The sequence below is a fragment of the Mesorhizobium sp. RSR565B genome (assembly GCF_054719465.1).
In genome coordinates, this window is sequence record NZ_JBTTIE010000001.1 from 3,892,325 (window position 1) to 3,947,975 (window position 55,651).

General features: G+C 61.8%; 53 protein-coding genes, 1 tRNA gene and 1 pseudogene (2 of these 55 cut by a window edge). 34 read left to right on the forward strand and 21 right to left on the reverse strand.

All coding sequences use genetic code 11. The annotated features are described in order from the left end of the window. The 4 genes and pseudogenes from ACYG9R_RS18955 to ACYG9R_RS18970 all read right to left on the reverse strand — a co-directional run. Positions 1-846, reverse strand: a pseudogene (locus tag ACYG9R_RS18955) (integrase core domain-containing protein); it reaches 332 nt to the left of the window's first position. 133 nt (positions 847-979) lie between these two features. After that, positions 980-1,630, reverse strand: coding sequence for a dihydrofolate reductase family protein (locus tag ACYG9R_RS18960; protein WP_023825084.1), 651 nt, complete (start codon positions 1,628-1,630; stop codon positions 980-982). 117 nt (positions 1,631-1,747) lie between these two features. Then, a complete protein-coding gene (locus ACYG9R_RS18965) occupies positions 1,748-2,605 on the reverse strand; it encodes a protein-L-isoaspartate O-methyltransferase family protein (RefSeq protein ID WP_023825083.1) in 858 nt (285 codons plus the stop codon). Positions 2,606-2,758: 153 nt separating this feature from the next. Then, positions 2,759-4,117 carry an Nramp family divalent metal transporter gene (locus ACYG9R_RS18970; protein WP_023672432.1) on the reverse strand — a complete coding sequence of 453 codons (1,359 nt, stop codon included), beginning with the start codon at positions 4,115-4,117 and terminating at the stop codon, positions 2,759-2,761. 257 nt (positions 4,118-4,374) lie between these two features. On the opposite strand from ACYG9R_RS18970, the gene mntR reads away from it, so the two are divergent. Together mntR and ACYG9R_RS18980 are read left to right on the forward strand one after the other, a co-directional pair. Beyond that, positions 4,375-4,830 (forward strand): manganese-binding transcriptional regulator MntR, encoded by a 456-nt coding sequence (gene mntR, locus ACYG9R_RS18975; protein WP_023740198.1) that lies wholly within the window; start codon positions 4,375-4,377, stop codon positions 4,828-4,830. 91 nt (positions 4,831-4,921) lie between these two features. After that, positions 4,922-5,110 (forward strand): hypothetical protein, encoded by a 189-nt coding sequence (locus tag ACYG9R_RS18980; protein WP_023672434.1) that lies wholly within the window; start codon positions 4,922-4,924, stop codon positions 5,108-5,110. 28 nt (positions 5,111-5,138) lie between these two features. On the opposite strand, the gene ACYG9R_RS18985 is transcribed toward ACYG9R_RS18980, so the two are convergent. Continuing rightward, positions 5,139-7,205, reverse strand: a complete 2,067-nt coding sequence (locus tag ACYG9R_RS18985) for a hypothetical protein (protein WP_031199921.1) — start codon at positions 7,203-7,205, stop codon at positions 5,139-5,141. 186 nt (positions 7,206-7,391) lie between these two features. Here ACYG9R_RS18985 and ypfJ point away from each other — a divergent pair, with 186 nt between their 5' ends. From ypfJ to ACYG9R_RS19000, 3 genes are all read left to right on the forward strand, one after another. Then, on the forward strand, positions 7,392-8,327 hold the full coding sequence (gene ypfJ / locus ACYG9R_RS18990; RefSeq protein ID WP_023672436.1) for a KPN_02809 family neutral zinc metallopeptidase: 936 nt from the start codon (positions 7,392-7,394) through the stop codon (positions 8,325-8,327). Positions 8,328-8,503: 176 nt separating this feature from the next. Then, positions 8,504-9,769, forward strand: coding sequence for a TCR/Tet family MFS transporter (locus tag ACYG9R_RS18995; protein ID WP_023825081.1), 1,266 nt, complete (start codon positions 8,504-8,506; stop codon positions 9,767-9,769). Further along, positions 9,766-10,686, forward strand: coding sequence for an aldo/keto reductase (locus ACYG9R_RS19000; protein ID WP_023825080.1), 921 nt, complete (start codon positions 9,766-9,768; stop codon positions 10,684-10,686). The genes ACYG9R_RS18995 and ACYG9R_RS19000 overlap by 4 nt, the downstream gene beginning before the upstream one ends. 9 nt (positions 10,687-10,695) lie before the next feature. Here ACYG9R_RS19000 and ACYG9R_RS19005 read toward each other — a convergent pair whose 3' ends face one another. The 3 genes from ACYG9R_RS19005 to carA all read right to left on the reverse strand — a co-directional run bounded on the left by ACYG9R_RS19005 (position 10,696) and on the right by carA (position 12,623). Then, complete coding sequence (locus tag ACYG9R_RS19005) at positions 10,696-10,893, reverse strand: helix-turn-helix domain-containing protein (RefSeq protein WP_348524580.1); 198 nt, start codon at positions 10,891-10,893, stop codon at positions 10,696-10,698. After that, a complete protein-coding gene (locus ACYG9R_RS19010; RefSeq protein ID WP_245260143.1) occupies positions 10,820-11,080 on the reverse strand; it encodes a hypothetical protein in 261 nt (86 codons plus the stop codon). Before ACYG9R_RS19010 ends, ACYG9R_RS19005 begins: the two co-directional genes overlap by 74 nt. 325 nt (positions 11,081-11,405) lie before the next feature. Continuing rightward, entirely contained in the window at positions 11,406-12,623 is a 1,218-nt protein-coding gene (gene carA / locus ACYG9R_RS19015) for a glutamine-hydrolyzing carbamoyl-phosphate synthase small subunit (RefSeq protein WP_081726027.1), read from the reverse strand. 258 nt (positions 12,624-12,881) lie between these two features. On the opposite strand from carA, the gene ACYG9R_RS19020 reads away from it, so the two are divergent. Together ACYG9R_RS19020 and ACYG9R_RS19025 are read left to right on the forward strand one after the other, a co-directional pair. After that, on the forward strand, positions 12,882-13,331 hold the full coding sequence (locus ACYG9R_RS19020; protein WP_032887220.1) for a GatB/YqeY domain-containing protein: 450 nt from the start codon (positions 12,882-12,884) through the stop codon (positions 13,329-13,331). A gap of 109 nt (positions 13,332-13,440) precedes the next feature. Beyond that, positions 13,441-13,998, forward strand: a complete 558-nt coding sequence (locus tag ACYG9R_RS19025; protein WP_023672441.1) for a GNAT family N-acetyltransferase — start codon at positions 13,441-13,443, stop codon at positions 13,996-13,998. Between the two features lie 7 nt (positions 13,999-14,005). On the opposite strand, the gene ACYG9R_RS19030 is transcribed toward ACYG9R_RS19025, so the two are convergent. Further along, on the reverse strand, positions 14,006-15,187 hold the full coding sequence (locus tag ACYG9R_RS19030) for an MFS transporter (protein ID WP_023807278.1): 1,182 nt from the start codon (positions 15,185-15,187) through the stop codon (positions 14,006-14,008). A 95-nt stretch (positions 15,188-15,282) separates the two neighbouring features. Beyond that, complete coding sequence (locus ACYG9R_RS19035; RefSeq protein WP_023672443.1) at positions 15,283-16,947, reverse strand: Na/Pi cotransporter family protein; 1,665 nt, start codon at positions 16,945-16,947, stop codon at positions 15,283-15,285. 388 nt (positions 16,948-17,335) lie between these two features. Between ACYG9R_RS19035 and ACYG9R_RS19040 the strand changes: the two genes are divergently transcribed. From ACYG9R_RS19040 to ACYG9R_RS19060, 5 genes are all read left to right on the forward strand, one after another. Further along, on the forward strand, positions 17,336-17,704 hold the full coding sequence (locus ACYG9R_RS19040) for an RcnB family protein (protein ID WP_023672444.1): 369 nt from the start codon (positions 17,336-17,338) through the stop codon (positions 17,702-17,704). A 171-nt stretch (positions 17,705-17,875) separates the two neighbouring features. Next, positions 17,876-19,816 carry a DNA primase gene (gene dnaG / locus ACYG9R_RS19045; RefSeq protein WP_023825079.1) on the forward strand — a complete coding sequence of 647 codons (1,941 nt, stop codon included), beginning with the start codon at positions 17,876-17,878 and terminating at the stop codon, positions 19,814-19,816. A gap of 412 nt (positions 19,817-20,228) precedes the next feature. After that, the gene (rpoD, locus tag ACYG9R_RS19050; protein ID WP_023672446.1) at positions 20,229-22,253 is read left to right on the forward strand and encodes an RNA polymerase sigma factor RpoD; all 2,025 of its coding nucleotides are present in this window, start codon (positions 20,229-20,231) and stop codon (positions 22,251-22,253) included. A gap of 190 nt (positions 22,254-22,443) precedes the next feature. Beyond that, positions 22,444-22,737: a GYD domain-containing protein gene (locus ACYG9R_RS19055; protein WP_023733294.1), complete on the forward strand. Its 294-nt coding sequence runs from the start codon at positions 22,444-22,446 to the stop codon at positions 22,735-22,737. A gap of 69 nt (positions 22,738-22,806) precedes the next feature. Then, complete coding sequence (locus ACYG9R_RS19060) at positions 22,807-23,187, forward strand: thiol-disulfide oxidoreductase DCC family protein (RefSeq protein WP_023733293.1); 381 nt, start codon at positions 22,807-22,809, stop codon at positions 23,185-23,187. A gap of 44 nt (positions 23,188-23,231) precedes the next feature. On the opposite strand, the gene ACYG9R_RS19065 is transcribed toward ACYG9R_RS19060, so the two are convergent. Next, entirely contained in the window at positions 23,232-23,489 is a 258-nt protein-coding gene (locus tag ACYG9R_RS19065) for a DUF2798 domain-containing protein (protein WP_023683797.1), read from the reverse strand. Between the two features lie 271 nt (positions 23,490-23,760). Between ACYG9R_RS19065 and ACYG9R_RS19070 the strand changes: the two genes are divergently transcribed. Then, complete coding sequence (locus tag ACYG9R_RS19070) at positions 23,761-24,438, forward strand: PadR family transcriptional regulator (protein WP_023734953.1); 678 nt, start codon at positions 23,761-23,763, stop codon at positions 24,436-24,438. Positions 24,439-24,539: 101 nt separating this feature from the next. Beyond that, entirely contained in the window at positions 24,540-24,833 is a 294-nt protein-coding gene (locus ACYG9R_RS19075; RefSeq protein ID WP_023672451.1) for an HlyU family transcriptional regulator, read from the forward strand. 1 nt (position 24,834) lies between these two features. On the opposite strand, the gene ACYG9R_RS19080 is transcribed toward ACYG9R_RS19075, so the two are convergent. The 3 genes from ACYG9R_RS19080 to ACYG9R_RS19090 all read right to left on the reverse strand — a co-directional run bounded on the left by ACYG9R_RS19080 (position 24,835) and on the right by ACYG9R_RS19090 (position 29,587). After that, on the reverse strand, positions 24,835-27,411 hold the full coding sequence (locus ACYG9R_RS19080; RefSeq protein WP_023825078.1) for a polynucleotide kinase-phosphatase: 2,577 nt from the start codon (positions 27,409-27,411) through the stop codon (positions 24,835-24,837). After that, a complete protein-coding gene (locus ACYG9R_RS19085; RefSeq protein ID WP_245260141.1) occupies positions 27,408-28,841 on the reverse strand; it encodes a 3' terminal RNA ribose 2'-O-methyltransferase Hen1 in 1,434 nt (477 codons plus the stop codon). Before ACYG9R_RS19085 ends, ACYG9R_RS19080 begins: the two co-directional genes overlap by 4 nt. Before the next feature lie 110 nt (positions 28,842-28,951). Next, positions 28,952-29,587, reverse strand: coding sequence for an FMN-dependent NADH-azoreductase (locus ACYG9R_RS19090; protein ID WP_023672454.1), 636 nt, complete (start codon positions 29,585-29,587; stop codon positions 28,952-28,954). A 109-nt stretch (positions 29,588-29,696) separates the two neighbouring features. Between ACYG9R_RS19090 and ACYG9R_RS19095 the strand changes: the two genes are divergently transcribed. After that, on the forward strand, positions 29,697-30,653 hold the full coding sequence (locus tag ACYG9R_RS19095; RefSeq protein WP_023825076.1) for a LysR family transcriptional regulator: 957 nt from the start codon (positions 29,697-29,699) through the stop codon (positions 30,651-30,653). On the opposite strand, the gene ACYG9R_RS19100 is transcribed toward ACYG9R_RS19095, so the two are convergent. Then, complete coding sequence (locus tag ACYG9R_RS19100; RefSeq protein ID WP_023691512.1) at positions 30,586-31,212, reverse strand: TetR/AcrR family transcriptional regulator; 627 nt, start codon at positions 31,210-31,212, stop codon at positions 30,586-30,588. The genes ACYG9R_RS19095 and ACYG9R_RS19100 overlap by 68 nt on opposite strands. Before the next feature lie 66 nt (positions 31,213-31,278). On the opposite strand from ACYG9R_RS19100, the gene ACYG9R_RS19105 reads away from it, so the two are divergent. Together ACYG9R_RS19105 and ACYG9R_RS19110 are read left to right on the forward strand one after the other, a co-directional pair. After that, positions 31,279-31,704 carry a VOC family protein gene (locus ACYG9R_RS19105; RefSeq protein WP_023825075.1) on the forward strand — a complete coding sequence of 142 codons (426 nt, stop codon included), beginning with the start codon at positions 31,279-31,281 and terminating at the stop codon, positions 31,702-31,704. Between the two features lie 159 nt (positions 31,705-31,863). After that, a complete protein-coding gene (locus ACYG9R_RS19110; RefSeq protein ID WP_245260140.1) occupies positions 31,864-32,709 on the forward strand; it encodes an arginase family protein in 846 nt (281 codons plus the stop codon). 4 nt (positions 32,710-32,713) lie between these two features. On the opposite strand, the gene ACYG9R_RS19115 is transcribed toward ACYG9R_RS19110, so the two are convergent. Next, a complete protein-coding gene (locus ACYG9R_RS19115; RefSeq protein WP_023825073.1) occupies positions 32,714-33,664 on the reverse strand; it encodes a S1C family serine protease in 951 nt (316 codons plus the stop codon). 169 nt (positions 33,665-33,833) lie between these two features. On the opposite strand from ACYG9R_RS19115, the gene ACYG9R_RS19120 reads away from it, so the two are divergent. The 3 genes from ACYG9R_RS19120 to ACYG9R_RS19130 all read left to right on the forward strand — a co-directional run bounded on the left by ACYG9R_RS19120 (position 33,834) and on the right by ACYG9R_RS19130 (position 36,423). Further along, complete coding sequence (locus tag ACYG9R_RS19120) at positions 33,834-34,706, forward strand: S1C family serine protease (protein ID WP_023825072.1); 873 nt, start codon at positions 33,834-33,836, stop codon at positions 34,704-34,706. 8 nt (positions 34,707-34,714) lie between these two features. Then, positions 34,715-35,437, forward strand: coding sequence for a helix-turn-helix transcriptional regulator (locus ACYG9R_RS19125; RefSeq protein WP_155923341.1), 723 nt, complete (start codon positions 34,715-34,717; stop codon positions 35,435-35,437). A 119-nt stretch (positions 35,438-35,556) separates the two neighbouring features. Then, complete coding sequence (locus ACYG9R_RS19130) at positions 35,557-36,423, forward strand: SDR family oxidoreductase (protein ID WP_023733288.1); 867 nt, start codon at positions 35,557-35,559, stop codon at positions 36,421-36,423. A 131-nt stretch (positions 36,424-36,554) separates the two neighbouring features. Here ACYG9R_RS19130 and ACYG9R_RS19135 read toward each other — a convergent pair whose 3' ends face one another. Further along, entirely contained in the window at positions 36,555-37,070 is a 516-nt protein-coding gene (locus ACYG9R_RS19135) for a TIGR00645 family protein (protein WP_023733287.1), read from the reverse strand. Between the two features lie 324 nt (positions 37,071-37,394). Continuing rightward, a complete protein-coding gene (locus ACYG9R_RS19140) occupies positions 37,395-39,590 on the reverse strand; it encodes an OmpA family protein (RefSeq protein ID WP_023805954.1) in 2,196 nt (731 codons plus the stop codon). A 202-nt stretch (positions 39,591-39,792) separates the two neighbouring features. On the opposite strand from ACYG9R_RS19140, the gene ACYG9R_RS19145 reads away from it, so the two are divergent. Both ACYG9R_RS19145 and ACYG9R_RS19150 read left to right on the forward strand, forming a co-directional pair. Next, positions 39,793-40,239: a YcgN family cysteine cluster protein gene (locus tag ACYG9R_RS19145; protein ID WP_023672465.1), complete on the forward strand. Its 447-nt coding sequence runs from the start codon at positions 39,793-39,795 to the stop codon at positions 40,237-40,239. A gap of 220 nt (positions 40,240-40,459) precedes the next feature. Next, positions 40,460-40,804, forward strand: a complete 345-nt coding sequence (locus ACYG9R_RS19150; protein ID WP_023672466.1) for a hypothetical protein — start codon at positions 40,460-40,462, stop codon at positions 40,802-40,804. Positions 40,805-41,063: 259 nt separating this feature from the next. Here ACYG9R_RS19150 and ACYG9R_RS19155 read toward each other — a convergent pair whose 3' ends face one another. Next, complete coding sequence (locus tag ACYG9R_RS19155; RefSeq protein ID WP_023672467.1) at positions 41,064-41,774, reverse strand: SIMPL domain-containing protein; 711 nt, start codon at positions 41,772-41,774, stop codon at positions 41,064-41,066. Positions 41,775-41,908: 134 nt separating this feature from the next. Between ACYG9R_RS19155 and ACYG9R_RS19160 the strand changes: the two genes are divergently transcribed. From ACYG9R_RS19160 to ACYG9R_RS19170, 3 genes are all read left to right on the forward strand, one after another. Next, positions 41,909-41,984 (forward strand) — tRNA-Ile (locus ACYG9R_RS19160). A gap of 161 nt (positions 41,985-42,145) precedes the next feature. Continuing rightward, complete coding sequence (locus tag ACYG9R_RS19165; protein WP_023734947.1) at positions 42,146-43,351, forward strand: tyrosine-type recombinase/integrase; 1,206 nt, start codon at positions 42,146-42,148, stop codon at positions 43,349-43,351. Positions 43,352-43,411: 60 nt separating this feature from the next. Next, positions 43,412-44,395, forward strand: coding sequence for a hypothetical protein (locus ACYG9R_RS19170; protein ID WP_023734946.1), 984 nt, complete (start codon positions 43,412-43,414; stop codon positions 44,393-44,395). A 579-nt stretch (positions 44,396-44,974) separates the two neighbouring features. Here ACYG9R_RS19170 and ACYG9R_RS19175 read toward each other — a convergent pair. After that, positions 44,975-45,880: an ImmA/IrrE family metallo-endopeptidase gene (locus ACYG9R_RS19175; RefSeq protein ID WP_023734945.1), complete on the reverse strand. Its 906-nt coding sequence runs from the start codon at positions 45,878-45,880 to the stop codon at positions 44,975-44,977. Continuing rightward, entirely contained in the window at positions 45,877-46,200 is a 324-nt protein-coding gene (locus ACYG9R_RS19180; protein ID WP_023734944.1) for a helix-turn-helix domain-containing protein, read from the reverse strand. The genes ACYG9R_RS19175 and ACYG9R_RS19180 overlap by 4 nt, the downstream gene beginning before the upstream one ends. 129 nt (positions 46,201-46,329) lie before the next feature. Between ACYG9R_RS19180 and ACYG9R_RS19185 the strand changes: the two genes are divergently transcribed. The 9 genes from ACYG9R_RS19185 to ACYG9R_RS19225 all read left to right on the forward strand — a co-directional run. Continuing rightward, complete coding sequence (locus ACYG9R_RS19185) at positions 46,330-46,569, forward strand: DUF2188 domain-containing protein (protein ID WP_023734943.1); 240 nt, start codon at positions 46,330-46,332, stop codon at positions 46,567-46,569. Between the two features lie 62 nt (positions 46,570-46,631). Next, a complete protein-coding gene (locus ACYG9R_RS19190) occupies positions 46,632-47,546 on the forward strand; it encodes an AAA family ATPase (RefSeq protein ID WP_023734942.1) in 915 nt (304 codons plus the stop codon). Then, positions 47,543-48,022, forward strand: a complete 480-nt coding sequence (locus ACYG9R_RS19195; RefSeq protein ID WP_023734941.1) for a hypothetical protein — start codon at positions 47,543-47,545, stop codon at positions 48,020-48,022. The genes ACYG9R_RS19190 and ACYG9R_RS19195 overlap by 4 nt, the downstream gene beginning before the upstream one ends. Beyond that, positions 48,019-48,519 carry a hypothetical protein gene (locus ACYG9R_RS19200; RefSeq protein ID WP_023734940.1) on the forward strand — a complete coding sequence of 167 codons (501 nt, stop codon included), beginning with the start codon at positions 48,019-48,021 and terminating at the stop codon, positions 48,517-48,519. Before ACYG9R_RS19195 ends, ACYG9R_RS19200 begins: the two co-directional genes overlap by 4 nt. After that, a complete protein-coding gene (locus ACYG9R_RS19205) occupies positions 48,519-49,418 on the forward strand; it encodes a CBASS oligonucleotide cyclase (protein WP_023734939.1) in 900 nt (299 codons plus the stop codon). The genes ACYG9R_RS19200 and ACYG9R_RS19205 overlap by 1 nt, the downstream gene beginning before the upstream one ends. A 12-nt stretch (positions 49,419-49,430) precedes the next feature. After that, positions 49,431-50,948, forward strand: a complete 1,518-nt coding sequence (locus ACYG9R_RS19210) for an SAVED domain-containing protein (protein WP_023734938.1) — start codon at positions 49,431-49,433, stop codon at positions 50,946-50,948. Between the two features lie 102 nt (positions 50,949-51,050). Beyond that, the gene (locus tag ACYG9R_RS19215; RefSeq protein ID WP_023734937.1) at positions 51,051-51,251 is read left to right on the forward strand and encodes a type II toxin-antitoxin system Phd/YefM family antitoxin; all 201 of its coding nucleotides are present in this window, start codon (positions 51,051-51,053) and stop codon (positions 51,249-51,251) included. A 26-nt stretch (positions 51,252-51,277) separates the two neighbouring features. Next, positions 51,278-53,641 (forward strand): EcoAI/FtnUII family type I restriction enzme subunit R, encoded by a 2,364-nt coding sequence (gene hsdR, locus ACYG9R_RS19220; protein WP_023734936.1) that lies wholly within the window; start codon positions 51,278-51,280, stop codon positions 53,639-53,641. Next, positions 53,628-55,651: the 5' portion of an N-6 DNA methylase gene (locus ACYG9R_RS19225; RefSeq protein WP_023734935.1), read on the forward strand. 139 nt of this gene lie beyond the right edge of the window; the window shows 2,024 of its 2,163 coding nt (coding positions 1-2,024); its start codon is at positions 53,628-53,630; its stop codon lies beyond the right edge, outside the window. The genes hsdR and ACYG9R_RS19225 overlap by 14 nt, the downstream gene beginning before the upstream one ends.

Below are 55,651 nucleotides of genomic sequence, written 5' to 3' on the forward strand. Positions count from 1 at the left end.
GTTCCTCATTGTAGCTGTGGCGGAAGGTCTCGAAGGCCTGGCCCTGTGCCGTTCGGTCGGCTTCCGGTGCCTCGGCCATCGGCAGCATGGTCAGGTGAAAGCGCTCGTGACGTCCGTTCTGCTGTGGCCTGCCGGGTGCGATCCGCTCCAAGGTGATGCCGAGCTTGATGAAGCGCACGACAAGCGGCGTCAGCCCGGTGACGCCGGCCGATGCGAAGGGCGGGCCATTGTCGCTTCTGAAGCGATCCGGCAGGCCATGCTCTTCAAACAGCCGTTCGAACACCGGCCAGGCTTCGCTATCGGCCGTCGACCCCGTCGCTTCGAGCGCCAGAAGATAGCGGCTCGACGCATCCATCACCGTCAAGGGTTCGCAACGCCAGCCGTCGCGGGTCCGGAACCAGCCCTTGTGATCGCCAGTCCACACCGCGTTCGGTTCTTGCGGCTGTGGCCAGGGTCCATTGCCGCAGGCCCGCAGGCGGGGTCGCTTGCGGGCGCGGACAAGCCCATGCCGCGCAAGGATCGCGCCGACCGTCGAGGCTGAAGGCCACATGAACTCGGGAGCCGTGCGACGATCTTCTTTGGACCCCAAAGCGGATGCAGCTCCTTGGCCGCCACAATCCGCTCAACCAGATCCTGAGCTGTCGCCCGACCATGATTGAGCGGGGCTCGCGGCAGGTCGTGCAAACCCTCAGGCCCAAACGTCCGATAGCGTCCTAGCCATTTGTAGCCGTTCTTGCGTGAGATCCCGTAGGCCGCACAAAGCGCAACCATCGTCTCATCCCCAGAAAGACACTCCACAACAAACCGTAGCCGCTCGTCCATGATGCCAGTCTCTCGCCAAACCATCGCCGGTCCTCCGGCGGACAAGAAAACTGTCACCCATGCTATCGGTCCATTCTGTTACCTATCTATCCGGTTCGGACAGCATTTCCTCTCCCCCGTCGATCGGGGGAGAGGAAAGGTGCCAAGCCTGTCCCTGTTACTTCCAGTTCTTACGCCGCTCGAGCTCGGCCTCTGACGGCTTCTGCGTAGCGAACGACCCGACCTTGACCTCACCCCCGCGTTCGTAGGTCGCCATGATGACGCCTGTGGTAGTGGCCTGCGACTTGACCAGCTTGAAAGCGGCGGGCATCGCACCACCAACGAACAGCCGCTTGCCCTTGCCCAGCAGCAGCGGGAAGATCATCAACCGGATCTCGTCGATCAGCCCGTTGGCGAGCAAAGTCTGGATCAGCTCGCTCGAACCCTGGATGAGCAGGTCAGGCCCATCTTCCTTCTTGAGGCGGCGCAACGCCGCGACGATATCTTCTCCAAGCCATTGCGTATTTTCCCAGGTGAGCGAATCCGGCCGATGCGTCGCCACACATTTAGTCGCAGGGTTGAAGGCATCTCCGATGGCATCTTTCTGATACGGCCAGTAAGCGGCGAAGATGTCGTAGGTTCTGCGGCCGAGCAGCAGGGCGAAGGGTTTGGAGAACAATTCCTCTATGGCCACCCCCGCCACCTCGTCGAAGTAGTGGAACGTCCAGCCGCCGAATTCGAAGCCGCCAACCGGGTCTTCTTCCGGGCCGCCTGGCGCCTGCATGACGCCGTCGAGGCTGACGAAGGTGGAAGCGATGATCTTTCGCATTGGATTTTCCTTTTCCAGGATCCGCGCCGTCAGGGCCGGATTTCGATCTAAGGACGGACAGGCCGGCGGCCGCCCGACAGGCGTTGGCAAAAAAACGCTGCCGGCCGACAAGGGTACCTACCGCCGTCGCCCGCCGCCAAGCGCCTGCGACGAAAACCAGACGTCGCCGATGATGGCGGTGGCGGTCCGGTCCGGCGCCCTGTCTGATGTCAGCCAGATCGAACGGCTGCGCGCCGCCTTCTGGAGGTCGGGGATTTTGGCCGCCGAACCGGCCGCCGAGGCGCCGACGCAGGGGATGAACCACGAGCGCATGAAGGGGTCGCAGGCAAAGCCCTTGTCGTTGCGGGTTACCATCACGGCCAGGCCGACGCCCTGGGACGGACGCCAGGGAAAGATCATGCGGCCACCGGGTTTCAGCGCCCGCAGCCAGGCAGCCGGCGGTGCGACGACACCGGCATTGACATAGATGATGTCGGACGGCGGCAGATCGCCGGTGACGGCATCGCCGTGGACGACGCCTACATTGCCGTAGGTTTCGAGATTCTTTGTTGCTCTGGCAGCAAGATCTGCCTCTATTTCGAAGGCGGTCACCGGGCCGGGCGCAACCAGCCGCGCCAGCAAGGCGGTGTAGTAGCCTGTGCCGGCGCCGATATGGGTGACGGCCTCGTCCAGTCTGGGGGCGATCCTGCCTATCCACATGGCGTGCAGGGAGGGTTCGCCATTGTTGATGCCCTTGTCGGCATCGAGCGCCACCAGCACGTCCTGATAGATGTGAACAGGATCGGCGCTCGGCGTCATGATCTTGCCGTTGCCGGTGGTGAGCGCCCTGCCGGCGACTACCGCCCAGGGTCCGGGACCGAGAAAGGCCTCGCGCGGAACGGTGGCGAACGCCTCTTCGAGGCGCGGATCGGCCGAGCCGGCATTGGCCGCCATCAGCTGCGCGTAAAATTTCCTGGCGTCTTCGACACTTGTCATGATGGCCGGTAAGATAGCGCAAGCCGCCGGTTTGTCGCCGTCTTGAGCAATTCCAGGAAAAGTGTGAGGCGGCTTTCCGCCCGGAATTGCGTCAAAACAAGAGATTGAGCAGTTCGCCGTTTCGGCGAAACGGCGAACTGCTCAAGAAGAAACTCAGCCGACGCCGAAGACGGTGTCGTAGAGCAGCTTGAAGTTGAGCACCAGGATGACCGCCGCGACGACCCAGGCGAGGACCGCCACGCCGCGGGGAATGGCAAGGTTGCCCATCTTCTTCTTGTCGGAGACGAACTGCACCAGCGGGATGACTGCGAAGGGCAGCTGCATCGACAGTACCACCTGGCTGAAGACCAGCAACTGGCCGGTGCCCTTTTCGCCATAGAGCGCGGTGACGACCACCACCGGGACGATGGCGATGCCGCGCGTCAGCAGCCGGCGCGCCCATTGCGGAATGCGCAGGCGCAAAAAGCCTTCCATGACGATCTGGCCGGCAAGCGTTGCCGTAACGGTCGAGTTGAGGCCGGAGGCCAGCAGCGCCACCGCAAACAGGATGGAGGCGATGCCGAGGCCGAGCAGTGGCGACAAGAGCTCGAAGGCTTGGCCGATCTCGGCGACATCCTGATGGCCGGTGCCATGGAAGGCCACCGCCGAGACGATCAGGATCGAGGCGTTGACGAACAGCGCCAGGACGAGCGCGATGGTCGAGTCCGTCGTCGCCCATTTAATGGCGTCGCGCTTGCCTTTTTCGGTCCGTTCATAGGCGCGTGTCTGTACGATCGAGGAGTGCAGGTAGAGATTGTGCGGCATCACCGTGGCGCCGATGATGCCGATGGCGATGTAGAGCATCGCCGGATTGGTGACGATCTCCGTCGACGGCACGAACATCGAATGCAGGATCGAGCCGACCGGAGGGGCAGCGGCAAAGATCTGGATGGCGAAACAGCCGAAGATGATGATCAGAAGCGCGATGACGAAGGCTTCGAGATAGCGGAAACCCTTGTTCATCAAGAGCAGCACGATGAAGGCGTCGAGCGCCGTCAGCAACGCGCCGCCGATCAGCGGAATGCCGAACAGAAGCTGCAGCGCGATCGCCGTGCCGATCACCTCGGCGAGGTCGCAGGCGATGATGGCGAGTTCGCAGGCGATCCACAGCACGAAACTGACGGGACGCGGATAATAGGCGCGGCAGGCCTGGGCGAGGTCGCGGCCGGTGGCGATGCCAAGCCGGGCGGCAAGCGCCTGCAGCAGGATCGCCATCAGGTTGGACAGCATGATGATGAACAATAGCGTGTAGCCGAACTGGGCGCCGCCGGCGAGGTCGGTGGCCCAGTTGCCCGGATCCATATAGCCGACCGAGACCATGTAGCCCGGTCCCATGAAGGCGAACAGGCGACGGAACCAGACGCCGGACTGCGGCACCGCGATCGTGGAGTTCACCTCGCGCAGGCTGGGAGGATTGTCCTCCGGCCTGTCAAATCGCCAGGATGATCCCAAGGTAGCGTCAGCTTCGGACATGGAGGGCTTTCCACTGGGTGGATCGGTTGACGTCATCCTATCTATGCCAGGGCTCAACATTATGCAATAGGCTATATTTCATTGTATGTGCTTCCTGTTGCGCCGACCGGCAGGCCGGCAGGGGATCGCAAACGCCGGTTGCGCCTGCCATGGAATGGAAATAAACGGCTGGAACAGTTAAGCCCGTGCTATGAATGGCAAAGGGCGATTGCTTTGCCCAAAGCCGATTCTTGTCAAAAGATAGGAAGGAGCGCGTGTTGGCGCTGAAGCACAGACCGGTTGGACGCGAGGAGCCGCTGCCTGACGCCGAGATTCATTCGAAAGGGTTCCGGCAGCAGCGCGAAGCGCGCCGCGGCGCGCTGGTCGAGGATTATGTCGAGCTGATCGCCGACCTGATCGAGGACGGCAATGAGGCGCGTCAGGTCGATATTGCTGCGCGGCTGGGTGTCGCCCAGCCGACGGTGGCCAAGATGCTGACCAGGCTGTGCGCCGACGGGCTCGTTTCCAGAAAACCCTATCGCGGTGTGTTCCTGACCGACGCCGGGCGCAAGGTGGCGGAAGAGAGCCGCATCCGCCACCAGACGGTAGAAGCGTTTTTGCGTTCGCTCGGTGTCAGCGCCGAGACGGCGCGCATCGATGCCGAGGGCATCGAGCATCATGTCAGCGCCGAGACGCTGGAAGCCTTTCGCAAGGCGATGATCGCGCCGGGCTGAGGGGTGCCGGGGCCGCACCACTGGAACCTCCGCACGTCAGGCTCGTTGCTCCTGACGTTGCGCGTGATTGTTGCGCGCCAAGGAGGAAAACATGGGCGTCGAACAGGCACCGACCGCGAAGGGCAAGCAGGCGGCCGAGGGTTTGAGGCAGGCAGCGGCAAAGGACGAACGCAAGACCGAGGTCGAAACCGGCCATGCGCTGAAAAAGGGCGCCGCGCGTTTCGAGGAACGCTCCAAAAGCTCGGACGGCAAAAGCGCCGGCACCAAGCAGAAGATCTGAGTTCTGTTCGCAAGCGGCAACCTGCCGCTCATTCCTCGGTGTCCTGCACCCAACTGCGCGGATGGCCGTCGACGCGGAACTGGAAGATGAAATAGGGCGGAATGCAGGAGCCCTTGCCAGGCTTGGCTGCGGCCAGATCGTCGTAGCCGGCGGTGCAGATATAGTCCTCGCGGCAGGGATGCGCCTTGTCGCAGGCGCGCAGGCCGGCGGTCTTGGTGAATTCCCTGGTGCAGAATTTGTGATCCTTGCCCGACGCGATGCAGTCGTTGAAACCGGTCTTGGCCAGGCGGCCGCAAGTCGCCTCGTCGGGAAGCTTGTCGCAGCTTGCCTTGCGCAGCATGCCCCCGGGAAAGCCACCGGTCTTCTGCCCTGGGTAGTCATAGCGTTGGCGCGCCGCGCCATAGCCGGCGAGCTTGATCACCGGTTTCTTGTCGCGCGCCGGATCGATGGCGCAGGCTTTTGCGGTGGCCGGCGACAGGCGGCAATATTTGTCGCTGCCCCAGCTCGACATCTTGATCTCGCCGAACTCGACGGGGTCGCCGACTGCGGTGGCCGCCTCGCTGACGCAGGTGCCGAAGCCCGGATGGATGTCGCTTTCATGGACGCCGGCGCAGCGCAGGCTTTCGCCGCAGCTCCAGTCCTTGAAGCTGGCGTCATCGCCGCTGTAGCAGATCGAGCCCCAGCCATTGTAGAGATCGGTGCCTTTCAGCGCTTCGGCGAGTTTGGCGTCCGGACGGGCGGCGAAGCCGCGTGAGAAATCCGGATGGCCGCCGGCGGCGAAGTCCTCGACGATGGCGCGGCGGCGAGGCAGGTCGGCGAAGAACACCGCCGAGCCGGGGACGAAGACGGCGTTGCGGCGCGGCTCGCTGGCCGGATCGGCGCCGGTGTAATGGAAGCCGGCAATGCCGTGCGTCTGGTGGCAGCCGGTGCAGGTCATTTCGTTGAGACGCAGATTGAAGCCGGCCACCGATTTCACGCTGCGCAGCTCGTTGCCCTTGGCGACATAGTCCTGCAGTGCCTTGTCGATGTCGGCATCGTCGAGCAGCCCATAGGCGATATTGTTTTGCGACCTGGCCATGCCGCCGGGTGCGACCGAGACGGCGCTGGTCGCCAGGAACTTGTCGTCGATGACCAACCGGCCGCGATCGAGGTCGTAGAGGTTGCGGTCGGTGAGCAGCCATTTGGCGAAGGCCGGCCGGTCGGCCAGAACCACTTTCCGGTCGATCTGGTTCTCCATCTTCGATTCCTGGAAGGTGGACGTCGTTGGGTCCCATTTGAAAATCTTGAGGAGATATTCGGCGTGGCCACCGAAGTCGCGGCGGCTCGAGGCCGACAGCCGGAGAACCTGCATGTTCAGCTCAAGCCGCATGATCTGCGACGAATTCAGCATGGCGTTGGAGAGCGGCCCTTCGTCGGAGCGCAGCCAGGCTGCCAGTTGCTCGGGCGCAAGGTTCTTCTGGCCGGCGGCGAGCCAGCGCTTGGCGATTTCGGCACAGGAAACGGCGGTGGCGCTTGGACGGTCTCTCGAAGCGCGGGGGCGAGCCTCGCCGGGCCTGGCGTTGAAGACCAGACCCATGGTCAGCGGCAGCCGCGACGAGATGCGTTGCGCTGTCTTTCCCTTCGTGGGCTTCTCCGCCACCGAATAGTGGAAGCGGTAGATCAGCCTGATCTCGCCGCATTCGGTGTGGCCGAGATAGCCGCGGTCCATGCGGTTGACGACGCCGGTCAGGTCGAGCGTCGAGCCGTCATCGTCGATGTATTTCGGGTTGAATTTCTGGCTGGTGTCCTTCGACTTGGCCATGGCCGCGACGTAAGGATCGGGGCTATTGGCAGGCTCGTCGGCGATCTCCTGCTTGACGGCGTTGCGCACAGGGGTCAGCGCGCGCACCGAAAACAGGCCCCGATTGTCGACCTCGCGCGTGAGACCCAGCGCCGGGCCGAGCAGGCGGCTGATCGAGAGGCCGCCACGCTCAAGCGCCTGCAATGTCTCGGGATCGGTTACGGCGACGCTGGAATCGAGCGTCACGGCGCGCGCCGGCGACGGGCCGAGGCATAGCACCACCGCCAGCAGCAGAAATCGACCGATCGTCCGCAAGTCCCCGACACCCCCGTTCGAACCGGATGCTACAGCGCGCATGCCGCCTCGACCAGAGTGCGAACACGATGCCGCCGCCACGAAAAATACTGTGACTTGGCGCAACCATTGCGATAATTGTCTGTTGGGTCGGACTGGGCCACGACATCGGCCACGCCAGCCGAAATTTGCATACGGGGAGTTGCCATGCTCTGGAAGGGCCGCCGTCAGAGTGACAATGTCGAGGACGAGCGCAGCGACAGCGGCGGCGGTGGTGGTTTCGGCGGCGGCAGCCCTGGCCAGTTCCGCATCCCGATCGGCGGCCGCACCGGCGGCGGCGGCAGCATATTGCTGGTCGTCCTCGTGGTGCTGGCCGGATGGTATTTCGGCTTCGACCCGTCGCAGATCCTGGGCAGCGGCGACGGCGGCGGCGTGCTGCCGGGTGGCGGTGGCCAGATTACCGACAACAGCGGCGGCCAGGACGACGGCGCCGGCACGCCTGCTTCCGACGAGATGAAGCAGTTCGTGGCGACCGTGCTGGCCGAGACCGAAGAGACCTGGACCGGCATCTTCCAGTCGCAGGGCCTGAAATACGAGGACCCGAAGCTTGTGCTGTTCAGCGGCCAGATCCGCTCGGCCTGCGGCTCCGCCTCGACGGCAGCCGGACCGTTCTATTGTCCCGGCGACCACAAGGTCTACCTCGACACCACCTTCTTCCAGCAGCTCGACCAGCAGTTCGGCGCCTCGGGGGATTTCGCCCAGGCATATGTGATCGCCCATGAAGTCGGTCACCATGTGCAGAACCTCACCGGCATCCTGCCCAAGTTCAACCAGATGCGGCAGTCGATGGGTGAGGCGGAAGCCAACCAGATGTCGGTGCGCATCGAGCTGCAGGCCGACTGCTTCGCCGGCGTTTGGGCGCATTTCACCGCGCAGAAGGGCATTCTGGAACAGGGCGACATCGAAGAGGCGCTCAACGCCGCCAAGCAGATCGGCGACGATACGCTGCAGAAGAAGATGCAGGGCTATGTCGTTCCGGAAAGCTTCAACCACGGGACGTCGCAGCAAAGGCAGACCTGGCTGGCGCGCGGCTACAAGAGCGGCAAGCTGTCGGATTGCAACACGCTGACCGGTCCGGTTTGAGGCGCTCGCAAGTTCCAGCCGACCGCGGTTCAAAGCGCATCCGTCGGCGGGCCGATTCACCACCGGCAACAGATGTCAGGAGGAGAACGCCTGAGGCGTTCTCCTATTGTTCCAAAGTGGCGCCTCGCCTATAACGGGCGCCCGCCCAAGGGCGGTCTCAGGGAGCAGACGCCATCATGATCGACCCCAAAACCGCCAGGCGGGGCCTTGCGCTCGTCTTCACCACGCTGCTGCTCGACATTATCGGCTTCGGCATGATCATGCCGGTGTTGCCGGCCTTTCTCAGGGAGCTTTCCGGCGTCGGCATCAGCGAAGCGGCGATCGAAGGCGGCTGGCTGTTCTTCGTCTATGCGGCGATGCAGTTCTTCTTCGCGCCAATCATGGGCGGGTTGAGCGACCGCTTCGGGCGGCGGCCGATCCTGCTTGCCTCGGTGCTTACATTCTCGATCGACAATCTGATCTGCGCCATCGCCTGGTCCTATCCGATGCTGTTCATCGGCCGCGTGCTGGCCGGCGTTTCGGGCGCCAGCTATTCGACGACGTCGGCCTTCATTGCCGACATCTCGAACGACGACAACCGGGCGAAGAATTTCGGTCTGCTCGGCATCGCCTTCGGCGTCGGCTTCGTCATTGGGCCGGTGCTGGGCGGGCTGCTCGGCACGTTCGGGCCGCGAGTGCCGTTTTACTTTGCCGCCGGGCTTGCCTTCGTGAACTTCCTCATCGCCATGTTCTTCCTGCCTGAAACGCTCGATGAAAAGCACCGCCGCCGCTTAGAGTGGAAACGCGCCAACCCGGTCGGCACGCTGCTGCAGATGCGCCAATATCAGGGCATCGGCTGGATCGGGCTCGCCTTCTTCCTGATGACGCTCGGCCACATGATGTATCCTGCGGTGTGGTCGTTCGTGTCCAATTATCGTTATGGCTGGAGCGAGCAGCAGATCGGCTTCTCGCTCGGCGCCTTCGGCCTGTGTGGGGCGATCGTCATGGCGACGGTGCTGCCGCGCGTGATCCCCAAACTTGGCGAATGGAGGACGGCGGTGATCGGCCTGACATTTACTGCGGCCAGCGCCTTCGGCTACGCCTTCGCCTCGCAAGGCTGGATGATCTATGCGGTGATCGTCGTCGGCTGCCTCGAAGCACTGGCCGATCCGCCGCTGAGAAGCCTTGCCGCCGCCAAGGTGCCGCCATCGGCGCAAGGCGAATTGCAGGGTGCGATGACGTCGATCTTCTCGATCACCTCGATCATCACGCCGCTGCTCTACACCGCGATCTTTTCCTGGTTCACCGGACCGAATGCGCCCGTAGTGTTCGGCGGCGCCCCCTATCTGGTTGGCGCGTGCTTCCTGACGCTTGCCGTCATTGTCTTTGTGACGAAAGTTGCGAGGCCGACGGCGGTGAGAAGCGTTGCCACCGGCGCTGCGGAAGATGGAGCCCAGATATGAGCCATGACAGCCGCATAGAGCTAACCAAGGACGGAGTGTCGCTGTCGCGGCTGGTGTTCGGCGCCTGGCGCCTGCTCGACAACGCCGCGCGCCCGGACGCCGACCAGATCGCGCGGCTGATCGGCACTGCGGTCGATCTCGGCCTGACCAGCTTCGACCACGCCGATATTTACGGGCATTACCAGGTGGAAGCTGCCTTTGGCGCCGGCTTGTCGCGCTGGAAGGGCAAGCGCGACAGCATCGAGCTGATCTCGAAATGCGACATCATTCTGGCATCGGCCAACCGGCCTCAGAACCGGCTGAAGCATTACGACACCAGTGCGGCCCACATTGCCGCCTCGGTCGACCGTTCGCTCGCCAATCTCGGCACCGACTATCTCGACCTGTTGCTGCTGCACCGACCGGATCCGCTGATGGATGCCGACGAGACGGCGGCGGCCCTTGCCGGGCTGGTCAAGTCGGGCAAGGTGAGAGCGGTCGGGGTCTCCAATTTCACGCCGTCGCAGTTCGACCTTCTGGCTTCGCGGCTGCCGTTTGCCTTGGCCACCAACCAGATCGAGATGTCGGTGCTGAAAACCAATGCGCTGGTGGATGGCAGCCTCGATCACGCGCAACGCCTCGGCTATGCGCCGATGATCTGGTCGCCGCTCGGCGGCGGCTTGCTGTTCACCGGCAAGGAAGGGCGCGAGGCGCGGGTCAGGGCGGCAATCGCGGCGGTGGCTGCCGAGATCGGCGCCGGCGATCTCGCCGCCGTCGCCATCGCCTGGCTGCTGCGTCATCCGGCGCGGCTGGCGCCGGTGCTCGGCACGATGAAGCCCGAGCGGCTGGCCGTCATGGTCAAGGCGCTGGAGATCGACCTCGACCGCCAGCAATGGTTTGCCATACTGGAGGCCAGCGAAGGCCGGCCGGTGGCGTAAGGTTAGATACTAGGCTTCGATCCATTCGCTGGGCACGTCCAATGCCTTCGACAGCATGGTGCTGGTTTGCGCCGATGGCTTGCGGCGATTGGATTCAAGGTCCGACAGGAAGCCCTGGCTGACACCGATGGCATCAGCGAACTCGCCCTGCGTCAGCTTGCGCCAGTTGCGCAGCGCCTTGAGCCCGGCTGGAACCTCGCAAAATATCCATGGTCACCTCGGCGGGCAGAGGCTTTTCCGTTTTGAACTCGGCCTTCCGCTCATCGTAGATCGCCACATCCGCAGCGTCTTCTCTGGCTTCTTCGGCGGCATGCAGCAATGCCTCGTAGTCAGCCTTCGGGATGACGACCAGTTCTTCCCCGGTTGAAGTCCTTATGATTTGCGGAGCGTTCATGATGTGCTGTCCTATGGCCGGCTGTAGGTCGTCGTTTCGCGCTTGCCGATGTAGATCGCGAGGATTGTCGTGCGATCTTCATCAATATAACGCGGTAGCAACCGATCCGAAGTCTGTAACCGTCTCGGCCGGCAAGACGTTCTACATCCCCACGCCCGCTGATGGCATAAGTGTTCAAACCCTCAGAGACCTGCTCGCGGACATCGGCCGGCAGGTTGTCGAGATCGCGAGCTGCCGACACCGAGAGGATGATCGTCTTCACTCGCGCAATACCGCAGATTTATCGCTCGAGGCTAAGCGATATTATCGCTGCTACACAGAGGGCTCAGGCCCGTTCGGCCAGCAGTTCCTCGCCGCGCTTTTCGCGGATCAGGTTGACGAAGCGGCGGAACAGATAGTGCGAGTCCTGCGGGCCGGGCGAGGCCTCGGGGTGGTGCTGGACCGAGAACACCGGACGTCCGGTCAGCGCGATGCCGCAGTTCGAGCCATCGAACAGCGAGACATGGGTTTCCTCGACGCCCTCGGGCAAGGAGTCGGCATCGACGGCAAAGCCGTGGTTCATCGAGACGATCTCGACCTTGCCGGTGGTATGATCCTTGACGGGGTGGTTGGCGCCGTGATGGCCCTGGTGCATCTTGGCGGTCTTGCCGCCCAGCGCCAGGGCCAGCATCTGGTGGCCGAGGCAGATGCCGAACACCGGAATATCGGTCTTGAGCAGGTCCTGGATGACCGGCACCGCGTATTCGCCGGTGGCTTCCGGGTCGCCGGGGCCGTTGGAGAGGAAGATGCCGTCGGGCTGCATGGCCAGGATTTCTTCCGAACCGGTACCGGCCGGAACCACGGTGACCTTGGCGCCGAGGCCGGAAAGCAGGCGAAGGATGTTACGCTTGACGCCGTAGTCGATGGCGACGACGTGCATCGACGGCTCGGCCTGTTCGCCAAAGCCTTCGTTCCACACCCAGGGCGTTCCACGCCAGACCGAGGACTGGCCGGAGGTGACTTCCTTGGCGAGGTCAAGCCCGATCAGGCCCGACCAGGCGGCGGCCCGCCGCTTCAAATCGTCGAGGTCGAAGATGCCGTCGGGCGCGTGCGCAATGACGGCATTGGGCATGCCCTTTTCGCGGATCAGCGCGGTCAGCGCCCGGGTGTCGATGCCCGACAGCGCGACGATGCCGCGCTTCTTCAGCCACTGGTCCAGCCCGGTGTCGGCGCGGTAGTTGGACGGGTTGGTGACATCGGCCTTGAACACCGCGCCAACGGCGCCGGCACGGGCGACCGGGTTCAAGTCCTCGATGTCTTCGTCATTGGTGCCGATGTTGCCGATATGCGGGAAGGTGAAGGTGACGATCTGGCCGGCATAGGACGGGTCGGTGAGAATTTCCTGGTAGCCGGTGAGCGCGGTGTTGAAGCAGACTTCGGCAACGGCGGAACCGGTGGCGCCGAGGCCGCGACCCTCGATGACGGTGCCGTCGGCCAGCACCAGGACGGCGGTCGGCTTTTCGGTTGCCCAAGGCGGGGTCAGTTCGGGGGTCATCTCGGCCATGGCGACGCTCCTGTCACGCTGCGCGCTTCGATGGCGGGCCATCTGCGCAGCAAACGGCGCGGCCGATCTCTCGAGCCTGCGCGCATCAATTCTTTGTCTTATGCAAGGCCGAGTACATAGGGGAAGGCGCCAGAGCGGTCAATGATGCCGTGCCAAAACGGCGAGCATTTGTTTCAGCGAATGATATCAGAGCTTTGGCGCGTTTGATTTGCGGATGGGCCGCGGTTATTGTCCGCGCCGTTCGAAGGAGAAAGCATCATGCGCGCAAAAATCGCCGAATCCCTGAAAAGCGCGATGAAGGCGCAGGACAAGCACCGCCTGCCGACGCTCAGGCTGATCCAGGCCGCCATTCACGACCGCGACATCGCCAATCGCGGCTCGGCCAAGGACCCCGCCAGCGACGAGGAGATCCTGCAGATCCTGGCCAAGATGGTGAAGCAGCGCGAGGAATCGGCCAAGGCGTTCGAGGACGGCAAGCGCCCGGAACTGGCGGCGCAGGAGCGTGGCGAGATGGAGATCATCCGCGGCTTCCTGCCGACGCAGCTGGACGACGCTGCCGTCACCGCGGCCGCGCGCGAAGCGATCGCAGCGACTGGTGCGGCGAGCCAGAAGGACATGGGCAAGGTGATTGCCGCGCTGAAGGCGAAATATGCCGGCCAGATGGATTTCGGCAAGGCCAGCGGCATCGTCAAGGGCCTGCTGCAGTAGGAGCCGACACCGCTTCAATGGCGAAGGAGAGCAGGGGCATTACCTCTGGGCAAGAAACGGTCCGCACCGGCTTAAGCGAGCAAGCGTTGACCTGCCGGAGAGACCCACCATGATCGAAATCGTCAAACCCACGCTCGAACATCTGCCCTCCTACAAGGCGGCGCTCGAGCGTGGCTGGTCGCCGGACAATGTCCGGCTGATGGAAGCGACGCGCGAGCAACTTGCGGCGATCGACGAGGATCCCGCGGCGTTCCTTGCCAGCCTCGACGATCCCGAGGCCAAAGGAGGCCCGATTACCTTGCCGGACGGCACGACCGTGCCGCGGCTGCCGGGCTTCCGGCGCTGGATCTGGGACGGCGAGGCCGCCGGCTCGATCGGCTTTCGCTGGCAGCCGGGTACGGCCGCACTGCCGTCGCATGTGCTCGGCCATATCGGCTATGCCGTGGTGCCGTGGAAGCGCGGACGAGGCTATGCGACCGAGGCGCTGCGGCTGATGCTGGACGAGGCGAGGGCTGTTGGTTTGCCATATGTCGAGCTCACCACCGACCTCGACAATCCGGCCTCGCAGAAGGTGGTGCTGGCCAATGGCGGCCGTGTGGTCGGTCCGTTCATCAAGGACGCCGCGTATGGCGGCGCCGAGAGTTTGTTGTTCCGGATCGATTTGTAGTCCGATGCTATTCGGCCGCTGCTGGCAGCGGCGGCGCTGCCCGGCTGCGCCCCTCCCAGATGTAGGAGGCAAGTGCCACCACCACCGCCACCAGCATGGCGGCAGCGCCCACAACCGGCAGGCTGCGATAGCCGTAGCCGGCATTGAGCATGGCAGCGCCCAGCGACGCGGCGAGCGCGATGCCGACATTGAAGCCGGAGGGGATGAGCGAGGAGGCGAGGTTGGAGGCGTCCGCCGTCCAGGCCAGGATGCGGGTCTGGATCGGCGTGCCTATGGCGAAGTTGAGGCCACCCCAGATAACGATGGCGATGACCATCGGCACGGGGTAGGGGCTGACGGCATAGATCACGCCCAACATCACCGCTTGCAGCGCAAGCATTGTGATCAGCGACGGCATCAGCTTCCAGTCGGAAAGCTTGCCGCCGAGAAACACACCGACGGTGGCGCCGACGCCGTTGAGCAGCAGCACCCAGGGGATCAGGCCCTCGTCGAGATGGGTCACCTCAAGCAGGGTCGGGGTGATGTAGGTGAACAGGCCGAACTGGCCGATCATCAACATCAGCATCAGGATCAGCGAGGTCCAGACTTGCTGGCGCGCCAGCACGCGAACCTCGCTGCCAAGACTGGCGGATGGCCTTGATGCGCCTGTCGTGCGCGGCAAAAGCGCAGCCATGGCGGCAAAGGCTACCACGCCAAGCGCGCACATCACCCAGAAGGTGGCGCGCCAGCCCCAGAGATTGCCGATTGCGGTGCCGGCCGGGACGCCGATGACATTGGATACGGTGAGGCCGGAGAGGATCACAGCCACGGCCATGCCGCGCTTGTCCTCGGGCACGAGGCCGACAGCCACCACCATGGCGACGCCGAAATAGGCGCCGTGTGCGACGGCGACCGCAATGCGCAAGAGCAGCATCGAGGCAAAATCGGGCGCCAGCGCGCAAGCGGCCTGGCCGATGGTGAAGGCGACGGTCAGGCAAAGCAGCAGCGTCTTGCGGGGAATGCCCTTGGTGGCGAGCGCCAGCAATGGCCCGCCAACCGCGATGCCGCCGGCATAGCCTGAGACGAGATAGCCGGAGGTCGGGATCGAAACGCCAAGGCCGTCGGCCACTTGCGGCAGCACGCCGGCAATGACGAATTCGGTGGTGCCGAAAGCGAAGGCGGCGATGAACAGGGCAATGAGCGGAAGCATGGCGCGGAAGCGATCCTTGAACGAGTTGGCCTCAAATCATGGATGGCGCTTGCCGGCAATGCAGAAATTTTTGCGGCCGGTTTAGGTTTTCTTGATCAGCTCGCCTTCAACCTGGAGCCGCCGAGCAGGCCGCGCTCTTCCAGCACCGGGTAGGCCATCGACGCCAGCAGCGAGTTGATCTGCTTCAGGTCGCGGATGGTGTCGAGGTGGATGGAGCTGGTCTCGACGCTCTTGGCGGTGCCGTCGCGCAGGCGCACGAAATGGCTGGCGCTGGTTTCCTTTTCGCGGTCGCGCAGCCGGTCCTTTTCCAGCACCAGCTGGCGGGCAGTCTCAGGGTCGCGCGACACCAGCACGTTGAAGGCAAGCCTGGCATTGGCCAGCACCGAGGTGTGAAAGGCGAGCAGCTCGCTCCAGCCCTCGGGCGTGAACTCCAGCCCGCGCTCGAACTTCTTCTTCACATGCACCAGCATGTTGCGCACGATGATGTCGCCGACCTGCTCAAGCTTGACGCAGGCGCCTATCAGCTCCTGGCAGCGCAGCGCCTCGTCCTCTGTGAGCGAGTTCCTGGTCAATTTGGCCAGATAGAGCTTGATCGCCGCGTGCTTCCTGTCGACGCGGTCGTCAAGGGCGGCCAGCGCCTTGATCTTGTCGCCGTCGGCGCTTTCATACAGCTCGATGATACGCTTGAGCATGATCTCGACCGTCTCGCAGACGCGCACCACCTCGCGGGTGGCGTTGGCCAGCGCCTGGCTCGGAACGTCGAGCGCGCCGTCGTTGAGGGCGGAGAGTTCGACCACATCGAGCTCTGTAGCCGGCGCCGGCTTGGTGCCCATTGCGACGATCTTCTCGGAAGCACGATAGATCAGGCTGGCAAGCGGCAGGCCGGCGAGCAGGATCAGCACATTGAACAGTATGTGGGCGTTGACGATCTGGTCGGGCACGGTGGCGCCGAGGAAGGCGACCGGTGGCTTCAGCGTCATGAACAGGATCAGCATCACCAGCGAGCCCATGCCGCGCATCAACAGATTGCCGATCGGCACGACGCGCACGCCAGGTTCGGCACTTCGGGTGAGCAGCGGCGCGATGATCGACGAGCCGAGATTGACGCCGAGCACCAGCACGATGCCGAGTTCGGGCGGGATGAAGCCGCGCCCGGCCAGCGTGACCATCAAAAGCACGGCGGCGATTGAGGAGTGGAAGAGCCAGGTAACGAGCGCGGCGAGCAGATAGGCGGTGACGTAGTCGCTGGAGAAATATTCGATGATGAGCGGCATCAGCGTGCTCTGGCGCAGCGGCTCCGAGGCCTGGCCGATCATCTCCAGCGACAGTACCAAAAGGCCGATGCCGACCAGGATGCGGCCGAACTGGCGCCAGTCGCGCCGCTCGGTGGCCATGAACATGACCGTGCCGGCGACGAGGCAGATCGGCACCAGCAGAGTCAGATCGAAGGTCAAGAGCTTGACCACCAGCGCCGAGCCGATCTCGGCGCCGCGCACAGCCAATTGGCCCGACATGCCCGAGACGATGCCGGCGCCGGCGAAGGAGCCGACGAGAAGCGTGACGGCGGTCGAGCTCTGCAGCGCGATGGACAGGCCGCAGCCGGCCAAAACCGCCATGATCGGATTGCGCATGGTGGAGCGCAGCCGGTGACGCAGCACGTCGCCATAGGCGCGCTCGACGCCTGTCTTGACCATGCGGGTGGCAAACAACATCAGCGCCACCGCGCCCGCCAGATGCAGCAGGACGACGGAGCCGCTCATTTCGAAACCCGCACGCAGACAGGGACCGCGACGCGGAGGGCGCGCAGTGCAGGGAGGGAAACGGGGCTGCGAATCATGGTCATGACAGTCTTGAACAATATCCGGAATATTTTAGCCGGGTAATAAAATCTTGTCGATTTCAAGAGCCGTCGCGGCGCGACAGGGCGTGTCGGAAAATGGACGGATGCGCAAATGGTTGCATGGCGGATCCCTGGTGATGGCAGCGGATCGTCCCGGTTTGCCGGACTCCCGGCAATCGCCTTTGCGATGATGTTCAAATATCCAGGATAAGCACAGGATTTCATTACGTAAATGTAATGCTAGTGTTCAGTTTCGGTTCATCCTTCGGGCGCTATTCCCTAGGCATCGACAACCAAGGAGCCCCGCTATGAAACGTGTTGTTCTTTCCGCCCTCGCTTTCTCGATGCTGGCCGCCACTTCGCTTACCGGCCAGGCCGCACCGGTGAACGCACCGGTCGCACCGCAGTCGAATTACACGCGGGTCGACTGGCAGAGGCCCGGCAAGCATGTCGATGTCAGGAAGCGCGTCGTGAAGAAGACGGTGGTCGTCAAGCGCAGCCATTGGCGCAATGGCCAGAAATATTCCAGCTGGAAGCGGCACCAGCCGATCCGCGATTATGGCCGCTATGGCCTGCATCGCCCCGGCCGCGGCCAGGAATGGATCCGCGTCGGCAACGACTATGTGCTGGTCAGCGTCCTGTCCGGCATCATCTTCGGCGCCATTGCCGCGCATTAAGCCCGGCCTCGCCGGCGCAATGCAGAGACTTGAAAGGAGGCGGCCCGAAACGGCCGCCTTTCTTTTGGCTGTAGAAACCGGGCTTTTGGGCTGTGGAAACCGGGTATGGTCCGCAATAAGGGTCGTCGGATTCCGCGAGCATGATTATATGAGGGACAAACGAGTTCCCCAATGCGCTTTCCGCCCGCCTTTCTCGATGAGATACGCGACCGTGTGCCGATTTCATCGGTCATCGGCCAGCGCGTCGCATGGGACAGGAAGAAGACCAACGCCTCGCGCGGCGACTATTGGGCCTGTTGTCCGTTCCACGGCGAAAAGAGCCCCTCCTTCCACTGCGAGGACAAGAAGGGCCGCTATCACTGTTTCGGCTGTTCGGTGTCGGGCGATCATTTCAAGTTCCTGACCGAGCTCGACGGATTAAGCTTTCCCGAAGCGGTCGAGAAGATCGCCGACATGGCCGGCGTGCCGATGCCGGTGCGCGACGAGCGGGAAGAACAGCGTGAGAAGGAACGCGCCAGTCTGACCGACGTCATGGAGATGGCGACTGCCTTCTTCCAGGAGCGGCTGCAAGGACCGGAGGGTGCAAAAGCCCGCGCCTATCTCAGGGATCGCGGGCTGACGCCGGCGACGCAGCAATCGTTCCGGCTGGGCTTTGCGCCCGACAGCCGCAATGCGCTGAAGGAACATCTTGCCGCCAAGGGTGTGCCCAAGGCCGACATCGAGGCCTGCGGGCTGGTGCGTCATGGCGACGACATCCCGGTCTCCTATGACTGGTTCCGCGATCGCATCATGTTCCCGATCCCGGATTCGCGCGGGAAGATCATCGCCTTTGGCGGCCGCGCACTGGCGCCCGATGCGCTGGCCAAATACATGAATTCGCCCGACACGGAGCTCTTCCACAAGGGCAACGTGCTCTACAATTTCGCCCGCGCCCGCAAAGCGCTGGCGAAAGGCGGCACGGTGATTGCCGTCGAAGGCTATATGGACGTGATTGCGCTGGCGCAGGCCGGCTTCGAGAATGCCGTGGCGCCGCTCGGCACCGCGCTCACCGAAAACCAACTCGAACTTCTGTGGCGCATGGCGCCTGAGCCGATGCTGTGCTTCGACGGCGACCAGGCCGGGCTGAAGGCGGCGTGGCGCGCCGCGGATCTCGCGCTGCCGTCGGTGCAGGCCGGGCGGTCGGTGCGCTTTGCGCTGTTGCCGGAGGGCAAGGATCCCGACGATCTGGTCAAGGCAGAAGGGCCGGACGCGTTTCGTGCCGTGCTGGCGGAAGCGCGGCCTCTCGCTGATTTGTTGTGGATGCGTGAGACATCCGGTGGCGTCTTCGACACGCCGGAGCGGCGGGCGGGGCTGACAAAGACGCTGCGCGAACTGACCAGCCGCATCCGCGATGAGAGCCAGCGCTACCACTACCAGCAGTGGATGCGCGAGCGGGAGCTGACCTTCTTCAGCGCCCAGCGCGAAGTGCGGCAAGGTCGCCAGGACTGGAAACCGGGGCAGGGCAAAACGCCCGCACCCGGCGGACAGTTCGCCAAAGGCAGCGGGGCAGGCGCGCGCGCCGCGATCACCGAAAGCCTCGGCCGCTCCGCCATGGTCAAACGCGGTGGCGAGATGATGTCGGTGCGCGAGGCGACGATCATCGTAGCCCTCGTCAACCATCCGGCGCTGATCGACGAGAACTTCGCCCATGTCGAGTTCCTCGATCTCGCCAACACCGATCTGCAGCGGCTGCACGCCGCCATCCTCGATGCGATGGCGCACGACATGGCCAATGACCGTAGCGCGGTGATCGCCACCATCGAACGTGCCGGCTGCAGCGATATCTGGGGGCGCGCCGTGGCGCTCATCCAACGGGCCAGGCAATGGCCCGCGCTGGAAACCGCAGCGCTTGACGATGCCCGCGACGCCTTCAGCCAGGCGCTGCACTTGCAGCGCAGCGCGCGCACCTTACATAAGGAGCTGAAACAGGCGGAAGCAGCGCTCGCCAGCGATCCCACTGACGAAAACTACCGGCACCTCATCGAGATTCAGGCGCAATTCTGTGATGTACAAGCAACGGAAGCGCTGATCGAAGGCTTCGGTGTGTCCTCGGGCAGGGGTGGGCGCGTGTAGGTCGAAACCTGCGCAAGAATGGATGATGTACGTGCTGCGCGTCGAATCGACGCCTCTAAGTCGGGTAATTGATTCGCTTTTTTGATGCGAATCATGCGAGAGGCGCTTGACCTTCTGGCAGAATGACGGAATCAGGACGATTCGAAACCTTAACCCGCGCCGGCGTCGATGGAAATGCAATGACGCGAGGTGCTGATCACTGGACAGGCTGTCAGCCTGCCACAGATATCAGGGTTAATCTGGACTTAATGCATATCGCCCAAAAGTGAAAACCGGTTTTGGGGGCACGATATGAACAAACAAAAGAGTTGATTCGGTTACCGGCCCGGTTAAGCGCCACCAGCGCATGTAGTTTGACCGGTGCGGCAGCTACGCGGCTTCGATGCTCGGCCGCTAGGAGAAGATAAAGACTATGGCGACAAAGGAAAAGGAAGAGGTCGAGACCGAACGTGAAGGCGCCACCGATGGGCCTCTGCTCGACCTTTCCGATGATGCTGTCAAGAAGATGATCAAGGCCGCAAAGAAGCGCGGCTATGTGACTCTCGACGAGCTGAACGCGGTGCTGCCGTCGGAAGAGACCGATCCGGACCGCATCGAAGACATCAATGCGATGCTGTCCGACATGGGCATCAACGTGGTCGAGGACGACGATCAGAGCGAGGAGCCCGAGGCCGCCGACAGCAATGCCGACGCCGAGGAAGACGCCAACGAGCTGGCCGAGCAGACCGGCACCGCCGTCGCCGCCACGACCACCAAGAAAGAGCCGACCGACCGCACCGATGACCCGGTGCGCATGTATCTGCGCGAGATGGGCTCGGTCGAGCTCCTGTCGCGCGAGGGCGAAATCGCGATCGCCAAGCGCATCGAGGCCGGCCGCGAGACGATGATTGCGGGCCTCTGCGAAAGCCCGCTGACCTTCCAGGCCATCATCATCTGGCGTGACGAGCTCAACGAATCCAAGATCCTGCTGCGCGAGATCATCGACCTCGAAGCCACCTATGCCGGCCCCGAAGCCAAGCAGGCGCCGGTGGTCGAGCGCATCGAGGAGGCGCCCAAGGCCGAGGACAAGCCGAGGCGTGGACGCGACGAGGAAGACGACATCACCAATGTCGGCGCCGACACGCGCGGCCTAGTCGATGACGACGAGGAAGACGAGGACGAGGCGAGCCTGTCGCTGGCGGCGATGGAAGCGGAACTGCGCCCGCAGGTGATGGAGACGCTCGACGTCATCGCCGACACCTACAAGAAGCTGCGCAAGCTGCAGGACCAGCAGGTCGAGAACCGTCTTGCCGCGACCGGCACGCTGTCGCCAAGCCAGGACCGCCGCCTGAAGGAGCTGAAGGACCAGCTGATCAAGGCGGTGAAGTCGCTGTCGCTCAACACGGCGCGCATCGAGGCGCTGGTCGAGCAGCTTTACGACATCAACAAGAGGCTGGTGCAGAACGAAGGCAAGCTGCTGCGCCTGGCCGAAAGCTATGGCGTGCGCCGCGAGGAGTTCCTCAAGGAATATCAGGGTTCCGAGCTCGACCCGAACTGGACGCGCTCGATCGGCAACCTGACCTCGCGCGGCTGGAAGGAATTCACCAAGAACGAGAAGGACGCGATCAAGGATCTGCGTTCGGAAATCCAGAACCTCGCCACCGAGACGGCGATCTCGATCCTGGAATTCCGCAAGATCGTCAACCAGGTGCAGAAGGGCGAGCGCGAAGCCGCTATCGCCAAGAAGGAAATGGTCGAGGCCAATCTGCGCCTCGTCATCTCCATCGCCAAGAAATATACCAATCGCGGCCTGCAGTTCCTCGACCTGATCCAGGAAGGCAATATCGGCTTGATGAAGGCGGTCGACAAATTCGAATACCGCCGCGGCTACAAGTTCTCGACCTATGCGACATGGTGGATCCGGCAGGCGATCACGCGTTCGATTGCCGACCAGGCGCGCACCATCCGCATCCCGGTGCACATGATCGAAACGATCAACAAGATCGTGCGCACGTCGCGCCAGATGCTGCATGAAATCGGCCGCGAGCCGACGCCGGAGGAACTGGCAGAAAAGCTCGCAATGCCGCTCGAAAAAGTGCGCAAGGTGTTGAAGATCGCCAAGGAGCCGATCTCGCTCGAAACCCCTGTGGGTGACGAAGAGGATTCGCATCTGGGCGATTTCATCGAGGACAAGATGGCGATCCTGCCGATCGATGCGGCGATCCAGGCCAATCTGCGCGAGACCACCACGCGGGTGCTCGCCTCGCTGACGCCGCGCGAGGAGCGGGTGCTGCGCATGCGCTTCGGCATCGGCATGAACACCGACCACACGCTGGAAGAAGTCGGCCAGCAGTTCTCGGTGACGCGCGAGCGTATCCGCCAGATCGAAGCCAAGGCGCTGCGCAAGCTCAAGCACCCGAGCCGGAGCCGCAAGCTGAGGAGCTTCCTCGACAGCTGATACCGGCAACAGACCAGAATTCGAAAAGGGCGCCGATGGCGCCCTTTTTGTTGCCGGGTGAAGGCTCTTGTCGCCCATCTCCGTCGGGAGGATACTTGCCTGGTCGGATGCATGTTCTGGGCGAAAAACCGGATGTCCGCCCCGGCTGATGTCCTCAGCCGTGCTCCGTGGCGCCGGAGGGAGGTGTGTGATGACAACCTACATCCTGCTGATGAACTGGACGGAACAGGGCGCCAGAAATATCCGAGAGTCGCCGAAGCGGCTCGATGCCGCCAAGAAGCAACTGGCCGACATGGGCGGCTCGTTCAAGGCGTTTTACCTGACTATGGGCGAATATGACATGGTGGCGATTATCGAGGCGCCCGACGATGCTGTGCTTGCTCGTTTCGCCCTGATGCTGGCAACGGGTGGCAGCGTCAAGACGCGAACGCTCAAGGCTTTCCCGGAATTTGCCTATCGCGAGATCGTCGCCTCGCTTGGATAGCGCTGGGCGCGGGTCCGTGCGGCTCGGCGTCATATTGCGGGGCCGTGCCGTCAGGGTGATAGTCGCGCCATGTCCAAGCCTGCGCTGACCGTCTGGTACAACACACGCTGCCCGGTTTGCGATGGCGGCATCACCCGGCAGAAACGGCGGCTGATCGAGGCGATCAAGGCCGGGCGGATCGAATTCCGCGACATCAACCTCGAACCGGCGGCGCTCTCTGGCTACAGCGCCTCGCTGGAGGACATACGCCGCCGGCTGCATGCCACCGATGCCGAAGGCAGGCTGCTGGTCGGCGCCGATGTCGCGGTTGCCGTCTGGCGGGCGACGCCGGGCGACGGCTGGCTGGCGACGCTCTTCGGCAATCCGGTCGCGCTGCCGCTGACGCGCTTGGCCTATGATCGTTTCGCCGATCTTCTCTATGCCTGGAACCGGCGCAAGGGCCGCTGGTAGCGAGGCAAGGCCCGAAGAATCTGCGGGCCTTACCGTCATGGGCGTTACCGGGACGCCGGCTCGCAAAGCCAGCCGACAATGCGGCGCACCGCCGGCAGCACCATGAGCAACGTTGGGAACGCTACCAGCCAGGACAGGCCCCAGGCAGTGAGCCAGACAGCCGGCAAATCAGGTTGCAGTCCAAGGCTTTTCAGCGTCGATATGAACGAGACGATGAAGGTCATCAGCAGCGACAGCACCAGCGGGCTGACGATCGCGGCATAGCGCGCCGGCAGCTTGCCGCGCTTACGGTTCGTGGTCATTTTTGGATTTTCCTGAAACATCCGGTCCGTCGCATTTGGCATCCATTGCGCCGGGTTTCCGGCGGAACTGCCCGGAAAGACCGGGGTGGATGCGTTGCTTGACGTCAGACGCTTACGGAGAGGTTTTGGCCCTCACGCGCTTTCTAGCTGCCGGCGGCGGCGAAATCAACCTTCTGGCGCCGCCTTTAGATACATCGTAAGATATATCTTGACTCGTCGGCGGGGCAAGCCTATTAAGATGTATCGTAAGATATAACTCAAGGAGCAATTCATGCATAGACATCATCCCTTTGGCGAGCGCGCCGAGCGCGCATTCCTGCACATGGCAGGCAAATTTGGTGGAAGAGGGGGCGGCGGCTTTGGTCCGTTCGGCCACGGCGGACGTGGCGGTGGACGCGGCGGCCCGGGCGACATGTTTCGCGCCGGGCGCATGCTGGCCGACGGCGATCTCAAGCTGATCACGCTGTCGCTGCTGGCCGAGGCGCCTCGCCACGGCTACGACATCATCAAGGCGCTGGAAGAGCGCACCAGCGGCATCTACAGCCCGAGCCCGGGCGTCGTCTATCCGACGCTGACCTTCCTGGAAGAGGCCGGCTATGCGGCTTCAGCCGCCGACGGCAACAAGAAGGTGTTTTCGATCACCGAGGCGGGCCAGGCGCATCTCGCCGAGAACCGCGAGATGATCGACGGCGTGCTGGAGCATCTCGAGCGCTTCGGCCGCAAGATGGCGAAAGCGCGGGACTGGTTCGGCTGGAACGACGACGGCGAGGAAGGCGGACGGCGTGGTGGACGGGGTCGCTCGGAAGCCCGCGAGGAGTTCCGCGCCGTGCGTCACCGGCTGCGTGCCGCGCTCGGCGATCTCGTCGACGCGTCGGCTGAAAAGCAGGCCGAGGCGATTGCAGTCCTGGAAGCCGCCGCTGAAGCCCTGGAAGCGCTATCGCGCGGTTGACCCCTGGCGAGAACGCTTGCCCGTTCGACTGAGGAACGGTACTGAAAATCATCCTGCACCGCGAGACGTGGTGCAGGATGATTGCCGTTGGAGGAAGCCCCATGTCTTTTCTGAAGCGTCTTTTCGGTGGTGGCGGTGAGGGGGGCGAGCCCAAGAGTGCAGCACCGGCAAAGCAGGTTGAGCACAAGGGATTTTTGATCAGCGCCACGCCCTACAAGGCGGAGGGGGGCCAATACCAGACCTGCGGCGTGGTTTCGAAGGAAGTCGACGGCGTGATGAAGGAACACAAATTCATCCGCGCCGATCGCTTTGCCGGACTGGACGACGCCGTCGACATCTCGATCAAGAAGGGCATGCAACTGGTCGACGAGCAAGGCGAGAGGATGTTCGGGTAGCCTACAGCCTCGGATCGATTGGCTCGCTCTCCAGCGCCAGCACGCCGAAAACACACTCGTGAACACGTCGCAGCGGTTCCTTGGCGACAAACCGCTTCAGTGCCTCGTGACCGAGCGCGAACTCTCTGAGCGCCAGGCTGCGCTTGCCACCCAAGCCTCGTTCGCGCAGGCGCACGAGATTGTCCCGTGCATCGTATTCGGGGCCATAGATGATGCGCAGATACTCCTGGCCGCGCACTTTCAGCGCCGGTTGCATGAGCCCCTTCTTGTTTCGGCTGACGAAGTCGTGCGGCTTCACTACCATCCCTTCGCCGCCTGAGTCGGTCAGCGTCTCCCACCAGGCGACGGCCTCCGCACAAGAACCGGCATCGGCCAGGTCAACCATCCGCCATTGCGTTCGCGTTACCACGCCGCCCCCGGCAGCCAGACGGTCCGCAAGCGTCATGTGCCAAACGTGGTTCTGGTCGAACCAGACGCATCCCTCACTTGCCAGCAGGTGGAACGGCGCGACTTTCAGGTCGTCGACGCCCGAGACCGGCCACACGTAAGGCGCCCAGGCAGTGGCGTATCTGGCGGCACGCGCGGCGCGGTCCTCAATACGAGCCTTGAGCGCAGCCGTATCCACGCCGCGTGCCATCGCACGGGCCAGCGCTTCGCGGCTGGCCTGGAGCCCAGCGGCCGCAGACGTTGCCACTGGGGCGTACTGGCTTTCAATCAGGCTGCTTGCCTTGGCCGACCATGGCATGATCTCGGTGTCCAGCAGCAACCAGTCGCTGTTCAATTCCTGCCATAGATCCGCAGCGTCGACGCTGGCGCGCAGGCGATTGAGCAGGCGCTCCGTCATGCCGCTGTCGCTGAAAAAGGAGCGTCCGGTCCGGGTCCAGATCGCGCCTGTCTCGTCGCCAGATACCCCGAACCGGTCGCGCGCCGTCTGCGCGTTTCGGCACAGAGCGATGACTGCCCGCGAACCCATGTGCTTCTCTTCGCACAGGATTTGGGTGACGCCACGCTCGCGGAAATGACTGAAGGCTTCCTCGGGGCGTTCCAGCCAGCCGGCTTGGCTGCTGGTCTTGGATGGCGACATTGTCGGCGGCAGATATACCAGCCACTGCGGCGACAGCGCGAAGCGGCTCATCACCTCAAGTGCCGCCGACGCGTTCTCCTCGGCCACGACAACCCTGCCTTTCAGTTCGGTCTCGATCCAGCGTCGCCCAGAGACATCCTGATAGTCGAGCACGCCGTCGGCATCGGCCTGTGCCGATTTGCCAAGGCCCGGTCCACCGAGGGGACGCACGGGTTCGGACCAGGTCTCGATTGCCGGCACGTCGACCAGTTCGCGTTCCGGCCAGCGCAAGGCAGTCAGCTTGCCGCCGAACACGCAGCCGGTGTCTATGCAAAGCGTGTTGTTGACCCACTCCGCCGACAGCACCGGCGTGTGCCCGTATACTACGCTGGTTTTGCCCCGATAGGCGGCTGCCCAGTCGGCACGGACGGGCAGGCCAAATTCGTCGATTTCGCCAGTGGTTTCGCCATAGAGGGCGAACTCGCGCACCGCGCCGGAACCGCGCCCGATCATCTCTTCCTTGAGTCCGGCATGTGCCACGGCGAGGCGTCCGCCGTCCAGCCAGACGTGGCTGCGCAGGCTGTCGAGGAAGGCCGGCAAAGCCTCTCGCAGGCCGCGATCCTGAGCGTCCAACTGGTCGATGGTTTGCTGCAGGCCGTGGGCGATCGTGACCTTGCGGCCTTCCAGCCAGCGGCTGAGTTTGCGTTCGTGATTGCCCTGGACACAGTAGGCGGTTCCCGCCGCGACCATGCTCATGGCGATGCGCAAGACGTCGGGCACGTTGGGACCACGATCGACGAGGTCGCCGACAAAGACGATCTTGCGGCCTTCTGGCGGCGTCACAGTGACGGTCCGATCGCCATGGCCATCGGACCAGGCGATGCTGTAACCGAGCTGACGGAACAAGGTCTGAAGTTCGTCGGCGCAACCATGGACATCACCTATGACGTCGAAAGGACCGCAATCGTCGCGCTTGTCGGTCCATAAAGGCTGACGCGAGACCTTGGCCGCGTCGATACTGGCCTCGCCGGTGAGCTTCCAGACCTGACGGAAACCTTCGCGTTGCAGGCCGCCGAGGCCCTTGCGAATTTCGGTCGTCATGCGCTGGGCAACGCCGGGGCCGAAGGGACGATCGGCTCGTAGGGCGTTGCGGGCGATGCAAACATCAACACCCGGATCGATGAACACGGCGACCGGCAAAGCGTGCCATTTGCGCGCCAGCTCGACCCACGCCTTGCGATCAGCGGGTCGCACATTGGTCGCGTCGATGACGGCCAGCTTTCGATGCTTGAGCCGTTTGCCGGCGATTTCGCGCACCAAATCAAAAGCGTCGGCCGAGACATCCTGATCAGTCTCGTTGTCGCTGACGAACGCGCGGCAGCGATCCGACGAGATGATTTCGGTCGGCAGGAAGTGCCTGGCGGCGAAGGTCGACTTGCCCGATCCCGTCGAGCCGATCAGCACGACGAGGGCGAAGTCAGGGATGGTGAGGTCGGTCTTGTCTGGCTCTCTCATCGGGTGAACACCGCCATCTGCGTCGGCGCGCCGAGCACGGGGTCCACGGCTCCGATGCCACTTAAGGCGGCGCTATAGCCATAGATCTCGCCGATCCTGGCCGCCCAGGCTTCAAACCGAACCCGGCCCCATTCGAAACGGTGATCCGGATGGCGAAAAGCGCCGGCGGCCAGACTGGGGAACAAGGGGTTGTAGTCAGCGTTCGGCGTAGTCACGATCACGAATTTTGGCGCTGTCTCGCCGAAGATAATACGCTCGATCATTGGCAGCCGGTCTTCGTCGAGATGTTCGATGACCTCGACCAGCACCGCGACGTCGGCTTCCGCCCATCGGCTGTCGCGATATGTCAGCGATCCGTGCAGCAGCGTGACCCGGTCTTCAGGCGGTCCCCCGAACTCGTTCAGTTTGAGACGCTTGGCGGCCCATTCCAGTTCACGAATAGCGGGGTCGAGCCCGAACAGCTTGTGGACCCATTTTTCGCGCACGAGCCGATAGAGCAGCTTGCCTTCGCCACACCCCAAATCTGCAACACTGGTCCCTCCGGTCGTCCGAATGGCTTGCACCACGGCGTCCATGCGCAGGTCGTTCAGCCGGATGGGCGCCTCCAGCGCTTGCTCAGGTGCAGCCCGGGCTTCGGGGGGTAGGACCTCATTGGCCGTCTCCGGAGCCAGCCGCTCCAGGGCGATGCGGGCCAACGCACCTCGGTTGCGCAGATAACGGCGCACGATCAGGTCTTTGGCTGGGTGGTTTTCCAGCCAGCCCTCGCCCTTGGACAGCAGCTTGTCAATCTCGGCCTCGCCAACCCAGTAGTGCTTGGTGTCGTCCATCACCGGGATCAGGACATAAAGGTGGTTGAGCAGGCTGCTTAGGCGGCCGGTGCCAGTCAGCCTCAGATGACCGTATCGTGGTCCACCCGCGCCAGATCCGACAGTTTCGACCGGCGCCAGGTTGACGGTCCATCCCAGCGGTTCGAATAGATCTCGAACCAGGGCCTCGCCGCCACGCATCGGCAGCGGGGTCACCACAGCTTCGAGCGGGAGGTCGCTATCGGCCAGTTGCTGGCGCTCCTTCGAGATGCCGGTCATCGCTGTCCGCAGTACCTTGTTCAAAGCCACAGACAGAAAAGACGATGCCGTATAAGGTCGGTCGTTTACATATTGATCCAGCAAGCCCTCTGCCTGGCCTTTGCCCCGAACGAGCCCTATCGGATCGACATCGAGCAGAAGCACAGCCTCACAACGCTCATCGGTCGCCTCCGGATAGAACAGCCAGGCCTTGCCGAAGGATAGGTCAGTCTCGTGCAGACGTTCGGGATGCTTGTGCAGCAAGAAGCCGAGATCTGTGGCTGGATGATGGGTTGTCGCGACGGAAAGGAACATCAGCGACCGATAACGCAGACAGGCCGAATAACCAATGGCGTTGCGCGGCAATCTAGTAACGCGATAGATCCGTTTTCGACACGCAACCTATCGCGCCGCCTGACAAGGAAAAAGGCAGGCACCGAAGCGCCTGCCTTTTCAATGCGAATGACGGGGTGTGCTTACGCGGCGATTTGCGCGCTCGCGGTCTTGGCCACCACGGCATCGACCTTGGCGGTCGCATTGGCGAGCGCGGCGGTCACGGCGTCGGGACCCATGCCGACGCCTTCGATCCGGATGACGTCGACGTCGGTCATGCCGAGAAAGCCGAGCACGCCGCGCAGATAGGGGATGGCGTGATCGAACTGCACGGCCGCACCTTCGGAATAGATGCCGCCCGAGGCGAGTACGATATAGACCTTCTTGCCGGTGACGAGGCCCTTGGGACCACCCTCGCCATAAGAGAAGCTCTTGCCGGAGCGGGAGATGTGATCGACCCAGGACTTCAGGGTCGAGGAGATGTTGAAGTTGATGAAGCCGGTGGCCAGGATCACGGTGTCGGCTGCGAACAGTTCGTCAAGCACGATGTCGGAGACGCCGACGACTTCGGCCTGGCGCGGCGTGCGGGCTTCAACGGGGGTGTAGATGCCGGTCGCATAATCGGTGTCGATATGCGGCAGCGGGTTGGCCACGAGGTCGCGTACGACGAGCGTATTCGACGGGTCGGCGGCGACGAGCTTTTCAGCGAATTCGGTAGCGATACGGGTCGAGTGCGAGGCAGCGCCGCGCGGGCTCGAGGTTACAAGCAGGATAGACATAGCGGTTCTCTCCAGTGGGAATTGATTTCTCCCGCCTGATATGGGCCTACCGACCCATTCAAAAAACTGGTATATTATCTATATGATCCATCTATAAAGTAGGTATGCCGTGCAGCCCAATCCGACGCTCGACCAATTGCAGATCCTGGTTGCGGTCGCCGACACTGGCAGCTTCTCAGCCGCCGGTCGCAAGCTTAACCGCGCGCAGTCCGTCATCAGCTACGGCATCGCCAATCTTGAAGCGCAGCTTGGCCTGAAACTGTTCGAGCGCGAGGGCACGCGCGAGCCGCAGCTGACCGAAATCGGCCGGGCGATGCTGGAGGACGCCCGGCGCATGGTCGGCGTGCTGCAGCGCATGCGTTCGCGTGCCGACGGTCACCATCAGGGGCTGGAGGCTGAAGTTGCGCTGTCGGTTGACGCGGCGCTGCCCTCGCCAGTGCTGGTGCGCGTGCTGAAGGCGTTCGAGGCGCAGTTCCCGACCGTGATGATGCGACTGCATATCGGCACGCTCGGTCTGATCCCCGACCATGTCGTCAGCGGGCAGTCGGATCTTGGCATCGGTGGCTTGCTGGGCGAGGTCGACGTGCATCTCGTGCGCATCGGCTTCATGTCGATCGTGCTGGCTGCCGCCCCCACCCACCCTCTGGCACTGCTGCCGAAACCGGTGGCGCTCGAGGATGCGCGCGAGCACACCCAGCTGGTTGTCACCGACCAGTCGGAACGCACCAAGGGACGCGACTTCGGCGTCTTTGCCTATCGTACATGGCGGCTGACAGACGTGCGTATCAAGCATACGTTGATGCGCGAGGGGCTGGGCTGGGGCGGGTTGCCGCGCTGGCTGATCGCGGACGATTTGGCCAGCGGCAGGCTGGTCGAACTCGACCTTGAACCCTTTAGCGAGGTGCGCTCATCGCTCTATGCCATGCACCGCGCCGACCGCAGCCCGAAACCGGCGGCGGCCTGGCTGATCGACCAGTTCAAACGCCAGCTCGGCTGCTTCAACGAGTTCGAACCGGACGACCTGCCTGAGGGCGAGCCGGAGACAGCCCATCGATCAGAGCCATGAGCACGGCGCGATAGTCTTCGGCCGAGGCGCCGGCCTCGACGGCAAGTGCTGCGCGGTCGAAGGCAGCGGCGAGCAAAGCGGTCAGCGCATCGGCAGGCAGTCTGGTCATCGACTGTTCGCGCATCGCCGCAACCAGGCCTTCGCGCAGCGACCGGTTGCCGTGGCGATTGTCGATCGCATCCATGGCGGCGCGGCCAAGCACGGCCGGTCCGTCAAGCAGCAAAAGCCGCGTGCGGCCGGGCGCGCGCATGGCGGCGAGATAGGCGTCCGAGCCGGCAATCAGCGCATTGCGGGCAAACAAAGAAGGTGGCGAGGCGCGCTCGATCTCTTGCGCCACCGCCGCCGCCTCCTGCTCGACCACAGCGGCAAACAGCGCCTGCTTGTCGGCAAAGTGGTGATAGAGCGCGCCGCGGGTGACGCCGGCGGCCGCAACGATCTCCGGCGTGCCGGTCTCGGCATAGGACTTTTCGATGAACAGTTTGCGCGCCGCGGCGATCAGGTCGGCGCGCGTCGCTTCGGTGCGGTCGCGGTTGGAGCGGCGCGGGGTTTCTCGTTGCATACATGCAGCCTGTATGTTATTTCGAATTGCATGCAAACTGTATGTTGGCTGACGGGAGAAAGAAAGATGAAGACGACGAGCTATTATCCGGTGCTGATGACGGGCGACGTAGCCGGCACGAAAGCCTTCTATATCAATCACTTCCGCTTCAAGCCGCTGTTTGCGAGCGACTGGTATGTGCACCTGCAGTCTGCCGAGGATCGCCGCGTCAATCTCGGCATCGTCCAGGGCGACCACGAGACGATCCCCGAGGAGGGGCGCGGCTGCACATCGGGGCTGCTGATCAATTTCGAGGTGAGGGATCCTGACGCTGTCTATGAACGGATCGTTGCGGCCGGCCTGCCGATCCTGTGCCCGCTGCGCGACGAACCCTTCGGCCAGCGCCACTTCATCACTAGGGATCCCAATGGCGTGCTGATCGACATCATCAAGCCGATCCCGCTCAGCCCGGAATTTCAGGCGCAATTCGCGGCGGGCGCGGCGGGCGCCTGAACGATGGCAGCAAATGTCGGCACGGCTCCGGCCGCTGTGGCCGGACCCGCATCATGCGGTCTATGTTGGTGACGTTGAAGCGGGCCCTGCCGCATGCGTGACATCTGCCTTGTTCGTGCGCCATCCAATCTCGGCCTTCGGCCCTTGGAGCCGGGCCATGTGCCCGGCACCTGGCGTGCGCCGCAGGCGCTGAGCGAAGCTGGTTTGATCCAGTCGCTGGCGCCGTGGCGGGTGGTCGATCTCGACAGACCCGCCTACAGTACCGAACCGCAACCGGGCACTAGGCTGCGTAATGGTCCGGCGATCCGCCGCTTCAACCTCGATCTTGCCGAGATCGTCACCGGTGCGCTTGGGCAAGGCGAGTTCCCGCTGATCATCGGCGGCGACTGCTCGATCCTGCTTGGCGCACTGGTCGCCGCGCGGCGCTCGGGCGCGGTCGCCCTGGTCCATGTCGATGGCCACAGCGATTTCCGCCATCCCGGCAACTACGATGTCAATGCCTCACTCGGCTCGGCTGCCGGCATGGATCTGGCACTTGCCACCGGACGAGGCGAGGCTTTGCTGGCGCAATGGCCAGGTGTTGTCGGTCCGCTCGTCGCCGACGAGGCGGTGGTTCAGATCGGCGAACGCGAGAGCCGCGATGCCGATTTTGCCTGGCCCGACATCAATGCGACCGCCGTGACGCGCATCGACGTCTTTGCCGCGCAGGAACTCGGCGCGGCTGGAGTGTTGCAAAAGACAAGAGCGACGCTGGCGCGCGCCGGCTGTCCCTACTGGCTGCATCTCGATGTCGATGTGCTCGACCAGACGGTGATGCCGGCGGTGGATTCGCCCGGCAGCCCCGGCATCGACCCCGATGAACTCGTTGCCATTCTGTCGGCGCTGGCAGCGGACCAGCGCTGCACCGGCTTGGACATGACGATCTACGATCCCGACCTCGACCCGACCGGTGACCTTGCGCGACTGCTGGTGTCGCTGCTCGGGCGGGTGCTCAAGCCTCGATAAAGGCTCAGCTCGCCCTTGCTACCGGCGTCACCGTCACCTGGCTGACGCCGGTGCGGCGCACCACTGTGCATAGCGTCTCGCGGCCGATGCGTTCGGCGTCGAGCATGCGCACGAGGTCGTCGACGCCGGTGACCGGGCGACCGTCTATCGCCGCGATGATGTCGCCTTCCCTGAGGCCGGCCTTCGCCGCGGGTCCGTCTTTCTCGACGCTGCGCAGCCGCACCGCAGTACTGGTGGTCACCTGCGACAGGAGCGCTGCGCGGCGCGGCAAACTGGTGGTGTCGGCCGAGATGCCGATGAAGGCACGGCGCACGCGGCCGAAGCGGATGATCTCCGAAATGACGAAGTTGGCGGTGTTGGAAGCGACCGCGAAGGCGATGCCTTGCGCGCCGTGGATCATGGCGGTGTTGACGCCGATGACCTCGCCTGCCGACGACACCAGCGGTCCGCCGGAATTGCCGGGATTGAGCGCGGCATCGGTCTGGATGACATCGTCGATCAGCCGCCCGGTCGAGGCGCGCATCGAACGGCCAAGTGCGGAGACCACGCCTGACGTTACGGTCCATTCGAAGCCGAGCGGATTGCCGATGGCAATGGCGATCTGGCCGCGCCGCAGCCGCTTGGAATCGCCGAGCGGCGCGACTTCGGTGAAGCTGCCATCGGCGCGCACCAGCGCGATGTCGGTGTCGGGGTCGCGGCCTAGCACACGGCCTTCGCTGGAGGCGCCGTCGGGCATAGAGACGCGCACCGTTTTGGCATCGCCAACGACATGGAAATTGGTGACGACCAGCCCGTCCGGGGTGATGACGAAGCCGGAGCCATGGCCACCTTGGCCACCGACGCGCTCGATGCGGCAGACGGCTGGGCCGATGCGGTCGACGGCGTCGGCGACTGTCGTCGAATAGGCGTCGAGCAGTGTGTCGTCGGTTTCGAATTTGTGGGCGGCGAGGGCCATTGGCGGGGCTCCGTGTTTTCAGGCGCGATGATGACTATATGTGCGGAGCGGCTCGAACTGCCGCGACCTGACCAGATGGCCAGTCACACCAGTAACTAGCCGTCAGACGAGTACCTCCGGGCGCACTGCCGAGCGATATCTGGGGCATGAGAAAACCCAGGAGATCATCATGAGTGACTTCAACCTTAATGCATTTTCCGAGGCCATCGCCGATCTCGCCGCCAAGGCTGCGCCGGCAACGGCAAGTTTCACCACCCATCACCATCGCACCGCCAGCGCCTTCCACTGGCGTGACGGCTATTTCGTCACCGCCGAGGAAGCTGTCGAGGCCGGTGAGGAGATCGAATTGACATTGGCTTCGGGCGAAGCGGTGAAGGCCGAACTGGTCGGTCGCGATCCGTCGACCGGCGTAGCGCTTCTGAAGCCGGCCGGCGCGGCCGCGGCGCCTGCGCTCGCCAAGGCGGATGGGGTGCGGCCGGGCAACGTCGCCATCGCTGTCGGCAGCAGTCAGGGGTCGGCGCTGGCTGTCTCGGGCTCGGTCGGCGAGGTCGGCCCCACCTGGCGCTCGATGCGCGGCGGCACCATCGATCGGCGCATCAATCTCGCCGTCAATGCCGGCGGCCGTTTCGAGGGCGGGCCGGTGCTTGACGCCAAGGGCGCGCTGATCGGCATGCTGCTGTTTGGGCCACGTGGTCGTGCGCTGGTCATGCCTTATGAGACGATCGAGCGGGCCGTGGCGACGCTGCGTGAAAAGGGCCATGTCGCGCGCGGCTATCTCGGCGCCGGCCTGCACCCGATCCGTGACGGCGCGGCGCGCGGCGCCATGGTCATGAGCCTCGACGACAACGGTCCGGCCAAAGCCGCCGGCCTTGCGCTGGGCGACATCATCGTGGCGTGGAATGGCGAGGCCGTGCACGGCCCGCGCGAACTGATCCGAAAGCTTGGGCCGGATAGCGCGGGCGCTGCGGTGACGCTCGGCGTGGTGCGCGGCGGCGAGCAGCGCGACGTCGCGCTGACCGTCGGTGAAAAACCGCTGAGCTGAGAGGGCCGATGGAAAGCGACACGCTGACAAGGCCGGAGGCGGGTGGGCCGGAGGCGGGTGGGCCGGAGGTGGGTCGGCCGGAGGTGGCGGGCGGCGGACGCCAGCTCGTGGTGCTGATCGCGCTGCACGATGCCGCGCGTGCCGAGCGCCTGTCAGCTTCGCTTGCCATGGCGGACGATCTGCTTCCGGTCGTAGCCGGCAGCGGGATTGCCGACGTCGCTGTCTTCGATGACGCTGTTGCGAACAGTGCGGCCTGGCTCGATCGAGCCGATGGTGGCAACAGCGCAATCCCACGGGTGCTGCTATCCGCGAGCGCTGGCCGGCCGGAAAACCGGGTGCTTGCCGTGCTGCCTTTGGCGTCGGATGCGAATCTGATCGCGGCTGCCGTCAGACTGGCGGCGGCCGGCTACCGGGTGTCCAGGGATGGGCGTTCGACGCCCGCTCGCCACGACGATTTCGATGGCGCCGCCAACGGCGGAAGCCATAGCGGGCTGTTCGGCGAGGAGCCGTTGGACGATGGCGCTACCGCCCGTCCGGCGCTGTCGCCGCGCGAGGCCGAAGTGCTGGCGCTGCTGGCCGAAGGCGCGCCCAACAAGGTGATCGCGCGGCGGCTGAACATCTCCGTGCACACGGCAAAGTTCCACGTCGCCGCGATCCTGATCAAGCTGGGTGCTGCGAACCGCACGGATGCCATCGCGATCGCGATGCGGCAGGGCCTGGTGCTGGTCTAACCCCCTTATCCATTTGAGCCTACGTTGCGTAACCCGTTGCAGGCTGCCGAGGCCTTGCGCAGTGCATTGCCGCCGCGCAATGGTTCGCGTCAGTGATGTAGCAAGGGAGGTGCCAAGACATGTCGCTCAAGGGAAAGACGCTGTTCATCTCCGGCGGGTCGCGCGGCATCGGGCTGGCGATAGCGTTGCGGGCGGCGCGCGACGGCGCCAATGTGACGATCGCGGCCAAGACCGCCGAGCCGCATCCGAAGCTGCCGGGCACGATCTACTCGGCAGCTGAGGAGATCGAGCAGGCCGGCGGCAAGGCGCTGCCTGTTTTGTGCGACATCCGCGAGGAGGCGCAGGTGGCCGAGGCGGTTGCCAAGACCGTCGAAAAGTTCGGCGGCATCGATATCTGCGTCAACAATGCCAGCGCCATCCAGCTCACCGGCACGCTGGAGACCGACATGAAGCGCTACGATCTGATGCACCAGATCAACACGCGCGGCACTTTCCTGGTGTCGAAAATGTGCGTTCCCCACCTGAAGTTGGCTGAGAATCCTCACATCTTGAATCTGGCGCCGCCGCTCGACATGAAGGCCAAATGGTTCAAGAACCACGTCGCCTACACCATGGCCAAGTTCGGCATGTCGATGTGCACGCTGGGGATGAGCGCCGAGTTTGCCAAGGACGGCATCGCGGTCAATTCGCTGTGGCCGATCTCGACCATCGACACGGCTGCGGTGCGCAATCTGCTCGGCGGCGCGACGGTGGCGGCGATGAGCCGCTTACCCGACATCATGGCCGATGCCGCACACGCCATCTTCCTGCGGCCATCGCGCGAGACATCAGGCAATTTCTACATCGATGAAGAGGTGCTGCGGGCCGAGGGCGTGACCGATTTCGCGGTCTATGCGCCGGGCGCGACCGGGCCGCTGGCCGGCGACTTTTTCGTGCCGGACGCGGTATTTGCCAATTCGCCGACGAACGTCAAAAGCGTCTATTGACGGAAATCACGGGCCGCCGGCGCTGCCCCTCATCCACCTGCCGGCGTTGGTCGTTCGAAAAACCAAGCAGTTGCCTTTCGCCCGCTGTGCGGACCAGCCTCACCTCCCCATGAACGGGAGAAAGGGGCTCATCACGCCTCGCCCTTCTTGCCTTTGCTCAGTCCCATCAGCCGGTCGATATAGGCCAGCATCAGCGCCGAGACGACGAAGGCGAGATGGATGATGGTCAGCCACATCAGCTGGTCGATCGTATAGGAAGACGAATTCAGGAACACCTGCAACAGGTGGATCGAGGAAATAGCGACGATGGTCGAGGCGACCTTGACCTTCAGCGAGCCGACATCGATGGTACCCAGCCAGTGTACGCCGCCATCCTGGTCGTCGAAACGGCTGACGAAATTCTCGTAGCCGGAGATGATCACCATCACCACCAGCGAGGCGACAAGTGCGGCGTCGATAAGGCCGAGCATCTTCAGGATGGTGTCGGTGTCGTCGAGTGTGAAGGCGACCATGACGAACTCGTAGAGTTTTTTGCCGAAGGACAGCGCATAGACGGCGAGCGCCAGGGCCAGCCCGATATAGAAAACCACCAGCAGCCAGCGTGAGGCGAGGATGATCGATTCGATGGCGAGTTCGAGACGTTTCATGCAGCGGTTCCGGTCAGCTTTGATGTCGACTGGGGTATTTCGATCAGCTTGCCGCGGTTTGCAAGGCAAATTGCGACGCAAAAAAACCCCGCCGGGAGGGCCGGCGGGGTTCAATGCATCCCGCTGGAGTCGGGACGGGGCAGGGAACGCCCAGCCTTGAATCTGGGGAGGGCGGCCGCTCTATTCAATGAGCCGGTTCTAATACCAGTACAATTCTTGTTGAACCGGGATTGCTGTCCGCAGCTCGACCCATCCCGGTCTGCCGGGATGGGTCCTTGTTGTCGATCTGATTCCAGAAAGCTGCTCAAGCCATTGGAAAGCAGATCAATTGTTACTCGCCACCGGTGCCACCAGCGAGGTGATGCGACGGATGCCGACGCGGCGGTTCTCGCGGTTGGGCGCCGTGGTGTTGACCTTGAGGTATTCCTCGCCATAGCCCTGAGTGGTCAGGTTTTCCGGCGGGATGCCGAAGGCATTGGTCAGCGCTTCGGCGACAGACTCAGCGCGCCGGTCGGACAGAGCAAGGTTTGCCTCCGGCGTGCCAACCGCATCGGTGTGGCCTTCGATCAGGAAGGTTTCGGCCGGGTTCTTCTTCAACAGTTTCTCCATGGCCGTGGCGACGCCTTCCAGTTTCTGCACTTCGGTGTCGGATATCGAGGCCGAGCCGAACTCGAAGTTCAATGTGTCGAGGTCGACGCGACGGGCAATGTCGCGCACGCGCGCCGAACGCTTCACTTCGTCGATGGAATAGAGGCGCTGGACCTTCTCCACCGGCGGTTGTTCGAGGAACTCGTAATAATCGTCCGGGCTTTCGACATCTTCCGAATCGAGGATGTACTCGCGGCGCGGGATGGTGAGCCGCATCGGCGGCAGGTCGTCACCGGGATCGCGCCAGTCATTGTCGTCGTCATAGCTGCGCTCGTCGACATAGCTCAGCACATATTCGTGCCCATCCGGCGTGATGCGCGATCGCCTGATGACGTCGCCATTGCGGTTGCGGATGGTGACGATCTGGATGCCATTGTCGCGCTCGACGATTTCCCGAGAGCGATCGCCCGACAGTTCCTCGTAGTAAACATTCCTGGCGCCGCGGTGCATGCGCGGAGCGTCATTGCTTTCCACGATCGTCTGGTTGTTGAACTGCAGGATGACGCGGTCGCCAAGTTCCTTGACGACGTCGACGCCTTTCGGACGCCGGCGGTCGCGGACGTTCTCATCGGGTGCACGCTCGACGCGTTTGCCTTTTTCCTCCGTCACCGGGGCGATCTTTTCTGGCTGAATTGCCTGCTGAGCTGACTTGTCGTCGGTGGGCGGCGGTCCCTGGTCGACCGGAGCCGGCTTCGGGGCTTGCGCCTCGGTGCCGCCCTGCGCGGGCTGCTCGCCCGTCTGGCCGCCAGCATTCTGGCCGTTCCCATTTTGGCCGTTCCCATTTTGGCTGTTGCCGCCCTGGTCCTTGCGGTGCTTGCGCCTGGCATCCTTCTGGCTGTCCAGGATGGGTGCTTCGTCGGGGTTGGCCGTGGCTTCGCCTTGCGCCGGCGTCTCACCTTGCGCGGGCTGCTCGGCATTGGCCGGTTGCTCCGCAGGCTGTGGTTCACCGGTCGCAGGCTGCTGTTCGCCCGTCACCGGCTGTTCGCCGACAGTTTTTTTGCCGTGCTTTTTCGCCTGATCCTTCGGCTGTTCACCTTCGGCGGGAGCCGCTTGCTGATCGGCCGGGGGCTGAATCGGCTCGGCCTGCGGCGCGGGCTCTCCGGCAGGCGCAACTTTGACGTCTGGCGCTTTGTCGGCAGGCGCGGCCTCGATCTGCTGATCCTGCTTGCGCTTTTTCTTGCCCGACTTGTTGTCGTTTGCCGGCGCCACCTGTTCGGTGGGCGCTGCTTGCTCGGCAGGCTGCTGGGCCGGCTGTTCAGCGGGCGCCGCTTCGATCTGCTGTTGGTCGCGCTTCTTCTTGCGTGGCTTTAGCGGCTGTTCTTCATTTGCCGGAGCTACCTGTTCGGCCGGTTGTTCAGCCGGTGCTGCCTCGATCTGCTGCTGGTCACGCTTCTTCTTGCGTGGCTTGAGCGGCTGCTCATCGGTCGCCGGCGCTGCCTGGGCGCCGCCCTCGTCCGCAGGCGCCGCCTCGATCTGCTGCTGTTGATTGCGCTTCTTTTTGCGCGGCTGCTGTTCCTCGGCGGCAGGTGCGGCCTGTTCGGCCGGGGCCTGCTCGGTCTGCTGCTGATCCCGCTTCTTCCTGCGCGGCTGTTGTTCCTCGGCGGCAGGGGCGGGTTGCTCTGCAGCCGGTGCAGGCTGCTCGGCGGCCGGCGCTGCCTGTTCGGCCTGCTGGCGTTTCTTTTTGCGCGGCAGTTCCTGGTCGGTCTGCTGACCATCTGCAGCAGGGTCGTCCTGGACCAGGATCAGTGGCGCGGCCGTGCGCTGCAAGGGGCCGAAAACGGCGTTGCCCTGCAACGGGGATGCGCCCAACGGCGCGGATGCCATAAGCAGGCCAAGTGCCGTACCTGCCAGTACCCGTGGTTGGCGTTTCATCTTAAATTCTCCTTGTGGGGTCCCATCCCTGCCCAAACTGTCCTTGACCGGATTGGTTCCGGTTTGCGGGCATTACCCGCACCCAAGGACGATTGACCGGCGTTTTGAAGGCAACTTCATGTTTTTCCTATGGTGCGGCCGGAACTTGAAGTCACACAACAGCTTGACCTTGCCGCATGCGGAGGCCACATCTCGACCCATAATGGAAACGCCGTTCTGGAAGACCAAGACGCTGGAAGCGATGACGCCCACCGAGTGGGAATCGCTGTGCGACGGCTGCGGAAAATGCTGCCTGTCTAAACTCGAGGACGAGGATACCGGCGAGATCTACTGGACATCAGTCGGCTGCCGGCTGTTCGATGGGCAAAGCTGCCGCTGTTCGGACTATGCCAACCGGCTGGCGCGCGTGCCGGACTGTGTCGGGCTGACGCCGCAGAATGTGCGCACCATCACCTGGCTGCCGAAAACCTGCGCCTACCGGCTGGTTGCCGAGGGGCACGACCTCTATTGGTGGCACAGGCTGGTGTCGGGAAGTGCCGAGACCGTTCATGATGCCGGCATCTCCATGCGCGGCCGCGTCCGCGCCAGTGAGACCGATCTGGCCGAGCCGGACGACTATTTCGACTATATGCTCGATGACGAGCCCTGAGCATTCTGGAACGGACGCTGCCATAGGGCGTTCTGCGCCATTGGACGTTTTTGACGGTCAGGATCGTTTGCAGCGGTGGAAGGGGCGGTTGCTTTCAACCTGTCGGGCAGATTAACCGAAAATGAACGGCCGGTTCGCGAAGAGTTCAGATTGCAAGGAGCATTCTCCCCCCATCGGTTCGACCAAGACGGGCGCAAGCCCTCAACAAGGAGAGAAGACAATGTTCAACTCATTCAAGACGGCAGCCCTTTCGGGTCTCGTAGCTCTCGGCACCCTTGCCGCAGTGCCCGCCCAGGCGGACTCGATCTATCTCGGCTTCGGCAACAACCATGACCGCCGCGTCGGCGTCTACACCGGCGACGATGAGGACGGCTTTCGCCGTGACCGCAATTGGCGCCGCTGCTCGCCGGACCGCGCCCTCGACAAGGCCGAGCGCATGGGCCTGCACCGCGTCCGCATCGTCGATGTCAATCGCCGCGTGGTGAAGGTCGCCGGCCGCCAGTATGGCGATCGCGTAGTGGTCGTGTTCGCCAATGAGCGCGGCTGCCCGGTTATCTATCGCTAAGAGAACCAGACTGATCTTCTGCGAAGATCAGTCTGGGATACGACCTTCTGCGAAGGTCGATCGGGAGGCATGTTCCTCTGCGAGGATCAGCCTGGAGTAGCGGCATGACCCTTCTAGGGTCAGCCAGGAGCCCCTTTCCCTCCGCGGAAAGGTGCGGCTCGAAAAAACCCCGGAGGCCAGTCCTCCGGGGTTTTTCATGTCGGAAATCTGCGGTTCCGGCCGACGGGTTCAGCAGAACCGCGCCCGGCCCGGCGGCCTGCTACTTAAGCTCGAATGTAACTGTTACCTGCACGGCGTAGGCATTCTCGCCGGCCTGCACGGGAACCGCGGCGCCTGCCGCATCGAAGGCCTTGGCATTGATCGGCATCGGCGCCGGCGCAACGTTCTGGTCGGTGATTTCCAGCACCCGGCCGATGCTGACGCCGGCGGCTTCGGCCAGCGTCTTGGCCTTGGCCATGGCATCGGCGACCGCCTTCTTGCGGGCTTCGGTGACGGCAGCTTTCGGGTCTTCGTTGGAGAACGAAATGCCTCCGCCCTGATTGACGCCGAGCGACACAGCCTTGTCGAGAATCTCACCTGTTTTGTCGATGTCGCGGATGCGCACCGAGAGTGTGTTGGTCACCTGGTAGGCGACAAGCTCGGCTTCCTGGCTGCCGTCCGGTTTGTTGGTGTAGTTGTAACGCGGGTTGATCTGGATGCCGGCGGTCTGCAGGTCGCGGTCCTTGATCCCTGCCGACTTCATTGCCGCGATCACGGCGGCCATGGCGTCGTTGTTGGCGTCGAGTGCCGCGCGTGCGGTCTTGGCCTCGCGCATGACGCTGAGCGTCAGCAGCGCCAGGTCAGGCGCCACGGTCGACTGGCCTTCACCCGACACGATGATGCGGGGCGGGGGCAGCGAATCGGCAGCGCTTGCCATCGCCGGAAAAGCGATCGCGGCGGCAAGTGCGAGCGGCAAAATATGTCTGGTCATGAAAATCTCCTCGGTGTGCGATCCAGTCGCGCCTGTCGACTAGGGCGCGAATATGGGCTGATTTGGGCGATCTCGGCCAGCCCGTCCGGAAAGCCTTGTGCCGCGCAAGGAAAAACACTAATCCAGCGCGCGTGGGGCCTGTAGCTCAATGGTTAGAGCCGGCGGCTCATAACCGCTTGGTTGGGGGTTCGAGTCCCTCCGGGCCCACCATTCTTAGTCCGACATGATGCGGCTAAGTGTGCTACTTCGGCACAATACCTAGAAAGTGCGCAATTCTCGGCCAATAGCGTCTTGCCCGGTGCGAAGACATCTCTCTGGATTGTTGGTACATTTTTTGGTATGCCAACAGCGACGAACGGAAATACCAACACATGCCTCTCTCTGATGCTGCTTGCCGGAACGCGAAGGCCGGCGATAAGCCGCGTAAGCTAAGCGACGGCGGCGGGCTCTTTCTGCTTGTGCAGCCAACAGGAGGAAAACTTTGGCGGCTCGCCTATCGCTTCCAGCTAAAACAAAAGACACTAGCTTTTGGAGCTTTCCCTGCGGTTGGATTGAAGGATGCACGCTTTCTGCGCCAAGGTGCAAAAGAGCTCCTCGCTAAAGGGTTGGATCCTTCTGAGCAAAAGAAGATCGCGAAGCGTGAAGCACAACTTGAGGCTTCAAATACGCTCGGAATGGTGGCTGAGGAGTGGTTTGACGCACGAAAACACGCTTGGACGCCGGGGTACTCAGATCGAATATGGCGCCGCCTTCAGTCTGATGTTCTCAGCGTCATGGGGAACCGACCCATTAATGGCATTGAGCCACCTGAGCTACTGGACGTGATCCGCGCGATCGAAAGACGTGGTGCCGTCGTGCTGGCCAAGCGAATATTGCAGGTCACCGGGCAGGTGTTTCGCTATGCGATCGCGAGTGGAAGAGCATCGCGAGATCCGTCTCAAGATCTGCGAGGTGCGTTGCGGAGTCCTGGATCGACAAAGCATCGCGCCGCCCTTAAAGCCGGCGAGTTGCCGGAATTCCTTCGCAGCCTCGAGCAATATCAAGGCGACCGAACTACGACACTGGCTCTGAAGCTGATTGTGCACACGTTCCTGAGGACGGCCGAGGTGAGGTTCGGCCAGTGGCAAGAACTTGAGGGTCTTGATGGGGATTCACCGTTGTGGCGGATTCCGGCTTCTCGGATGAAAACACGAAATGAGCATCTGATCCCGCTTACACCGCAAGTGACGGCGATTCTAAGAGAATTGAAGCATCTAGCAGGGACAAACCGGCAAATGCTGCCGGCGCCAACCAAGGACGGCGTGATTTCTCAGAACACATTGATCTACGCTCTCTACCGAATGGGCTACCATTCGCGAGCAACCGTCCACGGTTTTCGCGGCACAGCTAGCACTGTTTTGAATGAGCATGGCTTCAATCGGGATTGGATTGAGCGGCAGCTTGCGCACACCGAACGCAGCGATGTTCGCGCCGCCTATAATACAGCGGAATGGTTGGCTGACCGGCAAAAAATGCTGATTTGGTGGTCTAACTACCTTGATGATGCACGAGCGAAACGGCTCGCGAATGCCTCCTAGTTTCTTGAAGACCCAGTAAAGTCTGAGTGCCAGAATGCTAAGGAACGCCGGAGGTTAAGCATGAAATTCACAAAAAAAATTCAAGATCTAGATAGCGTTGTCCGAGATCTCGTCGAAAATAGACATCCTGGTTTCAAAAAAATTTACAATGCGATTGCAGATGAATTAGATTTGGATGAAATCGATGCGGAAGCAGCGGATCTTGCAATCCGCAATGAGGCGTTATCGCCAACGAGTAAAATCACTACGTTATCTGAAGAGCAGCGCAAGCTCCTCGATGAGGCTCTCGACTTAAAAGACGATTTTCGTGAAAAACCTGAAGCTGAACTGCGATTTACGCTATCAGAAAGTCGAGCCAGTTCTTCACCGTCCAGGGATCTAGATGACCAGTGGCTTTTCTTCAACAAGGCGATGTGTGTGGCGGATTTTTTCAAGTGGAGCAAAATGGCGACGTGGTCTGCAGAAGAGGCAGCCTCATTGTGTTTAGGAAAGCCGCCCGAGGACGTCAATGCAACATCCCTCTTACCATTTGTTGGAAGGTCCGCGTTTGTCCAAAGGTATAATGGGCTGCGAACGTTGATCGAGCGTGCTGTACAGGCCGGGCATCTCGGAACCGGCCTTCCCGCGTCGAACCCCATCGATCCAGAGCGCTTCATAGCCTGGGCAAGGCAAATGGAAATAGAGTTGCCACCGGAGATGATTAAAGCAGTCTCTTCTAGCCGCAAAGCGATGGAGGAGCGCGAAGCATCGCTAGCTCAGCTGAAAAGCGAGCGTGATGAACTTGTAAAACGGGTTGAGGAGCTCCAAGCGAAAGATGACGAAAAGGAGTTGGGAAAAGTAGAGCGGAATAAATTGCTTACAATGATAGCGGGTATGTCTCGTAGATATAATTACGAGCCATCGAAAATTAGAAGCAATGTTGCGGCGAGGATAGAGACTGATGTCAAGCTTGCTGGGCTGGAATTATCTCCAGAAACAATTCTGAAAAGGCTGCGACAGGCTGAAGCGTTGCGGGCAAAAATATCGGACGCTAAAAACAGCTAAATCGATTGTATTGCATGATGTGTCTAAACCGGGTCTTAAGCAAAGGCTTATCTGCTTGGCTTCAGCTTAGCTCGTCGGAGCATGGGGTACTGTGTACTTCCGGCTTAGAAAACGTTTGCGCCTCTTACCAGTGGTGGAGCCGACACCGGCGTATTCCAGAAAGATCGATATCGCTACCATAATACAATTGAACTTCTACAGTTGTCGCGACACGGCGAGATCACTCGGCTTTGCGTCATAGAGAGGCACCAATACCCAGACTTCCAAGCTGGCTATGAGGGTTCGATTCCCTTCACCCGCTCCAGTTTCTAAATCGATGGGTTAGAACCACATTTATTCGTTTTGGTGACGATTTTCGAGGGTTTTTAGAAATTAGAACCCTCTGAAACCCGCAGAAATCCGCCATTGTCTGAATCGGTCTTTTTCGGTCTGTGGCTCGTTTGTGGCTCGTTTCCAGCGTCTGATGGCGACGGCTTGTGGCGCTTGTGGCAATCCACCTGAGGCAAAAATGCCGCCACGGATGGGCGGTCGGCCAGGATTTTTGAAGGCGAGATAACTCAACGAAGCAAGCGTTCGAGTTCACCACTCCCGACGCCGCGCGGGCGGTGACATTTTGTCGTAGCTGTCGAGGTCTTCCTCCGGATCAGGATCGAGCGAGGAAAAGGGACGGGCATCTTCCAGCAGCAAAAGCGAGACGACAAAGTCGTACTGCTCGGCGAAGATCGTCATCTCGCGAGCCGACTCCCGCAACCAAACCCCGGCATCGTGGTCCACGCCCGTCCGGCCGTCGACCAGGAGGTTTTGCTTCGCGGCAAGCGACGATGCTGGAATCTCGATGGGGCCGGCACTGGTCTTGAAATACGCTCGAGTTTTGAGGGCGGGTGTACTAGACCGGGCCCACAGAATGTAGCCGTCCCGTGAGACAACGAGTATCGCGCGCTTGCTGGTGTAGTGGAGCCAACGCAGCACCGCTGCGATCAACGATACCCGGTAACGGTCGGCACAGTGGGCAATCATGTCGAGATCGACCTTCGTCCGTTCGGGAATCTGGCGCCTGAAGTCATCCAGTGGCATTAGGAAGTTCGCGGCGAAAACATTTGCCTGGTGCTCAAGCTGGCCATATTCCGAATCCCATGCGACTTGCTGCTGGCTGCAATAGAAGCCGTCAGGGTAGGCAACGCGGTGCAGCAGGTAATGGCCGAATTCGTGCGCCAGCGTGAAATTGATGCGGCCCAGCGATGCCATTGAATTGTTGTAGATGATTCCCCAGCCCTTCTTGCCGGCCGGAGCCTTGAACAGCGCGCCATCAAACTTTGGAAGAATGTCGCCCTCGACGCTGATAATGGGGTCGTCGGCCCACTTCTTGGCCGAGTATTCCTTCGCGATCATTGGAATATCGATCGGGAATCGCTCGCCGCCCAGCGCCGCATTCAGCAGATGGGTTATTTCAAAAGCCCATCGCTCTGCGGTGAACGGGGCGGTCATTCATCATCACCCATCAGGTCGACCATCCGGCGAATCTTGTCTTTGATGCCGGGGTCCATGTTCTGGTACTTGCGGAAGAAGGCTGTGTCCTTCGCGTCCTCAACCTGCACATTCGAGGTGAGATCGAGCAGGTAGTCGGTTGTGACGTCGAGGGCTGCCGCGATCTTCGCAACCTTGTCCGCAGAAGGGCGGGGCGGGTCCTTGTTCTCCAATTCCCAAACGTAGCTTTTGCTAGAGTCGGCCAGCTCGGCAAGCCGGTCCAGCGTAAATCCCTTCGCCTTGCGAAGCGTTCTGATCTTTTCGCCAAGCGGCGTTGTCATTTCACTTCTCCCTGTAAAATCAATGTTCAGAGTAGCAGTACAAGGAGTGCTTGACAACAGGTACCTAGCCCGGTAGGCTGTTCGGAGTAGACATACTTGAAATTCTCTTATTTCAAAAGGAGCCTAGATATGGTGTCGAAACGTGGTCAAGAGACGCATCATGTGGTAACAAACCCTAATGGGGGCTGGGATGTCAAGCGGGGCGGCAGCGCGCGCGCCAGCGGGCATTTCGACACCAAACAGGCGGCAGTCGACTACGGACGGGAGGTCAGCCGCAACCAGCATACCGAATTGCGCATCCACAACCAGGATGGGCGGATCGGCCAGAGCGACAGCCACGGCCGAGACAAGTTTCCGCCTCGCGGATAGACGGCCGCGCCATCTCGGCGCGGCCTCTTCAAGTTCGGCAACCGCCGACGAAAGTGAAAACGATGAAGCATTCGACAGCCTATGCCGAAGAACTCCCCAAGGGCATCCAGCGCAGCCGCGCACTTCCTGACGAAACCTTGGGCGCCCTTTGGGATTCGATCATTCTGGATGCGCAGCTGAAAGGGCAGCTTCTGTTCCAGGCGGTTCTGAATTTCACGATGCGCGGCAAGGTCGATCGCAGCGTCATTCCGCTTCACGGCGTCATCCTCCTGGTAGGCAAGCCGGGCACGGGCAAGACGTCGCTGGCGCGCGGGCTCGCGCACCGGACAGCCAAAGCATTTCCTGGCGGCGGGTTCCGCCTTCTTGAAGTCGAGCCGCACACGCTGACCAGTTCCGCGATGGGCAAGACTCAGCGGGCGGTGTCCGATCTCTTTTCGCAGTCCATTGCGGAAGCAGCAATGCGCGGACCGACAATCGTCCTGCTCGACGAGGTCGAAACCCTAGCGGCCGACCGCTCGAGGATGAGCCTCGAAGCCAACCCCGTCGACATCCACCGCGCAACCGACGCCGTGCTCGTCCAACTCGATCTTCTCGCCGAGCGGTTCCCGAATCTGCTCTTTGTTGCGACCAGCAATTTTCCGCAGGCCGTCGACAGTGCATTCACATCGCGTTGCGACCTAGTTTTGCAGGTGCCGATGCCAGACCAAGAGGCGTGTGGGCGCATTCTCACCGATTGTCTGACCGGCCTCAGCCGCACTTACCCTGCCATCGGCAAATTGGTGTCCCCCGCAGCGATTGACCGGTGCGCGGCGGAATGCGTCGGCCTGGACGGGCGGGCCATCCGCAAGATGGTGGCCAACGCCCTTGCCAGCAGCCCCGACACTGCAATGGACCCGTCGCTTCTGAAAATGGACGCGATCGTGAAGGCGGCACGCGCCGCGAAGGAAAATCGGGGCGAGGGAGGGATGGGCAAATGAGCAGCGTCGTCCGTCGCACCTTCTGCAGCACGCCTCAGCGCGACGCCATGGAGACGTGGACCGCGATCGTTGACCTTCTCACACAGGGCAAGTCTGGAACGGCACGGACCGAGCTGTTGGCGGTCGGTGGAATCGCCGCCAGCCTGATCGCCGATCAGGGCCCGAAGGACGCCGCCATCGTCACGACCTGCGATGGTCCGCGCACGAGGATTTACTGCCTCTACGACGATGACGCTATCGACGGATCGGACGCGAACGAGGACTCGCTCGGCTTCGATCCTCTGACGGGCGACTGGCAGGTGTCGCTGCCCTGCCAGCGGGACGATCTGACCTGGGTACAGGCTGCCCTCAAGAAACACAGTAGCCGGGTGGTTGCGCGCGACGTGGCGGAAGCGATCACGCCTGCCAACAGCGACGGCAATGCGGAAGCGGCGCAGACAATGACCCTCGACCCGAAGGGATTTCTCGGATCATGACCAGCGTTTCAGTAAACACCTACACCCATTCGGTCACCTACGTGGCCGACAACATCCTGAAGAGCTTCAAGGACATCATTCGGCTCAGCGGGCTCGATCCGTCAAACCTGGTGAATAGCTGGGAGAGCAAGATGCGCGCGCTTAAGACCTGGCTCGGTACCGGGGATCTCGAATCTGTCGTTCTCGAGATTTTCAACCCGAAGACCGGCGGGTTGATCACGCGCTGGGACATCGATGTCGTCTACAACTGGTCGTCGGGCAATGGCAGTTTCTGGACCGACACGGAACAGCTGAAATACCACATTCGCAAAGCCGGCATCGCCCCGTCCGATGCCAGCTATGAGATTCTGCTGCACACAAAGCCGAACCGTCCCGACGTCGATGGCTGGAGCAAAGGCGCGTACCGGTCGACCGACGGCATGGTGCGGCAGAGCCTGGGTTCGACGGTCGAACATAACGGTCTTGGCGGCAACACAGCATATTGGAGGAAGAACTGATGCTCACGGTCGATGAGGCATTCCGCAAGTTCAAGAGTCGGCTGGAGCTCAACGACAGGGAGCAGAAGAACGCATCCGCAAGGCAAACGGACGTGCGCGACTACCTCTTCGGCAAGTTCGCGGTTGCAGACAGTTTTCTGACCGGCTCCTACAAGCGCCATACCAAGACCAAGCCCCTTAAGGACATCGACATTTTCTTCGTTCTGAAGGACGCGGAGCGGCATTACCGCGACAAGGCACCGACAGCGGTGATCGACGATTTTGCGAAGGCGCTCGTCGACAAGTATGGGGAGAAGGCTGTGCGAAAGCAAAGCCGGTCCGTCAATGTCGATTTCGGCGTCGTCGTCGATGCCGACGACAATACGGACTATCGCATCCTGAGCGTGGACGTCGTTCCGGCGTTCGTCGCCGGCGACAACTACGAAATTCCCGATACCCATACCGGCAAGTGGATAAAGACCAATCCGAAAATTCATGCTGAGAAGGCGACCGCTGCCCACCAGGCTTTCTCCAACGAATGGAAGGGGCTAGTGCGCATGGTCAAATACTGGAACAACAACACGCGGCACCGCGAGAAGCCGATCAAACCGTCCTTCCTGATCGAGGTGATGGCGCTCCAATGCTTGTATGGCGACTGGCAGGGTCGCTTCGACTACGAGCTGCAAGGCTTCTTCTCCACGCTTGCAGACCGTATTTTCGACGAATGGCCCGATCCCGCTGGATTAGGCCCGGCTATTAGCAATGGGATGGACCAGACCCGGAAGCAACGTGCTCGCGACCTGCTAATGGCCGCAAGCCGCGAAGCCTCGGTGGCTATCGATCATGGCCGCAATGGCCGGAACGGTGATGCGTTGAAGGCTTGGCGCGCACTGTTCGGTGCGAAGTTTCCGCTGTCATGAAGGAGAGTAGCGATGGCTGAAGCAGTCACCGCCCGGTGGCATGGGGACAACTATCAGGCCCGCATTTTCTGGGAGAATGCGTTCAATCTGCTTATGCCAAGTTCATGTGTGGTCGAAGTGACCTTCGAGGCGAATGGGCCAAAGGCTTTCGACGACATCGTCGTGAAATACGACCCTCCCGTCGTCAGGTCAGGCAGCGAACGCGTGCCGGCCGACTATCACCAGGTGAAGTGGCACGTTGAAACCGGCGGCCGTTTTGGCTTCGAGGACTTCACCGATCCCGAGTTTATCGGCGCGAAGTCGACTTCGTTGCTTGAGCGCTTGAGGGACGCCCGTCTGGTCGCACCGCCAGGTTCCCACTTTACGTTTCTGACGACCTACCGCGTCAAGGACGATGATCCTCTGGCTAGGCTAATCTCTGGCAATGATCGTACCCTGCTTGTTGAGAAATTGTTCGAAGGCACCACCGACAAGAGCAAGTTGGGCAAGGTCCGTAAGCGCTGGCGTGAACATCTCAAGCTCGGCACTGATGAGGAATTGAAGGCTGTCGTTCGCGGTCTGCGCATCATCGACGGTCACCGATCGCTGGAGGAGCTACGCGCACAGATAAACTACAAGGCTACGGTGGTCGGCGTTCTGGCCTGTAATGAAGCGGAGTCCGACTTTCGGTACGATGAGCTTGCCCGCCAGCTGAAGGTCCGACAACTGAGTGCTTTGACGCGCGAAAGCCTGCTGCAGCTTTGCCGTGACGAGAACCTGTGGGTCGGCAGAGTAGCCGAAGACGACAAGTTTCTAACCGTTGCGATCCGCAGCTTTCTTGGACCTGCGGCCGATATCGCCGGTGCGGCGTCCGAACACACCTTGCTTCTGACGGACGAATTTCGTCAGCGCTACCTGCAAGACGGCTATCACTGGCAGCGGGACATCCGGCCCAAGGTTGAAGGCTTTCTGCGCGACGCGGTGAAGCTATCTCCGCGCCTTCGCCTGATCATGGACGCGCATGCGTCCATCGCATTCCTGGCAGGGACGGTTCTCGACACAAAATCTGCCGTTCAAACCGAGCTCGTTCAGAAAGGCCGAGTGGGCGCGCGCGTCTGGCGAGCAGATGACGATACCGCCAACAAGGGTGCGCGTTTCGAAGTATCCGAGGAACGGCTTGGAGAGGGGCGAGAGATCGCCGTCGTCGTCAGTGTGGCACAGCCGGCGCTGCCGCAGGCACGCGCCTACGTGAATGCAAACCTGCCGACGGTAGGCCAACTGATCTCATTCTCGATGCCGGGGGGGCCGGGCCAGCAGAGCGTGGCCGGCGGCGCCCATGCCGCCGCTCTGGCGGAGCAGATCGCGCACCATCTTCGTGCTATCAAAACCGGCGATCCTGACGTGATCGTTCACATCTTCCCGGCATGCCCGAACACCATGCTCTTTTATCTCGGCCAGAATCATCAGGGCATCGCGCCGTGCATCGTGTACGAGTTCGATTTCGACCGGTTGGGCAACAAGACCTACCATCCGTCTGTCGTGATGGAATAGCGCCGATCTCCTTCATTGTCTTACGGAAAATCGATCCGCTTAACCCTTGCGAGTTGTGGCTGAAATAGCCATTATGGACCGACTTGCGCGGGGCCTCATTCGATGAAAATCATGTCTGCGAAGGACGCGAAAAACGCGTTCGGGCTCTTGCTCGACACCGCGCGTGCCGAGCCCGTAACGGTTGAGAAGCACGGCCGGGCTGTAGTCGTTGTGATGAGCGTGGAGGAGTTTGATCGGCTCAATCGTGCCCAGGCCGATGATGGTAGATCGAAAGGACAGCGGCAGCAGGCCGTTAAACGATAGGCCTTCTGAAGGGGCGAAGGCATATGATGACCAATGAAGCCGATACTTGCCGAAAATATGTCGTTCCGCGGTTGCAGGCCGCGGGCTGGGACAATGATCCGCATTCGATAGCCGAACAGCGGTCGATAACGGACGGTCGCGTTATTCCCGTGGGAAAGGGTTTCGTGCGAAAACCGCCCAAACGGGTAGACTATTTGCTGCGTCACAACCGTGATTTCCCACTTGCGGTTGTCGAAGCCAAGGCAGGGTACAAGACCGCGGCCGATGCCGTGCAACAGGCACGCAGCTATGCCGAAATGCTCGGGCTAAAGTTTGCTTACGCTACGAACGGGTCCGATGTCATCGAAATTGATTACTTTACTGGACAGGAAAACCGTGTCTCGACGTTCGCGACCCCCGATGAATTGTGGGTGCGCTATCAAGCAGGGTCAGGCATCACGAACCAGGCGCAGGCGGCACAACTTCTAGCTCCCTACAATCATGTCGGCGGGAAGACACCACGCTACTACCAGCAGATCGCGATCAACCGCACGATCGAAGCCATCCTTGGTGAAAGGAAGCGTATCCTCCTTACGATGGCGACGGGCACGGGGAAGACGATGGTCGCCTTTCAGATTTGCTGGAAGTTGTGGTCGACCCGTTGGAACTGCAGCGGCGCGCATCGCAAGCCACGCATTCTTTTTCTAGCGGATCGAAACATCCTAATCGATGATCCCAAGGACAAAACGTTCGCGCCGTTCGGCGATGCACGTCACAAAATTGAATCTGGAGAAGTCGTTTACAGCCGAGAAATGTATTTCGCAATCTACCAGGCCCTTGCGGAGGACGAGCGGCGCGAAGGCCTTTTCAGAGATTACCCCCCCGATTTTTTTGATCTCATTATCGTCGATGAATGCCATCGAGGCAGCGCGCGCAGTGACAGTTCATGGCGGGGCATCCTCGAACACTTCAAGCCAGCCTACCAGCTCGGCATGACCGCTACACCGCTGCGCGACGATAACCGCGATACGTATCTGTATTTCGGGAATCCCATCTACGAGTACAGCCTGCGGCAGGGTATCGATGACGGTTTCCTTGCCCCCTACCGGGTACATAGGGTGGTGACGGCTTGGGATGCAGCCGGTTGGCGTCCTAGCAAGGACGAGCTTGACCGCTATGGCCGGGCAATTCCGGATGACGAGTACCAAACAAGGGACTTTGAGCGTGTTGTCGCCTTGCGGGCGCGTACTCTAGCGATCGCACGGCATCTGACCGACTTCCTGAAAAAGACCGACCGGTTTGCAAAGACGATCGTGTTCTGTGTGGACCAGGAACACGCCTCGGAAATGCGCGAGGCCCTCGTCAATTTGAACTCCGATCTAGTTGCTCAATATCCTGACTATGTCGCCCGCGTAACCGCAGACGAGGGTGCTATCGGCCGCGGCCATCTCTCGCGTTTCCAGGATGTCGACAAGAAAACGCCCGCCATCCTGACTTCATCGCAATTGCTGACCACCGGAGTCGATGCCCCCACGTGTAAAAACGTCGTCCTGTCACGCATCGTGGGTTCGATGAGCGAATTTAAGCAGATCATCGGGCGTGGAACACGCCTGCGCGACGACTACGGCAAGCTGTGGTTCAATATCGTCGACTATACCGGAACTGCAACCCGGATGTTTGCCGACCCGACGTTCGACGGCGATCCAACCCGGATCACCGAAGAGGAGATCGGCGAGAACGGCGAAACAACGTCCACAACGGAAGTCGAGACTGGAGGGGAAGATGCGGGAGGGGGTGAAGCCGGGCCTGTCATTATCGAGCCGCCCACCGGTGAGCCGCGCAAGTTCTATTTCGATGGCGGTCAAGTTGAAGTTGTTGCCCACCTTGTTCATGAACTAGACCCCAACGGAAAACAGCTGCGCGTGCTTAAATACACGGAGTACGCTGCGGAGAGTGTTCGTTCGATCGCCCCCTCGTCAGTAGACCTCCGTGAACGCTGGGCCGACGCTGAAAAACGTGCTGAGATCATTGAAGCGCTGGCCGAGCGCGGAATCGATTTTGGTGAACTGATCGAGCAAGTGGGTCAGCCAGAGGCCGACCCGTTCGATTTGCTATGTCACCTTGCATTTAATGCCCCTTTGCGGACCCGGCGGGAGCGGGCGCAGCGTCTGAAGTCCGAACGAAAGGATTTCTTCGATCGCTATTCACCCGAGGCGAAAGAGATACTCGACGAACTCCTCGAGAAGTACGCAGAACATGGCGACGCGCAATTTCTGCTGCCGGACGTTCTTCGGGTCCCGCCCATTTCAACCCACGGCCAACCTGCGGAGATAATCAGGCTATTCGGCGGTCCCGAAGAGCTTCGGCAGGCCGTAAACGACTTACAGGGATTCCTTTATGGCTCAGCCTAAGAAAACGTCCGGCATAGAAGCTGGCTCGACCATCACGTCGGCACAGGTGCTTGGTAGTGTGCTTAAGACGGCGCGTGACATCATGCGCAAAGATAAAGGGCTGAATGGCGATCTCGACCGACTGCCCCTACTTACCTGGATCATGTTTCTCAAGTTTGTTGACGACTTGGAGCTGCAGAGAGAGGAGGAAGCCCGCCTTGGTGGGCCCAAATTCCGCCCTGCAATCGAGGCGCCGTATCGCTGGCGCGACTGGGCGTCTAATAGCCAAGGCGTTACCGGCGAAGAATTGCTGGCGTTCATTAACAGTGACGCGACTGTGCGCCCTGATGGCACAAAGGGTCCAGGTCTGTTCGCCTACCTTCGGTCATTGTCGAGTTCGAACGGAGATAGCCGACGCGATGTGATAGCCACTGTCTTCAGAGGCGTAGATAACCGTATGAAAAGCGGCTACCTGCTTCGCGATGTGATCAACAAGGTAGCGACAATTCACTTCACTTCTTCTGAGGAATTGCACACGCTGGGGTCATTATATGAGACAATGCTGCGTGACATGCGCGATGCGGCTGGCGACTCCGGCGAATTCTACACTCCGCGTCCTGTCGTACGTTTCATGGTGGAGGTGACGGACCCGCGGCTTGGCGAGACTGTCCTTGACCCCGCGAGCGGCACCGGCGGCTTTCTGGTGGAATCTTTTCGCTACCTCGAAGAGCAAGTTAAGACAGTCGCGGACCGCAAGACTCTCCAAACCGGGAGTCTCTTTGGGTGTGAGCCGAAGTCGCTTCCATACCTTCTTTGTCAAATGAACCTGCTGTTGCATGGGCTCGATGCTCCCCAGATCGATCCGGACAATGCGCTACGTGCCAAGCTATCAGAGATGGGCCAAAGGGACCGTGTCGATGTGATCCTCACAAATCCGCCATTTGGCGGCGAGGAGGAAAGAGGCATTCAAGGCAACTTCCCTGACGATCGGCGGACCTCGGAAACGACCCTACTTTTTTTGCAGTTGATCATGCGGAAGCTAAAGCGCAGCGCGTCGACCGCTGCCAGCCCCGCGAGAGCTGCGGTGGTCGTGCCGAACGGTACACTGTATGAATCAGGTGTCGCACAAAAACTCCGCGAAGACCTTCTAACGGATTTCAACCTTCACACAGTATTACGCCTTCCTAAGGGTGTATTTGAACCTTATACCGACATCGCGACGAATATTCTGTTTTTTGACACTGGTCGTTCTACAAACGAGGTGTGGTTTTACGAACATCCCTTGCCAGAGCACAGAGCTCATCTGAAAGGGAAGAAATATTCAGCCACCGATGGACTGACTTGGGAGGAATTCAAGCCAACATTGGAATGGTGGCCGAACAGAGTAGAGAACGACGCCGCCTGGAAACTTACTTTCGAGGAGATTGAGAAGCAGGACTTTGATCTGGCCCAAGTGCACCCCCGACATAAGTCGGTGTCTTTCGCGGATCCGGCCGGGATCGTGGACGAGGTAAAGATTCTGATGGAGCGCTCCAATTCCATCATTCGGACGATAGAAGCAGAGCTTTTATCCCTTTCTCGGTTGAGCGCCCCAAACGTTCCTCTGGGAGATATAATATCGAAGCGTAGAGAGACAGTCAGGATTGCTGACGAGGAGTACTATACGCGTCCGACTGTGCAGATGCACTTTCGTGGTGCGAAGATACGGGATCGTGTCCAAGGAGCAGTCATCGGGACAAAGAATCAATTCACGATTTACGCCAATGATCTGATCCTTTCACGCATTGATGCACGCAATGGTGCCATGGCGATTGTGCCAACAGCACTCGATGGCGGCATAGCCACGAACGATTTTCCAGTCTTTGAGATCGATACGAGTCGCGTTGACCCGCAGTACCTAAGGTTCGCGCTATTTCAGCCCGAAATGCTACGCATCTATGAGAATCTAAGCCGAGGCTCTACGAATCGGCGACGGATCGCCGTCGACGAGTTCTTAAGGCTGCAGATACCGCTTCCAGAAGGATTGGATGA

Excerpts from the sequence above, each read along its gene's own strand:
- ACYG9R_RS18995 (WP_023825081.1), top strand. The coding sequence starts at position 8,504 with ATGATCGACCCCAAAACCGCCAGGCGGGGCCTTGCGCTCGTCTTCACC.
- ACYG9R_RS19195 (WP_023734941.1), top strand. The coding sequence starts at position 47,543 with ATGAGCAGCGTCGTCCGTCGCACCTTCTGCAGCACGCCTCAGCGCGAC.
- ACYG9R_RS19020 (WP_032887220.1), top strand. The coding sequence starts at position 12,882 with ATGCGCGCAAAAATCGCCGAATCCCTGAAAAGCGCGATGAAGGCGCAG.
- ACYG9R_RS19155 (WP_023672467.1), bottom strand. The coding sequence starts at position 41,774 with ATGACCAGACATATTTTGCCGCTCGCACTTGCCGCCGCGATCGCTTTT.
- ACYG9R_RS19145 (WP_023672465.1), top strand. The coding sequence starts at position 39,793 with ATGGAAACGCCGTTCTGGAAGACCAAGACGCTGGAAGCGATGACGCCC.
- ACYG9R_RS19105 (WP_023825075.1), top strand. The coding sequence starts at position 31,279 with ATGAAGACGACGAGCTATTATCCGGTGCTGATGACGGGCGACGTAGCC.
- ACYG9R_RS19165 (WP_023734947.1), top strand. The coding sequence starts at position 42,146 with ATGCCTCTCTCTGATGCTGCTTGCCGGAACGCGAAGGCCGGCGATAAG.
- ACYG9R_RS19090 (WP_023672454.1), bottom strand. The coding sequence starts at position 29,587 with ATGTCTATCCTGCTTGTAACCTCGAGCCCGCGCGGCGCTGCCTCGCAC.
- ACYG9R_RS19135 (WP_023733287.1), bottom strand. The coding sequence starts at position 37,070 with ATGAAACGTCTCGAACTCGCCATCGAATCGATCATCCTCGCCTCACGC.
- ACYG9R_RS19150 (WP_023672466.1), top strand. The coding sequence starts at position 40,460 with ATGTTCAACTCATTCAAGACGGCAGCCCTTTCGGGTCTCGTAGCTCTC.
- ACYG9R_RS19010 (WP_245260143.1), bottom strand. The coding sequence starts at position 11,080 with ATGAACGCTCCGCAAATCATAAGGACTTCAACCGGGGAAGAACTGGTC.
- ACYG9R_RS19100 (WP_023691512.1), bottom strand. The coding sequence starts at position 31,212 with ATGCAACGAGAAACCCCGCGCCGCTCCAACCGCGACCGCACCGAAGCG.
- ACYG9R_RS19210 (WP_023734938.1), top strand. The coding sequence starts at position 49,431 with ATGGCTGAAGCAGTCACCGCCCGGTGGCATGGGGACAACTATCAGGCC.
- dnaG (WP_023825079.1), top strand. The coding sequence starts at position 17,876 with ATGCGCTTTCCGCCCGCCTTTCTCGATGAGATACGCGACCGTGTGCCG.
- carA (WP_081726027.1), bottom strand. The coding sequence starts at position 12,623 with ATGGCCGAGATGACCCCCGAACTGACCCCGCCTTGGGCAACCGAAAAG.
- ACYG9R_RS19025 (WP_023672441.1), top strand. The coding sequence starts at position 13,441 with ATGATCGAAATCGTCAAACCCACGCTCGAACATCTGCCCTCCTACAAG.
- ACYG9R_RS19040 (WP_023672444.1), top strand. The coding sequence starts at position 17,336 with ATGAAACGTGTTGTTCTTTCCGCCCTCGCTTTCTCGATGCTGGCCGCC.
- ACYG9R_RS19190 (WP_023734942.1), top strand. The coding sequence starts at position 46,632 with ATGAAGCATTCGACAGCCTATGCCGAAGAACTCCCCAAGGGCATCCAG.
- ACYG9R_RS19215 (WP_023734937.1), top strand. The coding sequence starts at position 51,051 with ATGAAAATCATGTCTGCGAAGGACGCGAAAAACGCGTTCGGGCTCTTG.
- ACYG9R_RS19200 (WP_023734940.1), top strand. The coding sequence starts at position 48,019 with ATGACCAGCGTTTCAGTAAACACCTACACCCATTCGGTCACCTACGTG.
- ACYG9R_RS18980 (WP_023672434.1), top strand. The coding sequence starts at position 4,922 with ATGGGCGTCGAACAGGCACCGACCGCGAAGGGCAAGCAGGCGGCCGAG.
- ACYG9R_RS19185 (WP_023734943.1), top strand. The coding sequence starts at position 46,330 with ATGGTGTCGAAACGTGGTCAAGAGACGCATCATGTGGTAACAAACCCT.
- ACYG9R_RS19075 (WP_023672451.1), top strand. The coding sequence starts at position 24,540 with ATGTCTTTTCTGAAGCGTCTTTTCGGTGGTGGCGGTGAGGGGGGCGAG.
- ACYG9R_RS19065 (WP_023683797.1), bottom strand. The coding sequence starts at position 23,489 with ATGACCACGAACCGTAAGCGCGGCAAGCTGCCGGCGCGCTATGCCGCG.
- ACYG9R_RS19125 (WP_155923341.1), top strand. The coding sequence starts at position 34,715 with ATGGAAAGCGACACGCTGACAAGGCCGGAGGCGGGTGGGCCGGAGGCG.
- ypfJ (WP_023672436.1), top strand. The coding sequence starts at position 7,392 with ATGCTCTGGAAGGGCCGCCGTCAGAGTGACAATGTCGAGGACGAGCGC.
- rpoD (WP_023672446.1), top strand. The coding sequence starts at position 20,229 with ATGGCGACAAAGGAAAAGGAAGAGGTCGAGACCGAACGTGAAGGCGCC.
- ACYG9R_RS19130 (WP_023733288.1), top strand. The coding sequence starts at position 35,557 with ATGTCGCTCAAGGGAAAGACGCTGTTCATCTCCGGCGGGTCGCGCGGC.
- ACYG9R_RS19080 (WP_023825078.1), bottom strand. The coding sequence starts at position 27,411 with ATGAGAGAGCCAGACAAGACCGACCTCACCATCCCTGACTTCGCCCTC.
- hsdR (WP_023734936.1), top strand. The coding sequence starts at position 51,278 with ATGACCAATGAAGCCGATACTTGCCGAAAATATGTCGTTCCGCGGTTG.
- ACYG9R_RS19120 (WP_023825072.1), top strand. The coding sequence starts at position 33,834 with ATGAGTGACTTCAACCTTAATGCATTTTCCGAGGCCATCGCCGATCTC.
- ACYG9R_RS19175 (WP_023734945.1), bottom strand. The coding sequence starts at position 45,880 with ATGACCGCCCCGTTCACCGCAGAGCGATGGGCTTTTGAAATAACCCAT.
- ACYG9R_RS19140 (WP_023805954.1), bottom strand. The coding sequence starts at position 39,590 with ATGAAACGCCAACCACGGGTACTGGCAGGTACGGCACTTGGCCTGCTT.
- ACYG9R_RS19170 (WP_023734946.1), top strand. The coding sequence starts at position 43,412 with ATGAAATTCACAAAAAAAATTCAAGATCTAGATAGCGTTGTCCGAGAT.
- ACYG9R_RS19060 (WP_023733293.1), top strand. The coding sequence starts at position 22,807 with ATGTCCAAGCCTGCGCTGACCGTCTGGTACAACACACGCTGCCCGGTT.
- ACYG9R_RS19180 (WP_023734944.1), bottom strand. The coding sequence starts at position 46,200 with ATGACAACGCCGCTTGGCGAAAAGATCAGAACGCTTCGCAAGGCGAAG.
- ACYG9R_RS19030 (WP_023807278.1), bottom strand. The coding sequence starts at position 15,187 with ATGCTTCCGCTCATTGCCCTGTTCATCGCCGCCTTCGCTTTCGGCACC.
- ACYG9R_RS18960 (WP_023825084.1), bottom strand. The coding sequence starts at position 1,630 with ATGCGAAAGATCATCGCTTCCACCTTCGTCAGCCTCGACGGCGTCATG.
- ACYG9R_RS19205 (WP_023734939.1), top strand. The coding sequence starts at position 48,519 with ATGCTCACGGTCGATGAGGCATTCCGCAAGTTCAAGAGTCGGCTGGAG.
- ACYG9R_RS19055 (WP_023733294.1), top strand. The coding sequence starts at position 22,444 with ATGACAACCTACATCCTGCTGATGAACTGGACGGAACAGGGCGCCAGA.
- ACYG9R_RS18970 (WP_023672432.1), bottom strand. The coding sequence starts at position 4,117 with ATGTCCGAAGCTGACGCTACCTTGGGATCATCCTGGCGATTTGACAGG.
- ACYG9R_RS19115 (WP_023825073.1), bottom strand. The coding sequence starts at position 33,664 with ATGGCCCTCGCCGCCCACAAATTCGAAACCGACGACACACTGCTCGAC.
- ACYG9R_RS19035 (WP_023672443.1), bottom strand. The coding sequence starts at position 16,947 with ATGAGCGGCTCCGTCGTCCTGCTGCATCTGGCGGGCGCGGTGGCGCTG.
- ACYG9R_RS18965 (WP_023825083.1), bottom strand. The coding sequence starts at position 2,605 with ATGACAAGTGTCGAAGACGCCAGGAAATTTTACGCGCAGCTGATGGCG.
- ACYG9R_RS19000 (WP_023825080.1), top strand. The coding sequence starts at position 9,766 with ATGAGCCATGACAGCCGCATAGAGCTAACCAAGGACGGAGTGTCGCTG.
- ACYG9R_RS19070 (WP_023734953.1), top strand. The coding sequence starts at position 23,761 with ATGCATAGACATCATCCCTTTGGCGAGCGCGCCGAGCGCGCATTCCTG.